Here is a 54956-nt window from a genome sequence, read left to right as displayed (position 1 = left end):
CGATGTCGACGCCGCGCTCGGCCATCGCGCGGATGAAGCCGTGCACGCGCATCGCGCTGACGGCCGTGTCGGTCGGCCCGGTGATGCAGCCGATCTTCGCGTGCCCGAGTTCGAGCAGGTGACGCGTCGCCAGGTACGCGCCGCGTTCGTGATCGATCTGCACGAGGTCGGCCGCGAGCCCCTCGATGTTGCGGTCGACGACGACGAGCGGCGCATGCGCGTCCGCGAGCGTCTGCGCGAGCACTGCGTCCTCGCCGGCCGACGCGACGATCAGCCCGTCGATGCGCTTTTCCTGCAGCACGCGCAGGTAGTTGCGCTGCTTGACGGGATCGTCGTCCGAATTGCAGAAGAACACGCAATAGCCGTTGGCCGCGCACTGGTCCTCGATACCGCGCGCAAGCTCCGCGAAGTACGGATTCGTGCTGTTCGGCACGACGAGGCCGATGGTCGCCGTCGAGCGCGCCTTCAGCGAGCGCGCCACCGCCGACGGCACGTAGTTCAGCTCGCGGATTGCGCCCTCGACCTTCGCACGCACATCCGCGGACACCGGCCGCGAATTGTTCACCACGTGCGAGACGGTCGTAAACGACACGCCCGCCATGGCCGCCACATCCTTGATCGTCGCCATTTCCCGTTTCTCTCTGGTCTGCTTTCTGTGTAGTTTTACCGGGCGCGCGCGCGCCGGCTGCGATACGTGTCGAGCACGACCGCCACCACGATCACCGCCCCGGTGATGATCCGCTTGGTCGGCTCGTTCGCGCCGATTTGCGCCAGCCCCGCGGCCAGCACGGAGATGATCAACACGCCGAAGAACGTGCTGATCACCGAGCCGCGCCCGCCCATCAGGCTCGTGCCGCCGATCACGACGGCTGCGATCACCTGCAGCTCGAGGCCCGCGCCCGCGTTCGGGTCGGCGGCCTCGAGCCGCGAAATCTGGAACAGCGACGCGAGCCCCGCGAGCGCGCCCATCAACGCGAATACGAGGATTTTATACGGCCGCGGGTTAACCCCGGCAAGCCGGACGGCCTCCTCGTTCGTGCCGATCCCGACGAGATAGCGCCCGAACACGGTACGCGTGAGCACGAACTGTGCCGCGATCATCACCGCGACCGCGATCAGGAACGCCGGCGAGATGCCGAGCGCGATCGGGTTCGACAGGAAATCGAATGCGTCGCCGATGTAGGCCGTGCGCGAATTCGTCAGCTGGTATGCGACGCCGCGCGCGGCCTCGAGCACGCCGAGCGACACGATGAACGACGGAATCCGCCAGCCGACCGTGATCGCGCCCGTCAGCGAGCCGGTCACGGTCGCGACCGCGATCCCGATCAGCGCGGCCGGCAGCGGCCCCCATTGCCATTTCAGCGCGGCCACGCTGACCATCGACGCAGCCAGCGCGAGCACCGAGCCGACCGACAGGTCGATGCCGGCGATGATCAGCACGAAGGTCATCCCGACCGACATCACGACGAGATCGGGGATCTGGTTCGCGATCGTACTGAACGTATCGTAGGTCAGGAAATGCGAACTCAGCACCGAAAACAACGCGATCATCGCGGCGAGCGCGCCGGCGAGCCCGAGATAGTTCGACAGGCCGAGCCGCGTGCCGGACAGCGTGCGCGCGCGGCGCCCCGTCACGTCCTGCTGCGCGCCTGCGTCGGTCGGGGATACGGGAGGCTGGGTCATTGCTGTCGTCCTGTCGTCGAAGTGCCGGAAGCCGCGCGCGGCGCGCTTTCCGCATCCGGATGCCGCGTGCCTTCCGGCAGCGCTTCGCGGCCGAAGCCGGCGAACGCCGCAGCCAGCAGCGCATCCTGGGTCCAGTTGCCGCGTTCGAACACGGCGGTCATGCGGCCGGCCGACATCACGCCGATCCGGTCGCAGATCAGCATCAGCTCGCGCAGGTCGCTCGAGACGACCACCAGCGCGCGGCCCTCGCGCGCGAGCGCGCCCATCAGCGTGTAGATCTCGAACTTGGCGCCGACGTCGATCCCGCGGGTCGGCTCGTCAAACAGCAGCACGTCCATGTCGCGCGCGAGCCAGCGGCCGATCACGACCTTCTGCTGGTTGCCGCCCGACAATTCGCCGACCGGCTGCGCGGCGCCGTGCGTGCGGATCCGCAACGCGTCGATCTGCTGCTCGGCGAGCGCCGTCTCGCGCGTCATGTCGACGATGCCGCCGCGCGCGAGCCGGTCGAGCTGGCCGAGCGACACGTTCGACGTGACCGACTGCGACAGCAGCAGACCTTCGCCCTTGCGGTCCTCGGTGATCAGCGCGATGCCGTGCTTGACAGCGTCGACCGGCGACCCGATACGCGCCGGCTTCAGCGGATCGCCGACCGCGATCATCCCGGCATCCGGCGTATCCGCGCCGTAGATCAGCCGCAGCAATTCGGTGCGCCCCGCGCCGATCAGCCCCGAGATGCCGAAGATTTCGCCCGAGCGCACTTCGAGCGACACGTCCTGCACGGCCGTGCCGCGCGTCATGCCCGACACGACGAGTCGCGGCGCGCCGATCCGGCGCGTGCCGAGATCGATGTGCTCGCCGAGCTCGCGGCCGACCATCAGCGTGACGAGCCCGTCGGACGTCGTCGCGGCCATGTCGCCGACGTGCACGAGCCGGCCGTCGCGCAGCACCGCGACGCGCTCGGCGACGCGCGCGAGCTCCTCGAGCCGGTGCGAAATGTAGACGATCGCCACGCCGCGCGCCTTCAGCCGGTCGATCTGCGCGAACAGCAGCTCGACCTCGCGTGCGGTCAGCATCGCGGTCGGCTCGTCGAGAATCAGCACGCGGCAGTCGCCGATCAGGTTGCGCGCGATCTCGACCATCTGCTGGTGGCCGATGCCGAGTGCGCCGACCGGCGTATCGGGGTCGACCGCGTCGAGCCCGACCTGCGCCATCGCCGCACGCGCGTCGTCACGCAGCCGCGCGCGGTCGATGATGCCGAAGCGTCGCGGCAGACGGTTCAGAAACAGGTTTTCGGCGACCGTCAGCGTCGGCAGCAGGTTCAGCTCCTGCATCACCATGCGCACGCCGAGCGCCTCGGCCTGCGTGCGGCTCGCCGGCGCATAGGCCTCGCCGCCGAGCTGCATCGTGCCGGTCGTCGGGTCGACGAGCCCACCGATGATTTTCGACAGCGTGCTCTTTCCTGCGCCGTTCTCGCCCGTCAGCGCGAGCGCTTCACCCGGCGCGAGCGTCAGCGTGACGTCGGCGAGCACGGGTTCGGCGTAGGTCTTGCCCACGCCGGAGACCGACAGCACGGGAACGGCTGAACGGGAGGGTTGGAAGGTCGGTTCCATCGCGATCCTGGTTGCGGCCGCGCGCACGCGGCGCGCGGGTATGACGCTCACAAGTGCATGCAGTGGCCGTGATCGCGCTCACTCCGTATAACGGCCGCCTGCCCGGATTCTTGAGGGCGGCGGCCGTGGCGGGGCGGCGTTACTTCGTCACGAGATCCACCGGCGTCTCGACCACGCCGGTCATGTCGGCCTGCTTGCGATGCTCGGCGATCGCCTTGAGCGCCGTGTCGATGCCGAACACGGCCTGCTTCGCCGCGTACTGGTCGGCGGTCGCGAGCACGCGGCCGTCCTTCAGCATCGGCTTGATCGCGTTGATGTTGTCGTAGCCGACCACGAACACCTTGCCCTGCTTGCCCGCCGCCCGCACGGCCGACACGGCGCCGATCGCCATGTTGTCGTTGCCGCACAGCAGCGCCCGCAGGTTCGGGTATTCGTTGAGCATCGCGGCCGCGACCGCATTGCCCTTGTCGATCTCCCATTCGCCCGACTGCACCGACACGACCTTCATCCCGCCCGCCTTCATCGCATCCTGGAAGCCGGCCGTGCGCTGCTGCGCGTTGGTCGTCGTCGACACGCCTTCGAGGATGCCGACCTGATCGCCCGCCTTCAGCCGCTTCGCGAGGTAGTCGCCGATCTTGCGCGCGCCCTTGCGGTTGTCCGGGCCGACGAACGGCACGTTCAGGTTCTTCGACTTCAGCACGTCCGGATCGAGCCGGTTGTCGATGTTCACGACGATGACGCCCGCGTCGACCGCCTTCTTCACGACCGGCACGAGCGCCTTCGAATCGGCCGGCGCGATCACGATCGCATCGACCTTCGATACGATCATCTGCTCGACGATGCGGATCTGGTTCGCGGTGTCGGTCTCGTCCTTGATGCCGTTCGTGATCAGGTCGAACTGGCCGGCGTTGTGCTTCTGGTATTCCTTCGCGCCGTTTTCCATCGTCAGGAAGAACTCGTTGGCGAGCGACTTCATCACGAGCGCGACCTTCGGCTTGGCCGTAGATTGCGCATGGACGGCCGGCGCGGCGGCGACCGCGACGGCGGCAAGCGCGGCGGTCAGGAAGCGACGGCGAAAGAGGACATTCATACACATCTCCTGGCGACTGGCCCGACGGGCCGGACTGTTGTTTTAATGTGAGCAAACGTTTGCGCCACACTACCCGGGCATTGGCCATCAATGCTGCTTGTCGGTACCACGGAATGGAAGCGAGGCAGACGGCCGACTGCCTGGCGCGTGCTGTCGTCGACGCGCCACCGCCGGCGGGACGCCGGCGGAGTGGAGGCTATGCTGTACCGTTTCGGTTCGACGCGCAACCCGTCTGATCAATATTTAAGGGTTTATTCGGAGCACACGGCCGCGCGTGCCGATTGCCGCGCGTTACACCGGGTTGCGCGGCGCCGCTTCGTCGCGATCGTCCGACGGCGGCTCGCCGAAGCGATTCGCGTGCGGCGTGCCGGCGATGAAGCCGTTCATCACGAACAGCACGATCGCACCGACGACCGGCACGACGATCAGCAGCATCCACCACCCCGATTTGTCGATGTCGTGCAGCCGCTTCACGCCGACCGCGATCGACGACCACACCGACACGACCGCAATCGCGAACAGCACGAGCATCACCAGCAGCGGCAGATCCTCGTGCGACGAGCCGCGCGACCCCGCATCGAAGATCGCGCTGAGCGCGCCGTAGGCCACCGCGTAGATCCACCACGGCAAACGTCCGATCCGGCCTTCGAAGGAAAAGAGAAACCATTTCAGGTTCATTGATCGCCTCTTGGTCATGCGTGACGCAGGATTCGCGGTGCGACGCAGCGCCGACGCGGTTCGCCGACCGGCGTTTCCGCGAATTAGATCATATCTTCATGAGAATGACCCGTTCGACATGGTCGCAACGAGGCATTCGGATCTGCCGTCTTGTTTTTCTGTTGATCGGCGAACACGCGGCGGCCGCCGCTGGCGGCCAACCGGACTGCCAGCGACGACTTCGATCGAAGGTTCGACGCGCCGGCACACCATGACGGCACGGAACCGGCGTCATGGCGGCCCCCATGCAACGCGTCCGGCGGGTGCTTGCCGCGCCCCCGGAACATCGCCCCGCCGTCAGACCGCTTCGCGCAGCAGCCCGGCGATTTCCGCTTCGTTCAGGTGCGGCGCGAACATCTCGATCAGCCGGTACGCATACGCGCGCAGGAACGCGCCCTTGCGCAACCCGACGCGCGTCGTGCTTGCCTCGAACAGGTGCTGCGTGTCGAGCGCGACGAGCCCGGTGTCGCGCTGCGGATCGAAGGCCATCGCCGCGACGACGCCGATCCCCATCCCGAGCTCGACGTAGGTCTTGATCACGTCCGCGTCGATCGCGGTCAGCACGACGTCGGGCACGGCGCCGGCTTGCGCGAACGCCTGGTCGATGTGCGAGCGGCCCGTGAAGTCCTGGTCGTACGTGATGATCGGGTACTCGGCGATTTCGTCGAGCGTCAGGTTCTCGCGACCGACGAGCGGATGCCCCTTCGGCACGACGACCGTGTGGTGCCACGAATAGCACGGGAACGTGACGATGTCCGGATAGCGATCGAGCGCCTCGGTCGAGATGCCGAGATCGGCTTCGCCGTTCAGGATCATCTGCGCGATCTGCTGCGGGCTGCCCTGGCGCAGCGCGAGATGCACTTTCGGGAACACGTCGGTGAACTGCCGGATCACCTTCGGCAGCGCGTAGCGCGCCTGCGTGTGCGTCGTCGCGACGACGAGGTGGCCGCTGTCCTGGTCCGCGAACTGGCGCGCGACGCGGCGCAGGTTTTCCGCGTCGAGCAGCATCCGCTCGATCAGCTGGTGCACGGCCTTGCCGGGCTCGGTGAGCCCCGTGAGCCGCTTGCCGCGCCGGATGAAGATGTCGACGCCCAGTTCATCCTCGAGATCCTTGATCTGCTTCGACACGCCCGACTGCGACGTGTACAGCACGTTCGCGACCTCCGTCAGGTTCATGTTCTGGCGCACGGCTTCGCGCACGAAACGCAATTGCTGAAAATTCATGGGTATGCCTCTTAGGCTGTCGTTGTTCGAATGTCGATTCGGAGCGGTAGCCGCCCTCTTCTCTTTATCGGGTTCGGGCGTCAGTGTGCGGGAAATACGCGGACCGCGCGCGGCACGGCCGTCGCGCCGTCGCCGACCTGCAGCGCGAGCGCACGCCACGCGTCGCGATCGAGTTCCGCTTCGAGCGCGCCGCCCGTGCGCGCCTCGAGCTCGACCCGCACCGAGCCGCCGAGCGGGATCACGCGGCGCACGTCGACCGCGATGCCGTCGCGATGCCCGTCGCCGGCCGGCCACAGCTGCAGGTCGTGCGGCCGCACGTACGCGTTCGCGGGGCCCGCGAAATCGGCGTCGACCGCGATCGGCGCCGCCGCGCCTTCCGCGACGAAGCCGCGTCCGGCGACCGTGCCCGGCAGCCGGTTCGCCGCGCCCAGGAACTCGTAGACGAACGCGCTTTCAGGATGATCGTAGACGTCCTGCGGGCTGCCGACCTGCTCCACGTGACCGCGGTTCAGCACGACGATGCGGTCGGCCACTTCCAGCGCTTCCTCCTGGTCGTGCGTGACGAAGATCGTCGAGATGTGCAGGTCGTCGTGCAGGCGCCGCAGCCAGCCGCGCAATTCCTTGCGCACCTTCGCGTCGAGCGCGCCGAACGGCTCGTCGAGCAGCAGCACCTTCGGCTCGACCGCGAGAGCACGGGCCAGCGCGATCCGCTGGCGCTGGCCGCCCGACAGCTCGGACGGATAGCGCTGCGCGAGCCAGTCGAGCTGCACCAGCTTCAGCAGTTCGTGCACCTTGTCGCGGATCACCGCTTCCGACGGCCGCTCGCGGCGCGGCTTCACGCGCAGCCCGAACGCGACGTTCTCGAATACGGTCATGTGGCGGAACAGCGCGTAATGCTGGAACACGAAGCCGACCTGGCGGTCGCGCGCGCCGACCGACGCGACGTCGAGCCCCTGCAGCACGACCTGGCCGGCGTCCGCGTGCTCGAGGCCCGCGATCACGCGCAACAGCGTGGTCTTGCCGCAGCCGGACGGCCCGAGCAGCGCGACGAGCTCGCCCGGCGGAAAGTCGAGCGACACGTTGTCGAGGGCGGTGAAATCGCCGAAGCGCTTGTGAAGGTGACGGACGGTGATACCCATTCTGATTGCCTCTTTACGAATTCGACGAATTGGCGGCGACGGGGCCGGCATGAGCGGGAACGTCATCGCGTGCGCCGGCCAGCTCGGCAGCAAGATGACGCTCGGCGAGCAGCTTCAGCGCGAGCGTGACGAGCGCGAGCAGCGCCAGCACCGACGCCACCGCGAACGCCGCCGCGAAGTTGTATTCGTTGTACAGGATCTCGACGTGCAGCGGCATCGTGTCGGTTACGCCGCGAATATGACCGGACACGACCGACACCGCGCCGAACTCGCCCATCGCGCGCGCGTTGCACAGGATCACGCCGTACAGCAGGCCCCACTTCACGTTCGGCAGCGTCACGCGCCGGAAGATCTGCCAGCCCGACGCGCCCAGCACGCGCGCGGCCTCTTCCTCGTCGGTGCCCTGCGCCTGCATCAGCGGGATCAGTTCGCGCGCGACGAACGGGAACGTGACGAAGATCGTCGCAAGCACGATGCCCGGCACCGCGAAGATGATCTGCACGTCGTGGTCCTGCAGCCACGGCCCGAGCCAGCCCTGCGCACCGAACAGCAGCACGTAGACGAGGCCCGAGATCACCGGCGACACGGAGAACGGCAGGTCGATCAGCGTGGTCAGCAACGCCTTGCCGCGGAATTCGAACTTCGCGATCGCCCACGATGCGCACACGCCGAACACGAGGTTCAGCGGCACCGCGATCACGGCGACGGTCAGCGTCAGCTTGATCGCCGACCATGCGTCGGGATCGGCGAGCGATTCGAGATAGAAGCCGACGCCCTTGCGCAGCGCCTCGAAGAACACCGCGGCGAGCGGCACGACGAGGAAGAATGCGAGGAACGCCAGCGCGACGCCGATCAGCAGCCAGCGCACGGCGCGCGGCTCGCTGACGGGGTCGAGCTGTTTCGCGGCGCGCACGTGCGCGGCGGACGGGTGGTTGAGCACGGCGCTGGACTCCTGGCTCATTGCTGGCCTCCTGCCGCGGTCGCGGCAACGGTGACGGTCGACGGCGCGGGGCCGCTCGCTCCCTTGCCGGACGAGCCACGGCTCGTCCGGCGCTGCAGATACCACTGCAGCGTGTTGATCAGCAGCAGCATCAGGAACGACACGACCAGCATCACGACCGCCAGCGCGGTCGCGCCCGCGTAGTCGTATTGCTCGAGCTTCGTGATGATCAGCAGCGACGTGATCTCGGATTTCATCGGCACGTTGCCGGCAATGAAAATCACCGACCCGTATTCGCCGAGCGCGCGCGCGAACGCGAGCGCGAACCCGGTGAGCAGCGCCGGCAGCACGGCCGGCAGCACGACGCGGCGGAACGTCAGCCAGCGCGATGCGCCGAGGCACGCGGCGGCCTCTTCCTGCTCGCGCTCGAAATCCTCGAGCACGGGCTGCACGGTGCGCACGACGAACGGCAGCCCGATGAAGGTCAGCGCCACCAGCACGCCCACCGGCGTGAACGCGATCTTGATGCCGAACGGCGCGAGATACTGGCCGACCCAGCCGTTGGTCGCATAGACGGCAGCGAGCGAGATGCCGGCGACCGACGTCGGCAGCGCGAACGGCAGGTCGACGATCGCATCGACGAGGCGCTTGAACGGGAACGTGTAGCGCACCAGCACCCACGCGACGAGAAAGCCGAACACGGCGTTGATCAATGCGCCGCCGAGCGCCGCGGAGAACGTCAGCCGGTACGACGCGAGTACGCGCGGCGACGCGACGGCGGTGACGAACTGGTCCCACGACAGCGTCGCGGTCTTCAGGAACGTGGCGGCGAGCGGGATCAGCACCACGAGGCTCAAATAGGCCACCGTGATGCCGAGCGTCACGCCGAAACCGGGCAGCGCGCTCGGCTTGCGAAAGGTGTACGTCGTCATCGGATGCTCTTGCTGGGTCGATGCTGCTCACGGGTCCGGCGCAAACGCCGGGGATGCGGCGCGCTGTCGTGGCGCGCCGCTGTCGTTATGGGTTGCTGGCTGGCGTTACTGCGGCTTGTAGATCGAGTCGAACACGCCGCCGTCCGCGAAATGCGTCTTCTGCGCATTCGTCCAGCCGCCGAAGGTGTCGTCGACCGTGTACAGCTTCAGCTTCGGAAACTGCTTCGTCAGCTCTGCCGGCACGTTCTTCGAACGCGGACGATAGTAGTTGCGCGCCGCGATTTCCTGGCCCTGCGGGCTGTACAGGAAATTCAGGTAGGCCTCGGCCAGCTTGCGCGTGCCCTTCTTGTCGACCACCTTGTCGACCACCGCGACGGGCGGCTCGGCCAGGATGCTCACCGACGGCACGACGATCTCGAACTTGTCGGTGCCGAATTCCTTGATCGACAGGAACGCCTCGTTCTCCCACGCGATCAGCACGTCGCCGATGCCGCGCTGCACGAAGCTCGTCGTAGCGCCTCGCGCGCCCGAATCGAGCACGCCTGCATTCTTGTAGAGCTTCGTCACGAATTCCTTCGCGCTTTGCTCGTTGCCGCCCGGCTTGTGCACGGCGTACGCCCATGCGGCCAGGTAGTTCCAGCGCGCGCCGCCCGACGTCTTCGGGTTCGGCGTGACGATCGAGATGCCCGGCTTGGTCAGGTCGTCCCAGTCCTTGATCCCTTTCGGGTTGCCCTTGCGCACCAGGAACACGATCGTCGACGTGTACGGCGATGCGTTGTCCGGCAGGCGCTTCTGCCAATCCTTGTTCACCAGACCCTTGTTGGCGAGCGCATCGATGTCGTAGGCGAGCGCCAGCGTGACGACGTCGGCCTGCAGGCCGTCGAGCACCGAGCGCGCCTGCGCGCCCGAGCCGCCATGCGACTGCTTGAAGTTGACCGTCTCGCCCGTTTTCGCCTTCCACTCCTTGCCGAACGCCTGGTTGAAGTCCTGATACAACTCGCGCGTCGGGTCGTACGATACGTTCAGGAACGTCGTATCGGCCTGGGCATGCGTCGCGACGCCCAGCGCCGCCGCCGCGCCCAGCGCGAGTGTTGCGATCAGGCGGCCCACTCCGCCCACCAGCCCCGTATTGCGCTTCGCCATCCTTGGTTCTCCAGTGTTGTCGGTATTGCGATGTCGGGCCAGTCTAGCGAACGGGTTACATGATTAAAAATAATCGTTCTTCATTTTTTAATACTCAAAAGTGCTAACGCAGACGGGACGGACGGTTGCGGCGGACGAACCGGCGTCCGGACGTCGCGACATCGCGCCGGAACCGGCGCGATCGCGTCGAACCTCAAGTAACACTTGAAATTCTCGAAGTACTGTATAAAAATACAGCTCACTGTCTATCCATACAGTTGAGCCATGACCAAACTCACCGCCCGTCAGCAGCAAGTGTTCGACTTGATCCGCCGCGCGATCGAGCGCTCCGGTTTCCCGCCCACGCGTGCCGAGATCGCGGCCGAGCTGGGTTTCAGCTCGCCGAATGCGGCCGAGGAACACCTGCGTGCGCTGGCGCGTAAAGGCGTGATCGAGCTGGCCGCCGGCGCGTCGCGCGGCATCCGCCTGCTTGGCATCGACGATGCGCCGCACCAGTTCACGCTGCCGCATGCCGGCCTGATGCAGCTGTCGCTGCCGCTCGTCGGCCGGGTGGCGGCCGGTAGCCCGATCCTCGCGCAGGAACACATCTCGCAGCATTACGTGTGCGATCCCGCACTGTTCACCAGCAAGCCCGACTACCTGCTGAAGGTGCGCGGCCTGTCGATGCGCGACGCCGGCATTCTCGACGGCGACCTCCTCGCCGTGCAGAAGCGCACCGAAGCGAAGGACGGCCAGATCATCGTCGCGCGTCTCGGCGACGACGTCACGGTCAAGCGCCTGATGCGCCGGCCCGGCGGCCTCGAGCTGATCGCGGAGAACCCGGATTACGAAAACATCTTCGTCAAGGCCGGCAGCGCGGAATTCGCGCTGGAAGGCATCGCCGTCGGGCTGATCCGCTCGGGCGAACTCTGACAATCGGTCTCGCTGAGGAGAACACCATGGAACGCCTTTCCCGTCTGCTGCCTTTCCGTCAATTCGGTCGCCTGCGTCACCTGCGCGGCCGCACGCCCTGCGCGCCGCTGTCCGCCACAGCGCCCGTGGTGAGCCAAGAAGTCGCAGTTGAACGGCAGGCGTCGCTGCTGCCGTCGGCGCTTCCCGCATTCGCGCGGGTGTCGCTGAACGCCGGCCTGAATCACGCGGAACCGGCGCGCCGTGCGCCCGTGCGCGTCTATCACGGTCGGTCGCGCCTGATCATGGTCGGGACGATCGATGCCGTGTGCCGGATGATCGATCGCTGCATTGCCGAGGAACGATCGGCCACGCACGGCGGTCTCTGATTGCGGAACCTGTCCGCACCGGAGGCATCGTGACTGGATCTTCGGGCCGCGCATGGCGGCTCAAGCCCCTGCTGATCGTCGCGCTGGTCGTCGCCGTCCTGATGGCGATCGGCTATGCGTACGCCTCGCCGTACGTCGCGCTCGGTCGCCTGAAATCGGCGATCGATGCGCGCGATGCGCAAGCGGTCAGCGGATATGTCGATTTTCCGTCGCTGCGCATCAGCCTGAAGCAGCAGGTCACGGAAGAGTTGATGCGCCGGATCGATGCGGTGAAAAAGGACAATCCGTTCGCGGTGATCGGCGCGCTGATCGGATCTGCACTGATCGGCCCGCTGGTCGATGCCTATGCGACACCGGAAGGTGTGGCCGCGCTGATGAGCGGCATCCCGCCGCGCGGCAATCCGGGCGAGCGGCCACCTGAATGGCCGGGCCCGCCGTCAGGCGGTGCGCCCGGCAACGCACCGGCCACGCCGCCGACCAATCCGGCGAGCGCACCCCTACCGGGCAGCAACGCCACCGCCTCGGCTGCGCCGGCACCCGCGCCAGCGAGCCCGAGCGATGCCGGTCATCCGCAGCAAACGCATGCCGGCTACCGGAATATCGATGAATTCGTCGTAACCTACCAGCGCAACGCCGACGGCACGCGCTATGCGGCGATCTTCCACCGCTTCGGCCTGTTCTCGTGGAAACTATCCGCGATTGACCTGCACGCCTGAGCAGTCGCGATCGCGGTCGATGCCGCTGATGCGACACAACGCGCGATCGGCCTGAATCGCGGCACAACCCGGCCGGCCACGCAATCGCAGCGTCACTTGCCGTTCGAGGTGGCCGCTTCGCGTTCGCGCGCGATCTCGGCCTTTTGCTCTTCCGCCGACGAACACGCGACCAGAATGCTGCAACTCACGCGATCAAGCAGTTGCGTGTTGCCCGACCCCATCCACCATCTCGACAACCCGCTGCGGCACCGATGGCCGACGACGACGAGGTCGGCCTTCAACTCCGTCGCGAGATTCGCGATTTCGTCGATCGGATAGCCGAACGCGAAATGGCCTTCCGCCTGAACGCCACGCTCGCGCAGCCAGTTCACGCCTTCCTGCAGGATCTCGCGCGCGGTTTCCTCGAAGCGGCCGCACGCGACGTCGGTCAGCAGCCCCGCGCTTTGCGCGATGCTCGAGCGCATGTCGACGACCGACAGCAAATGCGTTTCCGCCTTCAGGTCCAGCGCGAGATTGGCACCGCACCGCAATGCCTTGCGTCCTTCGAGTGTGCCGTCGTAGCACAGCAGAATCTTGTTGTAGCTAGCCATGAAACCTCCCTATCGCGACTACGTACCCTATGCACTCATCATGGTGCGCCGCAATTCCGGACGCAAGGGATGGAAAACGCTGATTCGCCACGCGGGGCGCGTCGGCGATGATGCAGTGCACGATCCGTGCGCGCATGCACCCGGCCGCGCGGGCATGCCCTGAAGAGACGCAGCCGATGCACTAGAATGGCCCGTTCGTGCCGTCGACGCGCATTCGCCCCGGTCATGCCCATGTGACACGCATTCGCCCGATCCGTTCGCCGGCCGGCATGCCCATCCGGCCCGCCGCGAAACGCGTCCGCGCCCGCTTACAACGACAACCTGCCCATGTCCGTTGCACCGATCGATTTCCGGAACGTCGAAAAACGCTATGGCGACAAGCTCGTCGTCAACGACCTGTCCTTCCACGTGCAGGCCGGCGAATGCTACGGCCTGCTCGGGCCGAACGGCGCCGGCAAGACCACGACGCTGAAGATGCTGCTCGGCCTCGCGTATCCCGATGCCGGGGCCATTTCACTGTGCGGCGAACCGGTTCCGTCGCGCGCGCGGCATGCGCGCCAGCGCGTCGGTGTCGTCCCGCAGTTCGACAACCTCGATCCCGACTTCACGGTCCGCGAAAACCTGCTCGTGTTCAGCCGCTATTTCGGGATATCGGCGCAGGCTTCACGCGCGCTCGTGCAGCCGCTGCTCGAATTCGCGAAGCTGGAAAACAAGGCCGATGCGAAGGTCGGCGAGCTGTCCGGCGGGATGAAACGGCGTCTGACGCTCGCCCGCGCGCTCGTCAACGATCCGGACGTCCTGGTGCTCGACGAGCCGACGACGGGCCTCGATCCGCAGGCGCGGCACCTGATGTGGGAGCGGTTGCGCTCGCTGCTCGCGCGCGGCAAGACGATCCTGATCACCACGCATTTCATGGAGGAGGCCGAGCGCCTGTGCGACCGGCTGTGCGTGATCGAGGAAGGCCGCAAGATCGCCGAAGGCGCGCCGCACGCGCTGATCGAATCGGAGATCGGCTGCGACGTGATCGAGATCTACGGGCCCGACCCGGTCGCGCTGCGCGACGAGCTGGCGCCGTTCGCGAAGCACACCGAGATCAGCGGCGAGACGCTGTTCTGCTACGTGACCGATCCAGAGCCGCTCAGTGCGCGACTCAAGGGTCGCACGGGATTGCGCTATCTGCATCGTCCGGCCAATCTGGAAGACGTGTTCCTGCGGCTCACGGGCCGCGAAATGCAGGACTGACCGATCATGGACGTACGCAACTATTCCGCCGCCGCGCCGTCCGCACCGCCACGCGAGTCCCGCTTCGCGATCGCGCTGCCCGCGAATGCGACCAACTGGATCGCCGTGTGGCGGCGCAACTATCTCGTGTGGCGCAAGCTCGCGCTCGCATCGCTGTTCGGCAATCTCGCCGATCCGATGATTTACCTGTTCGGCCTGGGGTTCGGGCTCGGCCTGATGCTCGGCCACGTCGACGGCGTGTCGTATATCGCGTTCCTCGCGGCCGGCACGGTCGGTTCGAGCGTGATGATGTCCGCGAGCTTCGAGTCGATGTATTCGGGCTTCTCGCGGATGCACGTGCAGCGCACCTGGGAGGCGATCATGCACACGCCGCTCGCGCTGGGCGACATCGTGCTCGGGGAGATTGTCTGGGGCGCAAGCAAGGCGCTGCTGTCGGGCGTCGCGATCATGCTCGTCGCGGGCCTGCTCGGCTATGCGCAGTTTCCGTCGATGCTCGCGGCGCTGCCCGTGGTCGCGCTCGCCGGCCTCGCGTTCGCGAGCACCGCGATGATCGTCACCGCACTCGCGCCGTCCTACGACTTCTTCATGTTTTATCAGACGCTCGTGCTGACGCCGATGCTGCTGCTGTCGGGCGTGTTCTTCCCGATCACGCAACTGCCGCCGATCGCGCAGCACGCGGCGCACGTGCTGCCGCTCGCGAACGCGGTCGAACTGATCCGGCCCGCGATGCTCGGCCGGCCGGCGACGGACGTCGGCCTGCATCTCGCGGTGCTCGCCGGCTATGCGGTCGGTGGATTCGTGGTCTCCGCGTGGCTGTTCCGGCGGCGGATGATGCGCTGACGGCCGGCGCGGACGGCGCCGGCTTGATACCACGAAATCGAGACGCCGTTACTCGTCGTCGTCGCTCCACGGAATCTCGACGTCGGTCAGGAACGCGACGGTCGCCAGCGGGCCGCCTTCCTGGCGGCCGAGCTTGCCGTCCGCGCGATGCCATTCGACGCGGAACTGCGTACCCGGATCGTCGGCGACCAGATAGACCGCGCGCAGTTCTTCCGTGTCGGCTTCGTCGACCGGGCCGTCGAACGACACCAGCATCTTCTGCGGCCACAGGCCGTTTACCGGATCGTAAATGCGGTCGCCCTGCGGAATCTCGATGCTGGCCTCGACGCCGATCGTGGCGGAGGCTTCGATGATCATCGTGCCGAGCGCGTTCAGCACGGCAGTCGCCCGCGCGGAATTGGCCTGGCGGATCGCGAGATCGCCGCGCGTCAGCGCCTTTTCGAGTCGAGGATGAATCTTCGGTTGGGTCATGCGTTTTCCTGTTTGCTTCTTGTAAAGGGCACCGCACGTGCGAAGCGGCGGTGCCGGATGAATACGACGATCGCGCGGCGGGATCGGTCTGCGCGCGGCGCGGCAGCCATCACGCGGGTTGCAGCTGCCAGGCATGTCGTGCCCCGCTGGCCGATCGGGCACGCGAGCCGGAGTCGTCCGGCTGTCGCGCCCGCTTGCCGTCCCGTCCGCGTGCCCGTCAGAACCCGAACGCGATCGCGAGCAGCCCGCTCACGATCCCGAACGCGACGACAAGGCCCGTGACGATCGCCAGCATGGTCGGCTTGAACGAACGCGCGAGCATCGCGAGCGACGGCACGCTGATCGGCGGCAGCGTCATCAGCAGCGCGGCGGCCGGGCCGACGCCCATGCCGAGCGACAGCATCGCCTGGATGATCGGCACTTCGCCGGCCGTCGGGATCACGAACAACGTGCCCGCGACCGCGAACGCGACGATCCAGCCGAGATGGTTGCCGATGTCCGGGCCGATGTGCGGGAACAGCCACGCACGCGCCGCGCCGAGCAGCAGCACGAGCACGATGTATTCGGGCACGAGCCGCACGGCCATGCGCGCGAGCAGCTTCATCCAGCGGATGAACGGATTGCCGGCCGCGGCCTGCTCGGCCACCAGCGCGGCGAGTTGCGCGTCGTCGATGCTGCGGTCCTCGGGGCGCGCGATGCGGTTCAGCAGATAGCCGACCCCGAACACCATCGCGATGCCGAGCACGAGCCGCAGCGCGCTCCAGTGCCAGCCGAGCACGAAGCCCATGAACACCAGCGCGGCCGGATTCAGCACCGTGTTGCCGAGCCAGAACGCGACCGCGCCGCCCGGCGACGCGTGCCGCGCGCGCAGGCCCGCGACGACCGGCGCCGCGCAGCACGTGCACATCATGCCGGGCAGCGACAGCAGGCCGCCTGCGGCGACACTGCCGAAGCCCGTGCGGCCGAGCACGCGTGCGACCCAGTGCGCGGGCAGCAGCGCCTGCACCGCCGAACCGAGCAGCAGGCCGAGCACCATCGCCTGCCAGATCGCCTTGCCGTACGCCCACGCGTAGTCGAGCGCCGCCTTCAGCGACGGCTCGGGCGCGCTCGCCGACGTCCCCATCAGGATCGACTGGCCGATCGAATGATGCTCGGCGGCGACGAACGCCTTGTTGTAGTACGGGAACCATTTCACGTAGAACAGTCCCGCGACCGCGATCAGCAGGAAGGTCATCCAGCCGAGCGCCGGACTGGGTTGGGTGCGTGTGGTCGTCATCGTGTGGTAGTCGGTTGGTTTTGGTCGGTGCCGGCTCCCGCTGCCTCGCCGGCGACGGGCGATGCCCGGAGCCCGGTCTGCGCGAGCGCGTCGAGCAGCGCGCGCGCCTGCTGGCGCACGTCGGCCGCATTCGGCTGGAACATCAACGTCAGCGCCCGGTTCGGCTTGTTGTACGTTGCGCGATAGGTACGCGCATAGGCGGGATCGTAATGCTTGTCGATCAGTTCGGTGAACAGGTCGGCCCGCGCGTTGGCATCGATCAGCGCATTCCAGTGCGCCACCTCGTCACGGCTGTGCAGGCCGATCAGCCGCTGGAGCTGCGCCTTGAACGCGGCCGGCTCGTCGAACAGGTGGGCATAGTCGTCGAGGAGAAACGCGATGCGCTCGTCGTGCGCCGCGTCGACCTGCACCCACGGCCCGGCGTGAAACGCGTCGATCAACGCGATCGGCAGGTGCACGAGCCCGATCCTGCGGCTTTCCGATTCGACGAACACCGGCCATTCGGGGTCGAAACGCCCGAGTGTCTCGACGAGCCCCGAATCGAACCCCTTCTGCGACGGTTGCGGTTTGCCCGGCAGCGCGCCGAGCAGCGAGCCGCGATGACACGCGAGCGCCTCGAGATCGAGCGCCTGCGCACCCACGTCGCGCAGCGCGTTCAGCAGCCGCGTCTTGCCGCAGCCCGTATGACCGACGAGCGCGATGTAGCGAAACCGCGTCGGCAGCGTGTCGAGCGTCGCGCACACCGAGCGGCGGTATGCCTTGTAGCCGCCGTCGAGCTGGCGCGCCTGCCAGCCGATCAGGTTGAACCAGGTCGTCATCGAGCCCGAGCGCTTGCCGCCGCGCCAGCAGTAGATCAGCGGCCGCCAGTTGCGCGGACGGTCGGCAAACGTGGTGTCGAGATGGCGCGCGATGTTGCGTGCGACCATCGCCGCGCCGACGCGCGTCGCTTCGTACGGCGACACCTGGCGGTACATCGTGCCGACGATGACGCGCTCCTCGTTGCTGAGCACGGGCGCGTTCAGCGCGCCGGGAATATGGTCCTCGGCGAACTCGAGCGGCGTACGCACGTCGATGATCTCGTCGAACTCGCCGGCGCGATCGAGGGTGACAATCAGGTTTTTCAATTTGGCGTCGAACAGGGGCGATGCGGCTCGGTGAGCCGCACGGACACGGAAGGCGGATTTGCGATTATCTCACGCCCGGGCGTCTCGGGCCGCGCGCGGCCACCGGCGGGGGCGACGCGGCGCTCATCGCGTCGATCAGATGGTCGCGGAACGCGCGTACCGACGCGGGCAGGTCGCGCCCCGCCATGGTCTGCACCTGGATGCTGCGCTCGCGCAGCTGCGGGTTCGTGACGGGCACGACGACGAAGCCGTCCGCGTCGAAGCGGTCGCGCACCGACAGCAGCCCCGTGAACATCACCGCACCGGTGCGCTGCGCGTAGCGGTACATCACCGCGGTGTTGTTGCTGGTCAGTTCCGGCTCGAGCATGATCCCGTCGAGCACGCACGCGATGTCGATCAGCTGGCGCACCGTCGTGCCGGCCTCGGGCAATACATGCGGATGCCGCGCGACATCGGCGAGCGACACCGCGTCACGCGCCGCGAGCGGATGGTCGCGCCGCACGAGCACGAAGACCGGCGCACGCTCCGTGTGTTCGACACGCACGCCCTGCTCCGGCGCCAGGCTGAACGTCAGCCCGATGTCGGCATCGCCGTCGCGCACACGCCGCGTCGCCTCCGCCGGCGACACGACCCACACCGAGAACTCGACGCCCGGGTGGCGCGCCTTGAAGCCCGCAAGCGCGCCCGGCAGGAAATCGATCGCGAACCCTTCCGAGCAGGCGATCTTCAGCAGGCTGCCGTGCAGCGCCTCCAGCCCGCCGATTTCCTTCATCACGTGCTCGGCCTCCAGCAGGCTGCGTTGCGCGAAGCCCAGCAGCCGTTCGCCGGCCTCGGACAGCGCCATCCCGCGCGGCCGGCGCTCGAACAGCGGCGCGCCGAGCTCGCTCTCGAGCTTCGCGATCTGCCGGCTGATCGCCGAGACGGCCACGTGCAGCCGCGCCGATGCGTCGCTGATCGACCCGGTGCGCGCCACTTCGACGAAGTACCGCAGTGCAAGACCATGCAGGAAAGCCGCCATCGTTCTGTCTCCGAGCCCGACGTCCGGGCCGCTATGCTTTGCCTTTTCGGCAACGAAATGTTCGAAATTCGATCATTGTGACAAAAAAAACGGCTTTCTAGAATCGATCGCACTCCCGGCTGCGCGCGCCGCGCCCGCCGGAAAACCGACGAAGGAGACAGTCTTGAGCCGTACCGCCGCCATCCAGCACGCGCTGAACCAGTTCGAATCGGGCGCGTTCTTCACGACCCTGAGCCGCCGCGTCGGCCTGCGCACCGAAAGCCAGGACAGCGGCGCGGGTGCCGCGCTGCGCGCCTACCTGACCGACGAGATCGCACCGGAGGCCGCGCGCCTCGGTTTCACGTCGCGGATCGTCGAGAACCCCGTCGACGGCGGCAGCCCGTTCCTGCTGGCGTCGCGCCACGAGGACGACGCGCTGCCGACCGTCCTGATCTACGGCCACGGCGACGTCGTGCGCGGCTACGACGCACAATGGCGCGCGCCGCTGTCGCCGTGGACGCTGACCGTCGACGGCGATCGCTGGTACGGGCGCGGCAGCGCCGACAACAAGGGCCAGCACACGATCAACCTGGCCGCGCTGGCGAGCGTGCTCGACGCGCGCGGCGGCCGGCTCGGCTTCAACGCGAAACTGCTGATCGAGATGGGCGAGGAAACGGGGTCGCCGGGCCTCGACGCGCTGTGCCGACAGGAGCGCGATGCACTCGCGGCCGACGTGCTGATCGCGTCCGACGGACCGCGCGTCACCGCAGAGCGCCCGACCGTGTTCCTCGGCTCGCGCGGCGCCGTCAACTTCAAGCTGAGCCTGCGCGCACGCGACGGCGGCCATCACTCCGGCAACTGGGGCGGGCTGCTGCGCAACCCGGCGACCGTGCTCGCGAACGCGCTCGCGAGCCTCGTCGACGCGCGCGGCGCGATCCGCGTCGCGGGGCTGCGCCCGCCGCCGATCCCGGCGGCCGTGCGCGCCGCACTCGCCGACCTGTCCGTCGGCGGCGGCCCCGGCGATCCGGCGCTCGACGCCGACTGGGGCGAGCCCGGCCTCTCCGCCGCCGAGCGCGTGTTCGGCTGGAACACGTTCGAGATCCTCGCGTTCAAGGCCGGCAATCCCGACCATCCGGTCAATGCGATTCCGCCCGTCGCGTATGCACACTGCCAGCTGCGTTTCGTGGTCGGCACCGACTGGGAAGCGCTGCACGCGCATCTGCGCGCGCATCTCGATGCGCACGGCTTCGCCGCCATCGAGATCGACGTCGAGCGCGGCGCACCAGCGACGCGCCTGCCGCCGGACGATCCGTGGGTCCGCTGGGCCGTCGCGTCGCTCGCGCGCACGACCGGCAAGAAGCCCGCGATCCTGCCGAACCTCGGCGGCACGCTGCCGAACGAAGTGTTCGCCGATACGCTGCGGCTGCCGACCCTGTGGGTGCCGCACTCGTATCCGGCGTGCTCGCAGCACGCGCCGGACGAGCACCTGCTCGCGAGTGTCGTGCGCGAGGGACTGCAGATGATGGCCGGCCTCTTCTGGGATCTCGGCGACGCCGCGCCGCCCGTTCGCCGCGCGGCACCCGCCGCGGCCGGCGCCGCCCTGTAACGCGCTTCGCTCCTTTCTCGGGACCTGCTCACACGATGAATACGACCACCCTGACCACGCAGGACGCCGCGCGCCCCAGCGCAGCAAAGATCCGGCGCATCATCTTCGCCGCGTCGATCGGCAATGCGCTCGAATGGTTCGACCTGATCGTCTACGGCTTTTTCGCGGTAACGATCGCCAAGCTGTTCTTCCCCGCGACCAGCGAGGCGACGTCGCTGCTGCTCACGCTCGGCACGTTCGGGCTGTCCTACCTGATCCGGCCGATCGGCGGCTTCGTGCTCGGCGCCTATGCCGACCGCGCGGGGCGCAAGGCATCGCTGCTGCTGTCGATCGGGATGATGATGGCCGGCACGCTCCTGATCGCGCTGATGCCGACCTATGCGTCGATCGGCATCCTCGCGCCGCTCGGAATCATGCTGTCGCGGCTGATGCAGGGCTTTTCCGCCGGCGGCGAATTCGCAAGCTCGACCGCGTTCCTGGTCGAACATGCGCCGCAGCGGCGCGGCTTCATGTCGAGCTGGCAGTTCGCGAGCCAGGGGCTCGCGACGCTGCTCGCATCGGGTTTCGGCGCGCTGCTGACCTCGACGCTGAGCGCCGCGCAACTCGAAAGCTGGGGCTGGCGCGTGCCGTTCCTGTTCGGCCTCGCGATCGGCCCGGTCGGGCTCTACATCCGCCGCTACGTCGACGAAGGGATCGAGTTCAAGACGCAGGCGCGCTCCGAAGCGCCCGTGCGCGAGCTGTTCGCGGACCAGAAGATGCGCGTGCTGCTGTCGATCGGCGTGCTCGTGATCTCGACCGCGATCAACTACATGGTGCTGTACATGCCGACCTATGCGATCAAGCAGCTCGGGCTGCCGGCATCGACGGGCTTCGCCGCGACGCTCGCGACCGGCTTCGTGCTGACGCTGGTCACGCCGCTCGTCGGCCACCTGTCCGATCGCACCGGGCGGATCCGCGTGATGGCAGCCGCCGCCGTGCTGATGCTCGCCACCGTCTGGCCGACGTTCGTGTGGCTCACGCATCACGCTTCGTTCGCGACGATGCTCGCCGCGCTGATCTGGATCGGTGTGCTGAAGGCGACGTACTGCGGCGCACTGCCGGCGCTGATGGCCGAGCTGTTCCCGGCGCAGACCCGCGCGACCGGTCTCGCGGTCAGCTACAACACGGGCGTCACGCTGTTCGGCGGCTTCGCGCCGTTCGTGATCACGTGGCTGATCAGCGCCACCGGCAACCGGCTGTCGCCGGCGCTGTACCTGATGGGCTGCGCGGTGTTGAGTCTCGCTGCGCTGTTGGTCGCGCGCACGCGGCTCGGGATGCGGTAACCGCGGTCACGCAGGAAACGACTGCGCCGCGATGCGCGTCGAGCGCGGCCCGTCGCGGCATGCCTGCCGCGCGGGCCGCTCGCAGTTTACGGCGCAGGGTTCGGCTGCAGTTCGTGCAGCGCGTCGATCTCGGCAAGGATCTCGTCGGACAGCTTCACGTCGATGCTGCCGATGTTCTCCTTCAGTTGCGCGAGCGACGTCGCGCCGACCAGGTTGCTGCGCACGAACGGCCGGCTGTTGACGAACGCGAGCGCAAGCTGCGCGGGCGACAGCCCGTGGCGCTTCGCGAGCGCGACATAGCGCGACGTCGCTTCGACGGCCTGAGGCTTGCTGTAGCGCTGGAAGCGCTCGAACAGCGTGATGCGCGCGCCGGCCGGACGCGCGCCGTTCTCGTACTTGCCGGACAGCCATCCGAAGGCGAGCGGCGAATATGCGAGCAGGCCGATGCCGTCGCGGTGCGTGAATTCGGACAGGCCGCTCTCGAACGTGCGGTTCAGCAGGCTGTACGGGTTCTGGATGCTCGCAATGCGCGGCAGCCCGAGCTTCTCGGCTGCGCGCAGGAACTGCGCGACGCCCCACGGCGTTTCGTTCGACACGCCGATCGCTCGGACCTTGCCGGCCTTCACGAATTCCGCGAGCACGCCCAGCGTTTCCTCGATCGGCACCGTATAAGCATCGTCGACCCACGGATACGCAGGGCGGCCGAACGTCGTCGTGCTGCGATCGGGCCAGTGCAGCTGGTACAGGTCGACATAGTCGGTCTGCAGGCGCTCGAGGCTGCCGTCGAGCGCCTCGGTCAGGTTCTTGCGGTCGAACTGGTTGCCTTCGCCGCGGATGTGGCGCGGATTGTGCGGCTGCCGCGCCGGGCCTGCGATCTTCGTCGCGAGCACGATCCGGTCGCGTTGCGCGCGATGCCGCGCGAGCCAGGTGCCGATGTACTGCTCCGTGCGGCCCTGGGTTTCGGGCTTCGGCGGCACCGGATACATCTCCGCGGCATCGATCAGCGTGACGCCCCGCCCGAGCGCGTAATCGATCTGCTCGTGGGCGTCGCGCTCCGAATTCTGCTCGCCCCACGTCATCGTGCCGAGGCCGACCAGGCTGACCTCAATGCCCGAATCGCCGAGTGTGCGGTATTCCATGCTGTTCCTGTCGCGTCAGTGGAAAGCAGGAACGCTATCACATTGAAGCGAATGCTTCAGATGGCCGATGCGCACGGCTTCGCGCAGCCCAAGGTGCGCGCCTCGCTCATGCAGGTTACCGCCGCTACGACCGCCTCGGCGTGCGCGCCGTTCGGATCACGTCGGACGGCCGGGCCGGCGCGCACGTCGCTCCCCGCTCCGTTACTGCGGCCGCTGAATGAAGCAGGTCGCCGATGCGTGCGCGACGATCTTGTCGTCCGGCGTCTTCAGCGTGCCTTCCGCGACGCCGAGCGTGCGCGACAGGTGAATCACGCGCCCTTCCGCGATCAGGTCGACGTCGCGCGGCACGGGGCGCAGCATCTTCACATGCAGGTCGACCGTGCCGTAGCCAACGCCCGCGTCGAGCATCGAATGCACCGCGCAGCCCGTGACGGAGTCGAGCACCGTCGCGGCGAACCCGCCGTGCACACCGCCGAGCGGATTCAGGTGGCGGCCGTCCGCACGCGCCGAAAACTTCACATAGCCGAGCTCGACGCCCAGCGGACGCATCGGGATCGTCTCGGAAATCGACGCGAGCGGCGCGTCGCCGGCCGCCGCGGCACGCAGCAGATCGAGACCGGACAGGGAAAGCGGATTCATCGGGTTGTCTCCGGGTTGAAGGCGCGTCGCCGCGCTATTAAGTTCTAAATTGGAACTCATTATCGGCAACGGTGCCGGCCATTGTCAACGCGGCCGCGCCTGTTGCAACCGAAGGCGGGTTCTATAATCGAACCCGCTATTTCGCTGAACCGACGCTAGAGACTCGACGATGAAATGGGATGACATCGGTACGCTGAACTGTTCGGTCGCGCGCACGCTCGCCGTGCTCGGCGATCGCTGGACCATGCTGATCATGCGCAACGCCTTTCTCGGCTGCCGCCGCTTCGATGCGTTCCAGGCGCAACTGGGCCTCACGCGCCATGTACTGTCCGAGCGGCTCGCGCGCCTGGTCGACGAAGGCGTGCTGGTCAAGCGCGCGTATCAGGAGCGGCCGCCGCGCTTCGAATACCGGTTGACGGAAAAAGGCCTCGACCTCTATCCGGCCCTGCTCGCGCTGATGACATGGGGCGACCGCTGGAAGGACGACGGCCAGGGGCCGCCGGTGCAATTGCGCCATCGCACCTGTGGTCAGCTGATGCACGCAGTTGCAGTGTGCTCGGCGTGCGGCGAGCCACTCGATGCGCACGACGTGCAGCCGGAACCCGGGCCCGGATGGCGCGCACGCGAGGCAACGGGACCGCTCGATGCCTGACCCTTGATGCAGCGCTGCAGCGCAGCCTGCCGCGCGCGCATCGCAGCGCGGCCATCATGCATCCGCGTGTTGCATGCGTTTGCACCTGCCGAGCATTCGTGTTGCCGCGCCCGGTCTGCTGTTTCAACCTCATCAATCGCACAGCGCATTGAATCTGCACGAGCGCGTGCGCGCATTTCGTCATGCGGGGCCGTGTCGTTCTACTTGCGCACGCGCCCGTTCATCATCGACATCCGCCAACCGGCGCGACCATCCGGCCGATGCAGATACCACGCGGCATGATGAGCTTCGCCACGTCGACCACTGCAGGCCACCATGTCATCGCTCCCGTTCGCATCCGAACGTGACCGCGCCGCCATGTCTGCGTTACACTCACGGCCCGCTGTCTCAAAATCATTCGCTGTCCACGATGTTGTCGCGCAAACGCCTCGCCACCGCCTGCCTCGCCGCTTCCCTGCTCGCCACACCCTTTGCCGCCTTCGGCAAGACGCACAACGAATCGCTGCTGCAGCAGGCGATCGACTTCATCGCGCAGTTGCTGCCCGCCCCGACCCATGAAGCACCCGCGACGCAAGCCGTCGAATCGGCATTTTCGCCCGATGGCGGTGCCGAGGCGCTCGTGCTGAAGGCGATCGGCGCCGCGCGCACCTCGATTCGCGTGGCCGCCTATTCGTTCACGTCGCCGCCCGTCACGCGCGCGCTGCTCGCCGCGAAGCGGCGCGGCGTGAATGTCGCGGTCGTCGTGGACGACAAGGGCAATCGCGCGAAGAGCAGCAAGCAGGCGCTGAACCTGCTCGTCAACGCCGGCATTCCGACGCGCACGATCGACGCCTACGCGATCCACCACGACAAGTACCTCGTGATCGATGCCGAACATGTCGAGACCGGCTCGTTCAACTACAGCGCATCGGCAGCCAGCCGCAACTCCGAAAACGTCGTCGTGGTCTGGAACAATCCGCAGCTCGCGTCGCGCTACCTCGCGCACTGGCAAAGCCGCTTCGACCAGGGCGCGCCGTACCGCTCGTCGTACTGACGCATCGCCAGCACGCGATCGCAATCGGCGTGCGGCGCGGCCGACGCGCGTCGTTGCATGCATTCGCTCCGTGATGTCGTCAATGATCGGTGTGCATGACGCGCCAATCAACCTGGCCGAATGGCCGGCACGCCAGGCGTGGCGGCACCGCGATCAGCGGCATCAATGCAATCGGTGATTGTCGGGCGCTCGCTCGGCGATCTGCGCGACGACACAACGGCCCGCCCGCGCATGCGCATCGCTTGCCGAAAGCTTCGGCAGATCGCGATTGCCGCCCGGCAGCGCGCCGAGTACGCAGTCCGTGCTGATGGCCAGCGTGTTCTGGACCATTGGATAGAGCAGGTACAGCGCAAACGCGAGGTACCCCACGTACAGAATTCGAACCATGGTGCGATAGATGAACGATTGATCTCACCCTGTTTACGGCGTCACGTCGGACAGCTTGAGGCACCGGACATCAAGTTGCGTGTCGTGCAGCTACGCATGACGTGTGAAGCACCTGCATCGCACCGACGGTCTGCCCCGCCCCATCGTGGCTGTGCAATGGAGAATGCGCGATGCTGTTCGACATGCAGTCGTGGAACGCGGCCGTATCGGGAACTCGCGCTGCTCGGCGATCTCGCGCACATGACTGAACGCGAAATCGCGGCGCTGCATCTCGCGACGACCGACGAGCTGACCCAACTGACGAACCGGCGCGGCTTCGAGATTCTCGCGCGTCACGTGCTGAGCCTGTGCGATCGCACGGGCCGGCACGCGGTATTGCTGTTCTTCGACCTGAACGGCTTCAAGGCGATCAACGATCGCTTCGGTCATGCCGAAGGCGACCGCGCGCTCAAGACTTTCGCGGACACGCTGACCGGTGCGCTGCGCGACAGCGACGTGATCGCCCGGCTCGGCGGCGACGAATTCGTCGTGCTGTCGAGCGCCGCCGATCCGGCCGACGTCGGCGAGCCGATCGAACGCGTCACGCGGGCACTCGCGCTGCGCAACGCGGCCGACGCACGCGGCTATGCGATCCGGTTCAGTGTCGGCCACGTCGCATACGATCCCGCGCGGCATCACACGGTGGCCGACCTGCTCGAATCGGCCGATCGCCGCATGTACGAGGACAAGCAACGCGGCAAGGCCGCCGGCGCCTGAGCGCGGACGAACCGCGCGCCGCGTCAGCCCGGTTCGCCCGGCGCGGTCAGCTTCCGCACGGCGGCGCGCTCGCCATCGCTTCCGCGATCTGCTCGGGCGTGAGATCGCGTTGATGGGTCGCGATCGACCAGCGATGGCCGAACGGATCCTCAACCTGCCCATAGCGATCGCCCCAGAACATGTCGGCGGCCGGCATCTTGACCGTTGCGCCGGCCGCGACGGCCTGCGCGATCGCCGCGTCGGTGTCCGTCACGAACAGGTGCAGGCAGACCGGCGAGCCTTTCAGCGCCTTCGGTCCGAGTGCGCCATGCTCCGGCATTTCATCCACGAGCATCAGCGTCGAATCGCCAATTGCGAGGCACGCGTGCGCAAGCCGGCCGTCCGGGGTCGGCAGGCGGAACCGTTCGGTCGCGTTGAACGCACGCTTGTAGAAATCGATGGCTGCGGCTGCGCCGGCGCAGATCAGATGCGGCGTCAGCGTGCGCATCCCTTCCGGGATCGGGTTGACGGACGTGGCCATGGGTGTCGCTCCTTCAGTCGGTTGTCGTGTCGGAAATCGGGACGGACGCACGATGCGCACGCCTCCAATGCCACGACGGACGGGCTCGACGGAAATCGACACGCGCGCGGAGATTTTTTTATTCGCTCGCGACAGGCCGGCCAGCACCGCGCTGATGATCGCCTTGCTTCTGAAACCGCGGCCGTCGACCCGCAGGGCCATCGGCAACGCGCCGGTCACCGTACCCGCAACCGGATCGACATGCCAGACGGAATCCTTGGTTGCGCTTGCCTGTTCGTTCATCGCGTCGGCCGCTCCCGTCAATTGCCTACCTTGACCGCGCCGTTGGACGTGCATTGACCGACCGCCCAGCGACTCTGCCCGCGAGGTGCGGTGCGAGACCGATTCCACGAATCGACGTCGCCGGCGACGATGCGGGAACCGCGGCCGATGCGGTCTCGGGAGAGGGCTGTACCGATTCAGTCTGACAGGCCGCGAGCATCAGGCAGAGTGCAGTGGCCAACGGGGTGACTGTGTATCCGGCCGTGGTTTCGCGCGCGGCAGCACGATTCGCTTTTGTGGACGGCTTGCGTGAACACGCGTCGAACGCCGCTCAGATCTGTGGAAGATCACGCAGCGTACGCGACTCGTTCGTGGCGTCGATGTCGAGTTCGATCCCTTCCGACGCGTCGCGATACAGCACGCGCTTCAGCCTCGGCCCCACCGCCGTTCCGTCCGCTTCGTCGAATACGGCGTGAACGTCGTTGCCCGCCGCAAGCGCGCGCGCCACTTCCGCCACCGACGCCTCGCTCGGCGTTGCCGCCCACGACCGGTCCGCCGGATTGACGGCTGCCCAGCGCACATGCGTCACGCGCGCACTGAGCACATCGATTCGGACACCATTCACCGCGAACATCGACATCGAAATCTCCTTCGAAACGGTTGCTGCCGAGCGAACGCCTGACGCTGGAAGCCGGCGATCGGGCGATATCACGCGAATTCGACCGCCACCGCGGCCGGCGGGATGCGGGATCGTCCGCGCGGCGTCGGCCAGCGCGATTTTCGATGATACATTGGGACGCTTTGCAACCGTCAACAGACAATCGTGCACGGGAGAAACACATGACCGACGCCTGGGGAACCTTCCCTGCCAGAATGGGCGACCATCAGGCCTTCATCAGCTTCAATCACGGCTTTGCGGAAATCGCCGAAAGCGACCCGCGCACGTCGCTGCTCAGCGTGCGCGTCACGCTTGCGCATCCGACGCCCGATGGCCTGCCGAGCCGTGCCGAGTTCGCCGATCTCACGAAGATCGAGGATCTGCTGGACGCCGCCGTGACCGCGAAAAACGGCGTACAGGTCGGCCGCGTCACGGTCGACGGCAACCAGGATTTCCTGTTCTACGTGCCGTTCGACGAGGAAGCCGCGGCCGAGATCATCGACTCGCTGGCCGAACAGACGACCTACGCACTTCAGTATGCATACCAGGACGATCCGGACAAGGAAACGTACTGGCGCACGCTCTACCCGACCGACGACGACTGGCAGCTGATGCGCGACATGCGCGTGCTCGAAGCACTGCGGCAGAAAGGCGACGTGAGCGATATCCGCCGGCGCGTGATGCACTGGGCCTACTTCCCGGAGCCGAGCGACGCGCACCAGTTCGCCGACTGGGCCGAGTCGAAAGGCTACCTGGTCGAATCGGTCGCACCGACCGAGGATGGCAAATCGGCCGTGCGGTTTGCGCACGAAGGCACGATGGCGCTGGCCGACATCACGCACCATACGCTCGAGATCAATCGCGAGATCCGCTCGCTCGGCGGAGAATACGACAGCTGGGAAACCAGCGTCGAGCAGGCAGGCTGATCCGGCTGACACACGCGTTGCGCGCGACCGGGCCTTGACGGGCCCGGGTCAAAAAGCATCCCGGCAGCGCGATCGCGCGCCGCCGGGACCCAGGCATCGCCGGCCGTAACCGGCGATGGGCCCAAGCGATTGCTCAGGCACGAGGAAAGCGATTCATGCGGATCAGGCGAACGGATGCCGGGACGCGAAGCGCCGCCTGCCGAACGCCTGTCCGGTTCCGCCGACGCGGCCTGCATGCGTCGGGCGGGCAAAAAGCCCCCGCTCCTGCGCGAGCGAGCGGGGAAACGGTTGACCGGGCCGGGGTAGAACGGTCAACCGGCCAGAGTGTGATCGTGGCCCGTGCAACCGTCTGTGCGGCAACTCACTCTTTCAACCGGAACGCTCCCGTCATGTCGCGATAATCTCGCAAACTGTCGACATCGACTGAAAATGTCTGGCCGCATCCGTTCCGTGTCCGATTCCGCGCCGCGTTCTTTCGCGCGTGATTTCACTCCTGCTGTTCCGGACATCTGCGTGCTCCGCCGCCGCACTGCTAGACTCGGGCCACAAAGATCACATGCCCCACCCAAGGAAACCATGACACTCGCTCGGGCACAACATGACGGCGTCGATGTCTGGATCATCCAGCTTCCCGGACATGCCGCCTATGCCTATACGCATCTCAAGCGGGTATTCGCATCCGACGACTCGCGGCATCGCGTCGTGACGGTCGACCTGACGAAACTGCTCGCTTGCGCCGACCGCGACACGACCGACTACGTGCTGCCGTCGGTTCAGTACTGGGCGCCCGGCAAGGCCGCCGGCATCCGCGATTTCCTCGACCCGGCCAAGGCCCGGATTCCCGACATGCCGTTCATCACGTTTCGCGAAACAAGAACGCGGACGCTGCTCGGCATTCCGGGCCTGTCGAAAGTCGGCGTCGCGTCGTTCCGGAACGGCCAGCATCGCGCGCGCTATCTGGCGTATGCAGGGGCGACGAGCCTGCCCGTCGAGGTGCATGAAACGGAGGCCGATCTGCTCGTGCGGTATTGCGGCGAGTGACGGACGCGACGCTTCGTCGTTTGCGGAATGGGTCGTGCAGTGGGCAGCCGTTCGATTCGACGCCGACAGGCCGCCAGGCCTCGATCACGTAAATCCGGTCGGTGACCGACGTCCGGTCGATGAAGCTGGTTTCGACGCCCGTCAATCGCCAGCCGTTGTGCTCGTAGAAGCCGATTGTTTCGACTGCGGGCCGAATCGCAAATCGCAAATCGCGAATCGCATGAGATGCCGCACGACGGCGCCGCCGCCAAAAAAATGCCCCGACGCCTTCCAGGTCGTCGGGACCGAACGGCCCTGCAAAGCTGAGGGCACGAGGAACCGATACATTACACGAATGCAAGCATGTCAAGCATTGGCGGTTTGCGCCAAGTCACTGGCTTATTCCGCCAATGTGCGGGGCAATGGGCGTGCCGCGACGACCGCTTGCTTTGCGGGTCCGCGAAGGACGCAGAGGTGACCGGGCGACAACGCTCGAATGGCGTGACGGCACCGAGTTGCGGCATCGGGAAGTCGAATGGGCCTCACCCTCGCAGCGCTCCTCGCGAGATCGCTCTTCGCCGAGCCCCGTAACGGAAAAGCGGCTGCGAGGCGGCTTGAGATAGTGTTGACGTTATACTTTCGACCGGCTTCAACGGCAATCCACAAACTTCTTTCTTTCGAGAGATACCTATGGAACGCAGTGTTGGCATTGGCGGAAGACGATGGCTCATCCAGGGCAACGACAGCGACAGCTATATAGCAAAGCTGACTGACCCATTCGAACCGCAACTTGTATCGATGCTTGCGGTATTGTGCGACAGCGGTGCGCAAGTACTCGATATAGGCGCCAATATCGGCTGCACCGCGCTCGCGCTTTCGCAGATTGTCAGTGACGGCAAAGTGGTCGCGTTTGAGCCGGTGCCGCGGACATTCGCGAATCTGTCCAAGAACGTTGGCATGATTTCCAACGTAGCGATACATAATTTCGCCCTCGGAAAACAGACCGGAACGCTGCCTATGCAAGGCTCCGAAGGCGATTCAGCTGGCGCATTCGTCGCCAACCAATTTCATATCGCCAATACGGGGTATTTCCAAGTTGATGTTCCGGTGCGCACGCTCGACGAGGCATTCCCTTCGCTCGGACTTGACCGCATCGATTTCATAAAGATCGATGTTGAAGGGTTTGAACTCGATGTATTCGAAGGCGGTCGCGAGACGCTACAGCGCTTCAAGCCTCGTGTTGTGCTGGAAATGAACCATTTCTGCCTCAATATGTTCCGGCGCATCACCTATCCGGAATTTCGTGAGCGGCTTTTGAGCATCTTCCCGTACGTATATGCCGTCGACGGTACTCGTTATCTAGATCTGACCGCAGAAGACGATGCATACGTAGTCGGCTACGAGCATACCCTGCAATTCCGATTTCCGAATCTCGTCGCGGGGTTCGACCGGACCGACCTCATCGCACGGCTTTCAACTCTCGATCGGGCCTCATACGTGCTTGCCGAAGCGCATCGCGTCGCAGCCGATTTCGATGCATATCGCGCGGCAGCCGAAGCGGAATCGAATCAGCTTCGATCGCAACTCGCGTCACATGATGCAGAGCGGGATAGCCTCGAAATTCAAGTTGCCTCCGGTGCAAAGCGCATTGACGAACTTGAGCGCGAGAAGCATGCACTCCTTGCCTCATCAAGTTGGCGCGTCACCGCGCCGCTCAGATGGCTGAAGTTGAAGGCAATGGGCCAGTGATCACGCTAGCTGCGATAACTTGATCTGGACATGCGATTGCGCCTGGATCAATTGACTGTCCCGTCAGCGCGACGATGCCGAGTTTCACGAACTGCACCGTCACGGCATCCGCCGGGAAGATGTCGAGGTACCAATCGGGAAGCGGAAGGCAGGCGAACAACAGCGCGTGAAACTCGCGCAGTTGTTCGCGCGAGCTGAAAACCGTGATAGACGATGCACTCGCGCTACAGCGGACCACAAGCGTCCATCTCTTCGGCAACACAAGCCGAAGCGAACAGCCGGAGCGGTCGAATACGAACCGGTCGTGACTGATGCGCTACTACGAAAGGAAGCGCACGTCGTGGATGCTCGGGCTGGTCAAATGAGCGCATGATGCGGGAAACCCACGATCGCCGCCGTCAAATACGCGCGATGCGTAGAACCCAAAAACAAAAAACCCGCTCGATGGCGGGTTTCTCTTGGCAGATGAGCTTCCGTTTTTCCGAAAGCCCATCTTCCAAAACTTGCTGCGGGATCGGCTAATCGCGCTGCAAGTCATTGAATTTGTTGGGGTGGCTGATGGGACTCGAACCCACGACGACAGGAATCACAATCCTGGACTCTACCAACTGAGCTACAGCCACCACTGATACTACTTTGTTTCTTCGCTGTTTCGTTTCGTGTTCAGCAGCGAAGAACAAGATTATACGAAGACTTTTCCGTCTTGCAAAGCATTTTTTTCAAAATTTTCGAGAGCGTCGTTCAGATGCGCGCGCGCCTCGTCGAACACGGCCAGATCGGCGCGCGCGAGCTTCTTGTTGTCCGACAGCACGCGACGCCAGCCGCGCGCACCCGCGACACCGCGATACAGCCCGAGTGCGTGCCGGACGATCGCGCCGAGATACGTGCCGCGCTTCAGTTCCGCCGCGCAGTATTCGATCAGTTTCGCCTCGGCCTCTTCGCGCGTCGGCACCGCAGCGGTCGAACCATAGAAGCGCCCATCGACGCCCGCGAGCACATACGGGTTGTGATAAGCCTCGCGGCCGAGCATCACGCCGTCGACATGCTCGAGATGCTGCGCGACTTCGTCGAGCGTCTTGATCCCGCCGTTGATCACGATCTCCAGCGACGGGAAATCGCGCTTCAGCTGATACGCATAGTCGTACTTGAGCGGCGGGATCTCGCGGTTCTCCTTCGGCGACAGCCCCTTCAGGATCGCATTGCGTGCGTGCACGACGAACGTCTCGCAGCCCGCTTCCGCCACCTTGCCGACGAAGTCCCGTACGAATGCATAATCCTCGACAGCGTCGACACCGATCCGGTGCTTGACCGTGACCGGCACCGACACCGCATCGCACATCGCCTTCACGCAGTCGGCGACGAGTTGCGGCTCGTTCATCAGGCACGCGCCGAACGCACCGCGCTGCACACGCTCGGACGGACAGCCGCAATTCAGGTTGATCTCGTCATAGCCCCACTGCTCGCCGAGCTTCGCGGCGCGCGCGAGATCGTCCGGTTCGCTGCCGCCCAACTGCAGCGCGACCGGCGACTCGTTCGGCGCGAACGCGAGATGCCGCTGCGCGTCGCCGAACAGCAGCGCGCCCGTCGTGATCATTTCCGTATACAGCCACGTGTCGCGCGTCAGCGTGCGATGGAACGACCGGCAATGACGGTCGGTCCAGTCGAGCATGGGCGCCACGGAAACGCGGCGGGGAGGAAGCGAGGACGGTGCGGACATGGAATTCGGGGCAGCAAGCGGCGCGGGAAACAACCCGAGATTTTACCGCAACGCGACCCGACCGGCCCGGCAGCCTGACTAGACCGGCCCGCCCTCGCCCAGTTCGGCGTCGATGGCCCGCCGCGCCTCGTCGAGTACGCGCTCGATCACGCGCCGCTCGGTGAGCAGCATCCCGTCGACCTTCACGAGCCGCCAGTCGATCCGCACGGCCGCGCCTTCCAGCACGCGGTAGTGCGCATGCTCGCCGTCCCACACCTGCTCGGTCTTCACCTCGATCTCGTAGCCGCGGTACGGCTCGCTGAAATCGCCGAGATCACTGCCTCTCGGTTCCATCGCACGCTCCGTGGCGACGCAGCGCCAGGCCGCCTCGGCGGCCGGCGCCGTGCGCTCAATCGTATTCGTTAGACAAAATGGATTTGCCGTCGGCGGTCAGGTCGACGCGGTCGGCCGCCGCCTGGTAGATCAGCCCTTCGTTCAGCAACGCATAGACGACATCGTCGAACGCGGCCGGAACCGGCCGGCTGTCGCCGAACTGGTCGATCCACTTCAGCGCCTCGATGGCTTCGGGAGAAAGGATGGGGGTCATGCGTTGGCCTCCGGCGTCGGTGTCGTTCCATCCTAGCACTTCATCCGGACGCCGAATACCGAGGCAAACGCGCGACGCGAAAGCCGGTGCGTCGCGGACGGACAGACCGCCCGCGCCACCCCGGCACGGAAGACCCGCGCTCAGAGACGCGCGATCGACACTTCGGTGGACTTCACGAGCGCGACGACTTCCGCGCCGACCTTCAGCTCGAGTTCGTCGACCGAACGCGTCGTGATCACCGACGTGACGATGCCGAACGGCGTCTCGACGTCGACCTCGGACACCACCGGCCCGCGAATGATCTCCTTCACCTTGCCTTTGAACTGGTTACGCACGTTGATTGCAGTGATGCTCATCGGGTTGATCGCTCCGAAGAAAAAAGTCTGAGAACAGGCGGCCGGTGCCGCCCGGAATTAAACGGCCCAGCGAATCTGCCCGACCGGTCGTACGTGATCGACTTCAAGCGCCGTGCGCTGATCAGCCCCGCCGGCGCCACCGGCGAGCACGCGTTGCAGCACACGGTCTTCCAGCGCGGCGAACGCGGCCGATGCGCGCGCACGCGGCCGGTCGAGCGGCACCGGCTGATCAAGGGCGACCCGCCCCTGCTCGATCAGCAGGATGCGGTCGCCGAGCGCGACGGCTTCCTGCACGTCGTGCGTGACGAGCAACGCGGTGAACCGATGCTCGCGCCACAACCGCTCGATCAGCGCATGCATCTCGATCCGGGTCAGCGCGTCGAGCGCGCCGAGCGGCTCGTCGAGCAGCAGCAGTTGCGGCCGGTGCACGAGCGCCCGCGCGAGCGCGACGCGCTGCCGCTGGCCGCCCGACAACTGCGCGGGCCAGTCGTTCGCCCGCTCGAGCAGCCCGACTTCGTCGAGCACCGCGCGCGCCTGATCGCGCGCGCCGCGACCAAGGCCCAGCATCACGTTCTGCAGCACGGTCTTCCACGGCAGCAACCGTGCGTCCTGGTACATGATCCGCGTGTCGAGCGTGCCGCCGCCCTCGCCGCGCGTCACGAGCGCACCGCTGCTCGGCGCCTCGAGCCCTGCGACGAGGCGCAGCAGCGTGGATTTCCCGCAGCCGCTGCGGCCGACGATCGCGACGAAGCTGCCGCGCGCGATGCCGAGTTCGACGTTGTCGAGCACGGTCCGTGTGCCGAAACGCTTGCTGACACCCGACAGCGTCACCGCGTCGTCCTGTGCCGGGCTGCCGGTGCGCCGCCGTGCAAGCGGAACGACGGATGCGCCGCCGTCCCGATCGACGATCGCCGCATCCCGTGCGTCGTCGTCGGTCACGCGCGCCTGCGCCAGTTCGGCCTCGAGGTCTGCGCCGGCGAGCGGGCCGTAGGCGGCCGCCGAAGTGGTCGCATTCATGCCTTTGCTCCTGATTGATAAGCGGGGTGCCAGCGCAGCGTCACGCGCTCGATCCATTTCGCCAGCACGTCGGCCAGCTTGCCGAGCACCGCATACAGCAGGATGCCGACCACCACCACATCGGTTTGCAGGAATTCGCGCGCGTTCATCGTCATGTAGCCGATGCCCGACTGCGCGGAAATCGTTTCCGCGACGATCAGCATCACCCACATCAGCCCGAGCGCGAAGCGCACGCCGACGAGAATCGACGGCAATGCGCCGGGCAGGATCACGTCGCGATACAGCGCGAAGCCGCGCACGCCGTAGCTCTTCGCCATCTCGATCAGGTTCGCGTCGACCGAGCGGATCCCGTGATACGTGTTGATGTAGACCGGAAAGAACACGCCGAGCGCGACGAGGAACAGCTTCGCCTTCTCGTCGATGCCGAACCACAGGATCACGAGCGGAATCATCGCGAGCGCGGGGATGTTGCGGATCATCTGGATCGTCGAATCGAGCGCGACCTCTGCCGCTTTCGACAGGCCGGTCGCGAGCCCGAGCGCCAGGCCGACGCCGCCGCCGATCGCGAAACCGAACAGCGCGCGCCAGGTACTCACCTTCACGTTCGCCCACATCTCGCCCGAGGTCACGAGCGACCACGCGGCGCGCACGACCGCCACCGGTTCGGGCAGCACGCGGGTCGACAGCCAGCCGACGCGCGCGCCGATCTCCCATGCGGCCAGCAGCGCGAGCGGCACGAGCCACGGCGCGATACCGCGCCACGTGCGAGCGGCCACGGCGGCAGCGGCCGTCGACGTTTTCGTTGTCATCGCAGGCCTCCTTCGCTCAGCTCTGGCTTGCCTTAGGCAGGTAGTTGTTGCCGACGATCTCGCCGAACGGACCCGACAGCGGGCCGGACGGCCGCTTTGCACCCTCGCCCTTGATCAGCGGGAACACGAGCTCGGCAAAACGGTAAGACTCCTCGAGGTGCGGATAGCCGGACAGGATGAACGTCTCGATGCCGAGGTCCGCGTATTCGCGCATGCGCTCCGCGACCTGCTCGGGATTGCCGACGAGCGCGGTACCGGCGCCCCCACGTACGAGCCCGACACCGGCCCACAGGTTCGGATACACCTCGAGCGCCTCGCGGCCGCCGCGCTTGCCGCCGTGCAACGCGGCCATCCGGCGCTGGCCTTCCGAATCCATGTTCGAGAATGCCTTCTGCGCACGGGCGATCGTCTCGTCGTCGAGACGGCTGATGAGGCGCTCGGCATCGCGCCATGCTTCGTCCTCGGTCTCGCGCACGATCACGTGCATGCGGATGCCGAACCGGATCTTGCGGCCGCGCGATTCGGCGCGCGCACGGATGTCGGCGATCTTCTTCGCGACGGCCTCGGGCGGCTCTCCCCAGGTCAGATAGGTGTCGATGTGATCCGCGGCGATTGCGTGCGCGGCCGGCGACGACCCGCCGAACCACAACGGCGGATGCGGACGCTGCACGGGCGGGTAAAGCGCCTTGCCGCCCTTCGACTGAAGGTGCTTGCCGATGTAGTCGAAGCCGCCGTTGTCGTGCGATGCGGCAAGCAGCCCGCGCCAGATGTGCAGGAAATCGTCGGTGATCTCGTAGCGCGTGTCGTGATCGGCGAACAGTCCATCGCCTTCGAGCTCGGCGGCATCGCCCCCCGTCACGACGTTGATCAGCAGGCGGCCGCCCGACAGGCGGTCGAAGGTCGCGGCCATCCGCGCGGCCAGCCCCGGCGATGCAATACCCGGACGCACCGCGACCAGGAACTTCAGGCGCTGCGTCGCCGGAATCAGGCTCGACGCGACGACCCACGCATCCTCGCAGGAACGGCCGGTCGGCAGCAGCACGCCTTCATAGCCGAGCGTGTCGGCCGCGACGGCGATCTGCTTGAAATAATCGTAGTCCGCGGCGCGCGCGCCTTCGGCGGTGCCGAGATAACGGCTGTCGCCGTGCGTGGGGATAAACCAGAAAACATTCATCTGCTGCTCCTGCTTGACTGTTCTTGCCGGAATCTGGATAAAACGAGGCCTGCTCGCGTCGCGGACGAGCGACGCATGCATGGTGTGCGTTCGAATCGGGATGGCTCGCCGGTCGGGCCGTGCAGCGGGCGAGTACGCGATTGCACGGCTGTTTCTGGGAAATCAGTCTATGGATCGGTGCAGGGCTTTGGAACGATTTTTTTGAGCTTAGGTTTTCCGCTTTCGTGATTAGCACGACGCTCCAGCGAATATCGCGTCGGCCGGGCCCTAGCCGGGCCCTATAATGACGCACCTGTCCGAATAACTTCGCGCGGACGGCCCCGGTCGTACGCGCCTGCAATGCACTCATCGATGCAGAAAGTCATCCTGCCGTTCCTGTCCGGCTTCCTGGCCGCCCTCTTCTTTCGCGAAGCGACGCTCGCGCTCCTGCACACGGCCGACCTGATCGCCGCAGCCGGCTTCTCCACGCAACCGTTCGCGCCGCTCGGCATTCCTGAATTTGTCGCGAACGCGCTGATCAGCGCGTGCTGCGCGATCCCGATGGCGTGGCTGCTGCGCGTGTCGCCGGAGCGCGAGGCGCCGTGGATCGGCGCGCTGGTGTTCGGCGGCATCGTGCTGACGGCCGCCCGCGTGTTCGCGATCGATCCGCTGCGCGGGATCTGGCCATCGGGCAACATGATGCCGGTGCTCACAGCCGGTTTCGCGGCGAACGCGCTCTGGGGTTTCGGCGCGCTCGTGTTCATGCGTGCGTTCATGTCGGACGACGCCGGCGCCGATTGACGCACGTCTTGCGGCGAGGCGCGGCCCGCCGCCGCCGAGCTCGATCGGCATCCGCCAGTGAAAAGGCCGCCTGCATGTGCAGGCGGCCTTTTTTGCTTTTCACGTCGATACCGCGGCGCGTCAGTCCTTGAGGTTGCGCAGCGGGTGCGTGTCGGGCGTCCACGGGCTGTCGAACATCGCGAGCACGTCGGCCCGGTCGATATCGGCGGTCGACTTGAAGCGCCAGACCGGCTGGTGGTCCTTGTCGACGATCAGCGCGCGCACGCCTTCGATCACGTCGCCGTGCGCAAACGTCGAACGCGTGAGGTCGAGATCGCGCCGCAGGCAATCGGCCATCGTCGCGCCACGGGCCCGTTCGACGACTTCGAGCGATACGGCCATCGACAGCGGCGACAGCTGGCTGCGCATCGCGTGGGTCGCCTTCTCGACCCATCCGTCGACGGCCGCGCAATCCTGCTCGGCGTCGAGCGACGCGAGGATCGCACCGATGTCGGCTTGCGCGAAATGCCGATCGATCCCGGCACGCGCGTCGGCCAGCGCCGACGTGTCGGGCGTCGGCACGACCCTGTGCGCGGCAGCCGCGTCGGCCACGCACGCGACGGCCTGCGCCCCGCTGTCGATGCGCGCGCTACGCAGCGTATCGAGCAGCGCCGGCAGCGCGGCATCGGGCAGGTAGACGTCGGCGAGCTGCGCATACAGTGCGCCGGCCGCGTCGAGCGTCGCGCCGGTCACCGCGAGATAGCGGCCGATCGCGCCCGGCGTGCGCGCGAGAAACCAGCTCATCCCGACGTCCGGGAACAGGCCGATGCGCGTTTCGGGCATCGCCACCTTCGTCGAATCGGTGACGACACGCAAGCCGCCCGTATGCCGCGCCGCCTGCGAAATACCCATGCCGCCGCCCATCACAACGCCGTGCATCAGCGCGATGTACGGTTTCGGATAGGCGAAGATCGTGTGATTGAGCGTGTATTCCTCGATGAAGAACATGTCCACCGCATCGCGGTCGCCGCGCTGCCACGCGTCGTGAAAGAAGCGCACGTCGCCGCCCGCGCAGAACGCCCGCGGATGCGGGCTGTGCACGACGACGGCGACCACGTCGGCGTCGTCACGCCACGCGTCGAGCGCCTGCTGCATCAGGCGGATCATCCCGACCGACAGCGCGTTCAGCGCCTTCGGCCGGTTCAGTTCGAGATAGCCGATGCGGTTCGAGACATACGCGCGCACGTCGGGCTGGGCGGCGTCGGCGGAAGCGGAAGTGGAATCGGTCATGTGAGCCATCCGGCGTATCGCGGGCGCACGCTCAGTGCGCCTGCATCTTCGAGAACAGGTTCAGCACCACGACGCCCGAGACGATCAGCCCGAGGCCGATCACCGCCGGCAGGTCCGGCACCTGACGATAGAGCAGCATCGCGACGAGCGTGATCAGCACGATGCCGGCGCCCGACCACACCGCATAGATGATGCCGACGGGCATCGTGCGCAGCGTGAGCGACAGACAGTAGAACGCGATGCCGTAACCGGCCACGACGAGCGCCGACGGCCAGAAGCGCGTGAAGCCGTCCGCCGCGCGCAGCGCGGACGTGCCGATCACTTCCGCGACGATCGCGATCGCGAGCCATGCGTAACCCGGAAGCTGCATCGCTCAGCTCCTCGCAAGCGCCAGCACGGCATAGTCCTGCCCGAGTTCGGCGCACAGCGCTTCGACGACGAACTCGTGATCCGCGCGCTGCGGCAGCCCCGATGCCGTGATCGAGCCGATCACGCCGGCCCCCGCGACGGTCAGCGGAAACGCGCCGCCGTGCGGCGAATACTCGGAGACCGGCAGCCCGTGCTTGTCCGCGAGCGTGGCGCCGGCCTGCTGCATGCGCAAGCCGATCGCATACGAGCTGCGGCGGAAATGCGCGACGACGTTGCGCTTGCGGCGCACCCAGTCGGCGTTGTCGGGCGTCGCGCCGGCGAGCGCCGCGTAGAACAGCGGCTGGCCGAACGTGACGATGTCGATCGCGATCGCGTGACCGCGCGAGGTCGCGAGCGCATGCATCCGGTTGCCGAGCGCCCAGGCACGAGCCGGGTCGAAATGGGGAAACACGAGCGCCTGTTCCTGAGCGCCGATCGATTGCAGATCGTGAGCGATGTCCATGAATCCGTCGATGCAGTAGTGAGTGGTGCAACGGCACCGACGCAATTCGCGCACGACTCCGCTGCAGGAATGAACCGCACATGCAAACCGCTCGATTCTAGCGCACGCGCCTGCCGTACCGGCCCTACAAGGGCCCCGCCCGTGATTGCATCGCGATTGTGAGAAAGTGCTTGCAAGCATTCGGGTTAGTCCATATAATTCATTTCTTCGACGGACGCGGGGTGGAGCAGTCTGGCAGCTCGTCGGGCTCATAACCCGAAGGTCGTAGGTTCAAATCCTACCCCCGCAACCAACGTCCCGATTCATGCAAAAAGCCCGGCCCTGCGCCGGGCTTTTTGTTTTTTCGCGCCCGATCCCGCGCACCGCACGTTGCGCTGCGCGCGGCACGCCGCACACACGCGGTCGCGTTCGAGAATGCCTCGCCCCGGTGATACACTCGCATCACCTCGTCCCTTCCACTCGTCATGAAATTCTGCTCCGTCTGCGGTCACGAAGTCATCGCGCGCATTCCTCCGGGCGACAACCGCGAGCGCTTCATCTGCGATCACTGCGGCACGATCCATTACCAGAATCCGCGCAACGTGGTGGGCACGGTACCGGTCTGGGGCGATCAGGTCCTGCTGTGCCGCCGCGCGATCGAACCGCGCTACGGATTCTGGACGCTGCCGGCGGGCTTCATGGAAATGGGCGAGACGACGGCCGAAGCCGCCGCGCGCGAAACGCTCGAGGAAGCCGGCGCGCGCGTCGAGGTGCAGAATCTGTTCACGCTGCTCAACGTGCCGCACGTGCATCAGGTCCATCTGTTCTATCTGGCGCGGCTCACCGATCCGGCTTACGAGGCCGGCGAGGAAAGCCTCGAAGTCAAGCTGTTCGACGAAGCCGACATTCCGTGGGACGAGATCGCGTTCCCGACCGTCAGCCAGACCCTGCGCTTCTTCTTCGCCGATCGCGCCGCCGGCGACTACGGCGTGCATACCGGCGATATCTTCCGCTCGCTGCGCACCGGCTGAGCCCGCGCCCCATGGTCCCCTGGCTCGGCCCGGACGATCCGTTTCCGCCCATTGAACGCGCGCTCGGTCCTGCAACCGGCGCGCCGGGGCTGCTCGCCGCGAGTGCCGACCTGCTGCCGTCGCGCCTGATCGACGCCTACCTGCGCGGCATCTTCCCGTGGTATTCGGATGGCCAGCCCGTGCTGTGGTGGAGCCCCGACCCGCGGATGATCCTCGCACCGGCCGAATTCAAGGTATCCCCATCGCTGCGCAAGACGCTCAGGCGCGTGCTGCGCGACCCGACGTGGGAAGTGCGCGTCGATCATGACTTTCCGGGCGTGATGCGCGCGTGCGCGCAGGCGCCGCGCCGCGGGCAGCGCGGCACCTGGATCACGGCCGAGATCATCGACGCGTATACATCGCTCTACCGGTCCGGCAACGCGCACAGCATCGAGACGTGGCACGACGGGCGCCGCGTCGGCGGCCTCTACGGCGTCGTGTTCGGGCGGATGTTCTTCGGCGAGTCGATGTACGCCGACGCCACCGATGCGTCGAAGATCGCGCTGGCGACGCTCGTCGCCCACCTTCGCGAGCAGGGGCTGGAGATGATAGACTGCCAGCAGAATACGTCGCATCTAGCGTCGCTCGGCGGCCGCGAGATCGCACGCAAGGCCTTTGTCGCTCACGTGCGCCGCGCAGTGGCCGAACCGCCGATTCCGTGGCAGTTCGACAAGCGCGTGCTCGCCGCGCTGACGGGCCCCGCCGAAACGGCGGCGCCCTCCGGGACCGAGCGCTAGCGCGGCACTCCCTCCCTGCATCGAGAGCTGCCCATGACTCACCCGACTGAGCTGCCGCTTTCACCGCTTTCGGCGCTGCAATTCTATGCAACGGCGCCCTATCCGTGCAGCTATCTGGACGGCCGCATCGCGCGCTCGCAAGTCGCGACGCCGAGCCACCTGATCAACTCCGACATCTATACCGAGCTCGTCAAGGCAGGCTTCCGGCGCTCGGGCGTGTTCACCTACCGCCCGTACTGCGACGGCTGCCGTGCCTGCGTACCGGTGCGGGTGCCGGTCTGCGCGTTCACGCCGTCGCGCACGCAGCGCCGGATGTGGAAGCGGCACCGCGCGCTCGTCGCGACGGTCTCGCCGCTGCACTACGACGAGGAGCACTACGCGCTCTACATGCGCTACCAGTCCGCGCGCCACGCGGGCGGCGGCATGGACCGCGACAGCCGTGACCAGTACGAGCAGTTCCTGCTGCAGAGCCGGATCAATTCGCGCCTCGTCGAATTCCGCGACGTCGACGCGCCGGGCGGCGAACCCGGCAAGCTGCGCATGGTCAGCATGATCGACATCCTCGGCGACGGACTGTCGTCGGTCTACACGTTCTTCGAGCCCGACGACCAGCACACGAGCTACGGCACCTACAACATCCTGTGGCAGATCGAGCAGGCGAAGAGCCTCGGCCTGCCGTACGTATATCTCGGCTACTGGATCCGCGAGAGCCCGAAGATGGCCTACAAGGCGAACTTCCATCCGCTCGAAGGATTGCTCGACGGCCGCTGGAAAATCCTCGATCCCGATCGGGTCGACCTGCCGCCGGTCGACGCGGCACTGGCCCGCGCGCCGCTGCCGGGCGGACATTCCGGGTCGGGTTGACGGGCCGCCCCGCGGCGCGGCTTCGCGCCTGCAACGGGCACCGTTTCCGCCCGTGCACGCGGCGCCGCACCGCACGAGAAGCGCCGCCGGCGCGTGCGAGGCGAAGCCCGCCCTTGCCGCGCAACTCCCGGTAAAATAGCGGGTTGTCATTCATTCCGGCCGTCCGCCCAATTCCCGTGTTCAGTTCCCTCTATCCGCTGGCCCGCGCATCCCTGTTCAAGATGGATGCGGAAGACGCTCACCACCTCACGCTGCGCGCGCTCGGCGCGGCCGGCCGCACGGGCCTCGCCTGCGCGCTGTCGGCTCGCGTGCCCGATGCGCCGCGCACCGTGATGGGGCTCACGTTCCGCAACCCCGTCGGTCTCGCCGCCGGCCTCGACAAGGACGGCGCCGCCATCGACGGCCTCGCCTCGCTCGGCTTCGGCTTCATCGAGGTCGGCACGGTCACGCCGCGCCCGCAGCCGGGCAATCCGCGCCCGCGGATGTTCCGCCTGCCGCAGGCCGAAGCGCTGATCAACCGGATGGGCTTCAACAACCACGGCGTCGACCAGTTCGTGAAGAACGTCCAGGCGGCCCGTTATCGCGGCATCCTCGGCCTGAACATCGGCAAGAATGCCGACACGCCGATCGAGCGCGCCGCGGAAGACTATCTCTACTGCCTCGAGCGCGTGTACCCGTTCGCGAGCTACGTGACGATCAACATTTCGTCGCCGAACACGAAGAACCTGCGCCAGTTGCAGGGCGCGGGCGAACTCGACGCGCTGCTCGCCGCGCTGAAGGACAAGCAGCAGCGTCTCGCCGATCTCCACGGCAAGCTCGTGCCGCTCGCGCTGAAGATCGCCCCCGATCTCGACGACGAACAGGTGAAGGAAATCGCCGACACGCTGCTGCGCCACAAGATCGAGGCGGTCATCGCCACCAACACGACGCTGTCGCGCGCGGCCGTGCAGGGCCTGCCGCACGCGGACGAAGCCGGCGGCCTGTCGGGCCGTCCGGTGTTCGACGCATCGAACGAAGTGATCCGCAAGCTGCATGCCGAAGTCGGCAGCGCGGTGCCGATCATCGGCGTGGGCGGCATTTTCTCGGGCGAGGACGCACGCGTGAAGCTCGCGGCCGGCGCATCGCTCGTCCAGCTTTACACGGGCTTCATCTATCGCGGCCCCGCGCTCGTGGCCGAATGCGTGAAGGCCATCGCGCGCGAACGCACCGCGTAATATAGCCATAAACAAACGATATTTCGTGGTCGATTGTATTTTTGCTATGATCGATCCCACTGTCAGAATCAAGCGCCCCACTGGGGCAAGGAAGCTCACACGATGAAAATTTCGCTGCTGAAGAAGCTGCTGGTCGCCGGCCTGATCGGCACGTCGTTCGCCGCCGCCACCGCACATGCGGCCGACCTCCTCGACCAGGTGAAGCAACGCGGCACGCTGCGCGTCGGCCTCGAAGGCACGTTCCCGCCGTTCAACTCGAAGAACCCGCAAGGCGAACTCGTCGGCTTCGACGTCGACATCGCGAAGGCCGTCGCCGCGAAGCTCGGCGTGAAGGCCGAATTCGTCACGACCGAATGGAGCGGCATCATCGCGGGCCTGCAGGCCGGCAAGTTCGACGTGATCTCCAACCAGGTCGGCATCACCGACAAGCGCAAGGAAACGCTCGACTTCTCGCCCGCGTACACGTACTCGTCCGCGCAGCTGATCCAGCGCAAGGACGACACGCGCCAGTTCAAGTCGCTCGAAGACCTGAAGGGCAAGAAGCTCGGCGTCGCGCTCGGTACGAACTACATGGACATGGCGAAGTCGGTTCCCGGCATCGACGTGAAGACGTACCCGGGCGCGCCCGAGTACCTGCGCGACCTCGCGGCCGGCCGCCTCGATGCGGCACTGAACGACCGCCTGATGCTCGCGTACCTGACGAAGAACTCGCAACTGCCGCTGCGCCCGGGCGCGAACGTCGGCTCGGCGAATCCGTCGGGCATCCCGTTCAAGAAGGGCAATCCGAAGTTCCAGAAGGCAATCGACGACGCGATGGCGCAGCTCGAAGCCGACGGCACGTTCACGAAGATCTCGGACAAGTGGTTCGGCATCGACGTGACGAAGCCGATCAAGTAAGCACGCCTCTGTTTCCCGCCTGACGGCGGGCCGGAAAGGGCGGCATCCGAAACGATGCCGCCCTTTGTTTTACCGGTCCGGTTTATGATTGCGCTTTCGCGCACGCATCCGATTCGTATTCCATGTCGACAACGTCCCTGCTCGTCCAATCGCTGCCGGTGCTCGCCCAAGGTGCCGTACTGACCGTCAAGTTCGCCGTGCTGTCGATGGTGTTCGGCCTGTTCGGCGCCGTCGTGCTCGCGATGATGGGCATCCGGCAAAGCGAACCGCTCGAAGGCTTCGAACGCATCTGGGTCAACGCGCTCGCGTGGCTCGCGCGCACATACGTGAGCCTGATGCGCGGCACGCCGCTGCTCGTGCAGATCTTCGTGATCTATTACGGGCTGCCGAGCCTCGGCATCTCGCTCGATCCGACGCCGGCCGGCGTCATCGCGCTATCCGCGAACGTCGCCGCTTACATGTCCGAAAGCATGCGCGGCGCGATCAACGGGATCGCGCGCGGCCAATGGCTGGCCGCATACAGCCTCGGGCTGTCGTGGGGCCAGACGCTGCGCTTCGTGATCGGCCCTCAGGCGCTGCGCATCGCCGTGCCGAGCCTGTCGAACAGCCTGATCAGCCTGATCAAGGACACGTCGCTCGTATCCGTGATCACCGTGACCGAGCTGCTGCGCAGCGCGCAGGAAGTGATCGCGGCGACCTACCAGCCGTTGCCGCTGTACCTCGCCGCCGCCGCGGTCTACTGGGTGCTGTGCCAGATCCTCGAATGGGTCCAGCGCTGGTACGAACAGCGCCTGTCGCTGCCCGCGCGGCACTGAGCACGTTGCCTCTCTCGCCGGGCCGCGGATGCGCGCCCGGCCCCTTCCTTCCTGCCTACTCGCCCGGATAGCGCACGCCGAGCGCCGCGCGTGCCGCATCGGTCATCGCGATCATCTGTCGTGAATGGTCGTGCGTCATGATCGGGCTCTCGAGCTCGCCCGCGCGCAGCAGATCGCAGAAATGCGCGGTCTCGTAGTTCAGGCCGCCGCCGTCGACCGGCGCATCGAGCTCGACGGTACGCCCGTCGGCATAGCGAATCGTCGCCCGCGCAGGGTTCCACCACTTCTCGTGAATCGTCACGTGCCCGCCCGCCGCCGCGAGCAGCGCGTCGCCGCGCCCCATCACGTCGAGCCCGCAAAAGAGCTGCGCGATGCCGCCGTTCGCGTGGCGGCTGTTCAGGCTCGCGAATACGTCGACGCCCGTCGCGCCGACGCGCCCGAGCGTCTGCACGTCGCGTGCGGCACCGAGCCAGTCGACCGCGAGAAACGCTTCGTAGATCCCGATGTCGAGCAGCGCGCCGCCGGCACGGTCGAGACGATAGACCGAATGATCGCCAGGCACCGACGACGACGCGCAGCCCGCGCGCACGAGCCGGATCTCGCCGATCGGGTCGTCATGCAGGTGCGCACGCAACTGACGGTACAACGGAAAGAACGGCGGCTTCATCGCTTCCATGAAGAGCCGTCCGGCAGCGCGCGCCGCATCCAGCACCGCGTCGAGTTGCGCCGCGTTCAGCGTCGCCGGCTTTTCGCACAGCACGGCCTTGCCGGCGCCGAGCGCCGCCTGCGCGTAGTACGCGTGACTGTCGTGGAGGGTCGCGATGTAGATCGCGTCGATGTCGCTCGCGAGAAGTGCATCGAGGCTGGCGGCAGGCGTGCCGCCGCAGCCTTCGCAGAAGGCGGTTGCCGCGTCGGCGCGGCGTGCCCACACGCCGGCGAGCACGGCACCGGGCACGCGGGCGAGGCTTTGCGCGAAACGGCGTGCAATGCTGCCAGCGCCGATGATGCCGAAGCGCACCGGGCGGTTGTCGAGGTCGTTCATCCGGATCTTCCGTGTCGGTCGTATGACGGTGGCCGGCACGCTGCCGGCCGGCCGTCATGATAAACGGCTCGCCGGCTCGCGGATAAGCGACGCGTGCGAATTCAGGCGCGTACGGGCACGTCGACGGAGAAATCGCGCGAAATCTCGTCGGCGCTGAAATCGATCAGGGCGAGCGACGCCGCTTCGGCTTCGCGCGGATCGCGACGTTCGATCGCATCGACGACGCGCGCATGCGCCTTGACCGCGATATCGTGCGCACCATCCTTCTGCACGACGCGCGGATTCACGAGCCGCACCGCACCGCGCACGATCGCCGCCATCTGCTGGAAGAACTGGTTGCCGCTCGCCTGGACGATCCGCGTGTGCAGCAGTTCGTCCGCCGTGTCGTAGCCGGGGTCGCCCGGTTGCAACACCTTGAACGCGTCAAACGCCTCGCGGATGCCCGCAATGTCGACGGCCGTCGCACGGACCGCCGCCTGCGCGGTCGCGCGCGGTTCGATCAGCATCCGGAATTCGATGACGTCGCGCATGAACTGCGGATCCGGCTTCGCGCGAAACCGCCAGCTCACCACGTCCTCATCGATCATGCGCCAGTCGCGCATCGGTCGAACGCGCGTGCCGACTTTCGGACGCACGTCGAGCATGTCGCGCGCAAGCAACATCGATAATGCTTCGCGCATCACCGTACGGCTCACATCGAACTCTTTCGATAGCACGTCCTGCGGCGGCAGAATGCCGCCATACTTGTCTTCGACGATACCTTCGACAAGCCCATCCATCACTTTGGCGACCAGTGACCGGTCTTTGCCCTGCTCCATGACACCTCCCCGTGCGTCGATTTGCGAACACCTGCTCCGCAGTTCCGCCGGCCCTGGTTACGACTGTTCTTATGATCTATAAGTTGATGAGTTCGAGGATATTTCGCTATCTGGTAAACACCTGACAGGGTTATCCCTCTTTTTGACGGGGTGATTTATAAGGCTTCAAAAAAAGCCCGGAAAGCGCTCTGCGCTTGCCGGGCCGCGATTTTTGCCAAATTTAAACATGCAATCCATTACGGCATCCTGACGCCATTACGGACTGCTTCTCATTCAGTTGTGATTAACCGGGATAAACGATCGTTTCAACGCCGTTTGCCGTGCCGAGCAGGCACAGATTCGCGCCGCGCTCGGCGAACAGGCCGACCGTCACGACGCCCGGCCATGCGTTGACCTGCGCTTCGAAACCGCGCGGATCGGCGATCTGCAGCCCCTTCACGTCGATGATCTCGTTGCCGTTGTCGGTGATGTACGGTGCGCCGTCCTGCGTCACGCGCAGCACCGGCACGCCGCCGAGCGCGGTCACGCGCCGGCCGATCGCCGTGCGCGCCATCGGCACGACCTCGATCGGCAGCGGGAAGGCGCCGAGCACCGGCACGCGCTTGCTGCCGTCCGCGATGCAGACGAAGGTATCGGCCACCGATGCGACGATCTTCTCGCGCGTCAGCGCGCCTCCGCCGCCCTTGATCATTGCGCCGCTTGCGTCGATCTCGTCGGCACCGTCGACGTACACCTGCAGCGATTCGACCTCGTTCAGGTCGAACACCTTGATGCCATGCGATTTCAGGCGGTCGGTCGTCGCGATCGAGCTCGATACGGCGCCGCGGTAGCGCGATTTGACGGCCGCGAGCGCGTCGATGAAGCAGTTGGCGGTCGAGCCGGTGCCGACGCCGATCACGGCGCCTTCCGGCACGTTCTGGATCACATAATCGGCGGCCGCCTGGCCGACCAGGCGTTTGAGTTCGTCTTGAGTCATGGGGTGGGAATACAGCGGGATTGCGGAAAACCGCCAGTTTACCGGACTCGGAAGACGGCCCGGGCTTTTTCCGCGAGGGTGTGGGCGCCGGGCACGCCGACGGTCAAGGCGCCCCGGTGTCGGACGCGTGGCCGACTGCCGGCGTGGCGGGGAAATACTTGTCGAGCAGTGCCTGCGCGATCGCGTCGGTCGCGGCATCCGGATTGCCCGCATAGTCGGACGGACGGAAGTGCATCTGGAACGCGGCGAATACGCGTCGCGTGCGTACGTCGAGCACGCCGTCGGTCGGCACGTCGTAGCCGTAGCGCGCGAGCTTCAGCTGCAATTCGCGCACGTCGACGAGCGCGTGCGGATCGCGACTGCCGAGCCGCGCGGCCACCGTCGCCTCGTCCGGCCATGCGCCGACGCCGGCTTGCGCGAGCGCATGCCACGGAAACAGCGGCCCTGGATCGATCTTGCGTTGCGGCGCGATATCGCTATGTCCGACCACACGCGTCGGCGGAATCCCGAAGCGCTCGACAATATCCTTCGACAGCACAATCAGCGCATCGACCTGGTCGGGCGGATACGGCTGCCAGGTACGGTTTTGCGGATCGAGCGGGCCGCGGTTCACGTTTTCGATGCCGATCGACGCCGCATTGAGCTCGGTCGTGCCCTGCCATTCGCTGATGCCCGCATGCCATGCGCGCTTCGATTCCGGAACGAGCTGGTAGACGACCGGCATCCCGTGTTCGATGGGCGGTTGCGACGGCACGACGTAGTGCGCGCTGACGGAATCGCCCGTCAGCGTGCGCAGCGATTTCGCTTCGTCGCTTTCGGTGTAATGCATCACGAGAAAGCGGATCCGCGAATCGGCGCCGCGCGCGTGCAGGCTCGTGTCGGCGTAGTAGGTGCCGCGCTCGAGCAGCGACGGCGACGTACAGGCAGCCAGCAGGCCAAGGACGGCGCACGATGCGCCGAGGCGAAACATAGTCATGGTTCGCGAGTTCCGGGAGCCGCGTGCCGCGCGCAATCACGGCTCGCGTCGTTCGGGTCGTAGCGGCCCGCGCATCGCGCGAGACCGCGTGGGTCAGCCCCGTATGTCAGCCCCGTAGTCAGCCCTTCACGCGCCGCTGCCGCACCGCTTCGTACAGGCACACGCCGCTCGCGACCGACACGTTCAGGCTTTCCACGCTGCCGGCCATCGGAATGCTCATCACTTCGTCGCAGGTGTCGCGCGTGAGCCGGCGCATGCCTTCGCCTTCCGCGCCCATCACGATGGCGACGGGGCCGTCGAGCTTCGTGTCGTACAGCGTCGCCGACGCTTCGTCCGAGGTGCCGATGACCCATACACCCGCATCCTTCAGCTCGCGCAGCGCGCGGGCGAGGTTCGTGACCGTGATGTACGGCACCGTGTCGGCCGCGCCGCTCGCGACCTTCGCCGCGGTCGCATTCAGGCCGACCGCGCGGTCACGCGGCGCAATCACCGCATGCGCACCGGCCGAATCCGCGACACGCAAGCATGCACCGAGGTTGTGCGGATCGGTGACGCCATCGAGCACCAGCAGCAGCGCCGGCCCCTGGATGCCGTCGAGCAGCTCGGACAGGTTCTGCGCGAGCGGGATGTCCTCGACGCGCGCGACGACGCCCTGGTGGCGCTCGGTATGCGCGAGGCCCCACAGGCGCGTTTCGTCGGCCGCGATCAGCCGCACGCCCGCTTCCTTCGCGGCGTGCAGGAAGTCCTGCATGCGGCGGTCGCGGCGCGTCTGGTCGTACAGCACCTCCGCAACCGTCGATGCATCGTGCCGCAAACGTGCGGTCACCGCATGAAAACCGTAAAGAACCTTCAGACGTGACATGACTGGAACAACCTTCGATCAAACGTGCGGCCGCGCAATGCGCGCGGCCGCGATCCATGGAAAAGGAAAGCGCCGCGTTGCCGGCCGGTGACCGGTAGAACGCGGCGTCTCTCGATGCTGCAAGGGCGGCGCTGGCGCCGTCCCGAACGATCAATACTTCTTGCGGGCGTGTGCCTTCTTCGCGGCCGTCTTCACCGCAGTACCGCCCTTCTTCTTCGCCGCACGCGCGGCGCGCGCTTCCTTCACCGCGGCGGTCGGCGCGCTGGCCGCCTTCTTGCGATGCGGCGCGGCCTCCTCCACCAGCGGCAACGAACGCACGCGCGGGCCGCCGCGATCGTTACCGTTACCGGCGGCAGCCGGCGCCGGTGCGGGACGCGGCGCCTTCACCGGCGTGTCGCGCACGAGGCGGAAGTCGATCTTGCGCGCGTCGAGATCGACGCGGCTCACCTGCACGCGCACGCGATCCGACAGGCGATAGCGGATACCGGTGCGCTCGCCGCGCAGTTCGTTCTTGATCTCGTCGTACTGGAAGTAGTCCGAGCCGAGTTCCGTGACGTGCACGAGCCCTTCGATGAACAGCGTATCGAGCTGCACGAAGATGCCGAACGACGTGACGCCGTTCACCATCCCGCCGTACTCCTCGCCGAGCTTGTCGCGCATGAAGTAGCACTTGAGCCAGGCCTCGACGTCGCGCGACGCTTCGTCGGCACGCCGCTCGTTCGCCGAGCAGTGCAGGCCGAGCTCTTCCCAGATCGCCGTGTTCGAGCGCGAACGGCCGCGCGCTTCGTCGTCGGCTTGCTGCATCGCGCGGGCGCGCGGCGACAGCGCGGTGTTCAGCTCGAAACCGTCCGGCGCCTTCGGCACGTACTTCTTGCCGGACAGGATCGCGTAGATCGCGCGGTGCGTGAGCAGGTCGGGATAGCGGCGGATCGGGCTCGTGAAGTGCGCGTACGCCTCATACGCGAGACCGAAGTGACCGATGTTGTCCGGGCTGTAGACGGCCTGCTGCATCGAGCGCAACAGCATCGGCTGCAGCATCTGCGCGTCGGGCCGGTCGCGGATCTGCGCCATCAGCGCCGCATAGTCGCTCGCATGCGGCTTGTCGCCGCCGCCGAGCGTCAGGCCCATGCCGCGCAGGAACGCACGCAGGTTCTCGAGCTTCTCCGGAGTCGGGCCCGCGTGCACGCGGTACAGGCCCGGGTGCTTGTTGCGCTTCAGGAAGTCGGCCGCGCAGACGTTCGCGGCCAGCATGCATTCCTCGATCAGCTTGTGCGCATCGTTGCGCTGACGCGGCACGATCTGTTCGATCTTGCCCTGCGAGTTGCAGACGATGTACGTCTCGGTCGTGTCGAAATCGATCGCGCCGCGCTTCTGACGTGCGGCGAACAGCGACTTGTAGACGCCGTACAGGTCCTGCAGGTGCGGCAGCAGGTCCGCGCGGCGCGCGGCCTCCGGCCCCTTCGTGTTCGACAGCACGGCCGCGACTTCGGTGTACGTCAGGCGCGCGGCCGAATGGATCACGGCCGGATAGAACTGGTACGCCTTGATCTCGCCGCGCGCGGTAATCACCATGTCGCACGCGAGCACGCAGCGGTCGACCTGCGGATTCAGCGAGCACAGCCCGTTCGACAGCTTCTCCGGCAGCATCGGGATCACGCGGCGCGGGAAATAGACCGACGTGCTGCGTTCCAGCGCGTCGGTATCGAGGCCGTTGCCCGGCTGCACGTAGTGCGACACGTCGGCGATCGCGACGATCAGGCGGAAGCCGTCGCCGCGACCGACCTTGGTCGGCTCGCAGTAGACGGCATCGTCGAAGTCGCGGGCGTCCTCGCCGTCGATCGTCACGAGCGGCACGTCGCGCAAATCGACGCGGAAGCGCAGATCGCCCGGCCGCACCTTGTCCGGCAGCGCGGCGGCTTCGTCGAGCGCCGGCTGGCTGAATTCGTGCGGCACGCCGTACTTGCGCACGGCGATCTCGATTTCCATGCCCGGATCGTCGATGTCGCCGAGCACTTCGACGACCCGGCCGAGCGGTTGCGAATGGCGGCTCGGGAAGTCGGTCAGTTCGACGACCACGACCTGCCCGACCTTCGCCTTCTTCACGTTCTGCGTGATCAGGATGTCGTGGCCGATGCGCTTGTCTTCGGGCGCGACGATCAGCGCGCCGTTCTCGTTGAGCAGGCGGCCGATCACGCGCTTGTTCGCGCGCTCGGTGACCTCGACGACATGGCCTTCCGGCCGGCCGCGGCGATCGTAGCCGACGATCCGCGCGAGCACGCGGTCGTTGTGCATCACCTTCTGCATTTCGCCGTTCGGCAAGAACAGGTCGTCCTGGCCGTCGTCGCGGATCACGAACCCGTAGCCGTCGCGATGCCCCTGCACGCGACCGGCTACGAAGTTCGACGGATGAGTGAGCTGGTAATGGCCGCGCTTGTCGAGGCGGATCTGGCCGTCGCGTTCCATCGCGGCGACACGGCGGAAGAACCCCTCGCGCTCCTGGCGCTTGATCGACAGCGCTTCGGCGATGTCGTTGGCGGCCAGCGGCGCGTCGCTCGTACGCAGCACGCCGAGAATCTCTTCACGGCTCGGAATGGGGTACGGATATTTGCTCAAGGGTTTGTCGATGATTGTTCTCGTTGCGTTGACTGATGGTGCACGGCATCAACATAGAAGTGTCCGTCAGACAGTTCTATAGTGACGGCGGCGGACCATTCTATCACCCGCCTGTGTTGCCAAATGACGCGAATGCCGCGTGCAGGCGCCACAGCGGCCGGTTTGCGGCGCATCGCAAAAAAGTGTTGACACGGATAATTGGGGCGCTATAATTTCGCTTCTTTGCAGCAAGCAGCTACTGCAAAACGTGCCCAGGTGGCGGAATTGGTAGACGCACTAGGTTCAGGTCCTAGCGGTGGCAACATCGTGGAGGTTCGAGTCCTCTCCTGGGCACCATCCGTTTTTGAAAAGGTCGGCTTTTAGCCGGCCTTTTTTCATTTCCGGCGGCACATTGCGCGCACTGGCCGCGCCATATGCCCGTCACTCCGATCGATAGCAGAATTAATCGGTTATCGATTGCCCTCCCCGTTGGTACGTTAGCCGCCTTGTTATCGACGAATCCAACGAGGAGTTCGCCCCATGACGCCAATGAAGCGCCGCGCGTTCACGCGCGCGATACTGGCCGCCGGCCTGAGCGCCGCCGGCATCCGGACGCATGCCGAGAGCACGCCATCCGCGTTGCGCATCGGATACCAGAAATCGTCGACGCTCATTACGCTGCTCAAGACGCGCGGCACGCTGGAACAGTCGCTCGCGCCGCTCGGCCTGCGCGTGTCGTGGCATGAGTTCGCGAGCGGCTTGCCGCTGACCGAAGCACTCAATGTCGGCGCCGTCGATTTCAGCGCCGACGTGGCCGACACGGTTCCCGTCTTCGCACAGGCCGCGCATGCGCGCTTCGTGTACGTCGCGCAGGAAGCACCGTCACCGAAAGCGCAGGCCATTATCGTCAAGCGCGACAGCGCGCTGCGCACGCTCGCCGATCTCAGGGCCAAGCGCATCGCCGTCACGAAGGCTGCCGGCAGCCACTACCTGCTGCTTGCCGCACTCGCACGCGCAAAGCTCGCCCCCGCCGACGCGGCAATCCACTACCTGACGCCGGCAGACGGCCGCGCGGCGTTCGAGCGCGGCAGCGTCGATGCGTGGATCACGTGGGATCCGTATGTCGCATCCGTCGACTCGAACCCCGACGTGCGGATTCTGGCCGACGGCAACGGGCTTGCTTCGTACCAGCGCTATTACCTCGCATCGAGCAGCTTTGCTGCCACGCGTCCGGACGTCATCCAGATCGTGTTCGACCGGCTCTCGCAGGCCGGCACGTGGCTGCGCGAACATCAGCAGGAGGCCGCCAATACCCTTGCGCCGATCTGGGGACTCGACGCGAAGACGATCGAGCGCGCGAACGCGCGCCGCAGCTATCTCGTACGCGCCGTGGTCACGCAGAACCTCGGCGAGCAACAGAAGATCGCCGATACGTTTCTCGCAGCCGGTCTGCTGCCCGCCCGCGTCGACACGAGCGAAGCGCTGCACTGGAATTTCGCGGCAAAGCGCGCGGATCCGATCGGCGTCTGATGCCCCGAACACGCAACGCGCGATATTTTTATCGCCACCGATCAAATTGTGTTGACAGTCTCTTCAGACACGCTATAATTTCACTTCTTTGCAGCAAGCAGCTACTGCAAAACGTGCCCAGGTGGCGGAATTGGTAGACGCACTAGGTTCAGGTCCTAGCGGTGGCAACATCGTGGAGGTTCGAGTCCTCTCCTGGGCACCATCTGTTTTTGAAAAGGCCGGCTTTTAGCCGGCCTTTTTTCATTTCCGTGACCCGTCCTGAAATAGGTTGACACTTTTTCGACGAATCGAAGAGGTGCCAAGTGGAGCAAGGGATCAAGCGGACG

At 66.4% G+C, this 54956-nt stretch carries 57 protein-coding genes, 4 tRNA genes and 2 pseudogenes (1 of these 63 running past the window's edge); 25 read left to right on the top strand and 38 right to left on the bottom strand.

Going from position 1 to position 54956, the window contains the following annotated elements:
• The 10 genes from DIE21_RS09870 to DIE21_RS09825 all read right to left on the bottom strand — a co-directional run.
• Nucleotides 1–628, bottom strand: the 5' portion of a protein-coding gene (locus tag DIE21_RS09870; protein ID WP_124497523.1) for a LacI family DNA-binding transcriptional regulator. 404 nt of this gene lie to the left of the window's left edge; only the first 628 of its 1032 coding nucleotides appear in the window; its start codon is at nt 626–628; its stop codon lies off the left edge, out of view.
• Between the two features lie 35 nt (nt 629–663).
• Nucleotides 664–1683 (bottom strand): ABC transporter permease, encoded by a 1020-nt coding sequence (locus tag DIE21_RS09865; protein WP_124497522.1) that lies wholly within the window; start codon nt 1681–1683, stop codon nt 664–666.
• Nucleotides 1680–3293 carry a sugar ABC transporter ATP-binding protein gene (locus DIE21_RS09860; protein ID WP_124497521.1) on the bottom strand — a complete coding sequence of 538 codons (1614 nt, stop codon included), beginning with the start codon at nt 3291–3293 and terminating at the stop codon, nt 1680–1682. Before DIE21_RS09860 ends, DIE21_RS09865 begins: the two co-directional genes overlap by 4 nt.
• Nucleotides 3294–3432: 139 nt before the next feature.
• Nucleotides 3433–4383, bottom strand: a complete 951-nt coding sequence (locus DIE21_RS09855; protein ID WP_124497520.1) for a sugar ABC transporter substrate-binding protein — start codon at nt 4381–4383, stop codon at nt 3433–3435.
• A 291-nt stretch (nt 4384–4674) separates the two neighbouring features.
• Nucleotides 4675–5061, bottom strand: coding sequence for a DUF805 domain-containing protein (locus tag DIE21_RS09850; RefSeq protein WP_185640563.1), 387 nt, complete (start codon nt 5059–5061; stop codon nt 4675–4677).
• Nucleotides 5062–5397: 336 nt separating this feature from the next.
• Nucleotides 5398–6324 (bottom strand): CysB family HTH-type transcriptional regulator, encoded by a 927-nt coding sequence (locus DIE21_RS09845; protein WP_059606665.1) that lies wholly within the window; start codon nt 6322–6324, stop codon nt 5398–5400.
• 80 nt (nt 6325–6404) lie between these two features.
• Nucleotides 6405–7463, bottom strand: a complete 1059-nt coding sequence (locus DIE21_RS09840; protein ID WP_124497518.1) for a sulfate/molybdate ABC transporter ATP-binding protein — start codon at nt 7461–7463, stop codon at nt 6405–6407.
• Between the two features lie 13 nt (nt 7464–7476).
• Nucleotides 7477–8424: a sulfate ABC transporter permease subunit CysW gene (cysW, locus tag DIE21_RS09835; RefSeq protein WP_124497517.1), complete on the bottom strand. Its 948-nt coding sequence runs from the start codon at nt 8422–8424 to the stop codon at nt 7477–7479.
• Entirely contained in the window at nt 8421–9335 is a 915-nt protein-coding gene (gene cysT / locus DIE21_RS09830) for a sulfate ABC transporter permease subunit CysT (protein WP_124497516.1), read from the bottom strand. The genes cysW and cysT overlap by 4 nt, the downstream gene beginning before the upstream one ends.
• Nucleotides 9336–9440: 105 nt before the next feature.
• Nucleotides 9441–10478 carry a sulfate ABC transporter substrate-binding protein gene (locus tag DIE21_RS09825; protein WP_124497515.1) on the bottom strand — a complete coding sequence of 346 codons (1038 nt, stop codon included), beginning with the start codon at nt 10476–10478 and terminating at the stop codon, nt 9441–9443.
• 264 nt (nt 10479–10742) lie between these two features.
• On the opposite strand from DIE21_RS09825, the gene lexA reads away from it, so the two are divergent.
• From lexA to DIE21_RS09810, 3 genes are read left to right on the top strand one after another with little or no spacing between them, the layout of a single operon-like run.
• Nucleotides 10743–11390 (top strand): transcriptional repressor LexA, encoded by a 648-nt coding sequence (gene lexA / locus DIE21_RS09820; RefSeq protein WP_124497514.1) that lies wholly within the window; start codon nt 10743–10745, stop codon nt 11388–11390.
• Nucleotides 11391–11416: 26 nt separating this feature from the next.
• Nucleotides 11417–11755 carry a hypothetical protein gene (locus tag DIE21_RS09815; RefSeq protein WP_124497513.1) on the top strand — a complete coding sequence of 113 codons (339 nt, stop codon included), beginning with the start codon at nt 11417–11419 and terminating at the stop codon, nt 11753–11755.
• Nucleotides 11756–11784: 29 nt separating this feature from the next.
• A complete protein-coding gene (locus DIE21_RS09810; RefSeq protein WP_124497512.1) occupies nt 11785–12471 on the top strand; it encodes a DUF2939 domain-containing protein in 687 nt (228 codons plus the stop codon).
• 92 nt (nt 12472–12563) lie between these two features.
• Here the strand turns inward: DIE21_RS09810 and DIE21_RS09805 are convergent, their stop codons facing one another.
• Nucleotides 12564–13061 (bottom strand): universal stress protein, encoded by a 498-nt coding sequence (locus DIE21_RS09805; protein WP_124497511.1) that lies wholly within the window; start codon nt 13059–13061, stop codon nt 12564–12566.
• On the opposite strand from DIE21_RS09805, the gene DIE21_RS37150 reads away from it, so the two are divergent.
• The 3 genes from DIE21_RS37150 (at nt 13060) to DIE21_RS09795 (ending at nt 15143) form a co-directional block, all read left to right on the top strand.
• Nucleotides 13060–13224 (top strand): hypothetical protein, encoded by a 165-nt coding sequence (locus DIE21_RS37150; protein ID WP_185642751.1) that lies wholly within the window; start codon nt 13060–13062, stop codon nt 13222–13224. The genes DIE21_RS09805 and DIE21_RS37150 overlap by 2 nt on opposite strands.
• 164 nt (nt 13225–13388) lie before the next feature.
• The gene (gene nodI, locus DIE21_RS09800) at nt 13389–14303 is read left to right on the top strand and encodes a nodulation factor ABC transporter ATP-binding protein NodI (protein WP_124497510.1); all 915 of its coding nucleotides are present in this window, start codon (nt 13389–13391) and stop codon (nt 14301–14303) included.
• 6 nt (nt 14304–14309) lie between these two features.
• A complete protein-coding gene (locus DIE21_RS09795; protein ID WP_124497509.1) occupies nt 14310–15143 on the top strand; it encodes an ABC transporter permease in 834 nt (277 codons plus the stop codon).
• A 48-nt stretch (nt 15144–15191) separates the two neighbouring features.
• Here the strand turns inward: DIE21_RS09795 and DIE21_RS09790 are convergent, their stop codons facing one another.
• The 4 genes from DIE21_RS09790 to DIE21_RS09775 form a co-directional block, all read right to left on the bottom strand.
• On the bottom strand, nt 15192–15614 hold the full coding sequence (locus tag DIE21_RS09790; protein ID WP_185640564.1) for a hypothetical protein: 423 nt from the start codon (nt 15612–15614) through the stop codon (nt 15192–15194).
• Nucleotides 15615–15831: 217 nt separating this feature from the next.
• Nucleotides 15832–16890: a permease gene (locus DIE21_RS09785; RefSeq protein ID WP_124497508.1), complete on the bottom strand. Its 1059-nt coding sequence runs from the start codon at nt 16888–16890 to the stop codon at nt 15832–15834.
• Nucleotides 16887–18014: a tRNA 2-selenouridine(34) synthase MnmH gene (mnmH, locus tag DIE21_RS09780; protein ID WP_124497507.1), complete on the bottom strand. Its 1128-nt coding sequence runs from the start codon at nt 18012–18014 to the stop codon at nt 16887–16889. Before mnmH ends, DIE21_RS09785 begins: the two co-directional genes overlap by 4 nt.
• Before the next feature lie 64 nt (nt 18015–18078).
• A complete protein-coding gene (locus DIE21_RS09775) occupies nt 18079–19032 on the bottom strand; it encodes a LysR family transcriptional regulator (RefSeq protein WP_124497506.1) in 954 nt (317 codons plus the stop codon).
• Nucleotides 19033–19195: 163 nt separating this feature from the next.
• Between DIE21_RS09775 and DIE21_RS09770 the strand changes: the two genes are divergently transcribed.
• Nucleotides 19196–20617: a M20 family metallopeptidase gene (locus tag DIE21_RS09770; RefSeq protein ID WP_124497505.1), complete on the top strand. Its 1422-nt coding sequence runs from the start codon at nt 19196–19198 to the stop codon at nt 20615–20617.
• 35 nt (nt 20618–20652) lie between these two features.
• Nucleotides 20653–21939, top strand: coding sequence for an MFS transporter (locus DIE21_RS09765; protein WP_124497504.1), 1287 nt, complete (start codon nt 20653–20655; stop codon nt 21937–21939).
• Between the two features lie 86 nt (nt 21940–22025).
• Here DIE21_RS09765 and DIE21_RS09760 read toward each other — a convergent pair whose 3' ends face one another.
• Both DIE21_RS09760 and DIE21_RS09755 read right to left on the bottom strand, forming a co-directional pair.
• Nucleotides 22026–23078, bottom strand: a complete 1053-nt coding sequence (locus DIE21_RS09760) for an NADP(H)-dependent aldo-keto reductase (protein WP_124497503.1) — start codon at nt 23076–23078, stop codon at nt 22026–22028.
• 201 nt (nt 23079–23279) lie between these two features.
• The gene (locus DIE21_RS09755; RefSeq protein WP_124497502.1) at nt 23280–23717 is read right to left on the bottom strand and encodes a PaaI family thioesterase; all 438 of its coding nucleotides are present in this window, start codon (nt 23715–23717) and stop codon (nt 23280–23282) included.
• Nucleotides 23718–23886: 169 nt separating this feature from the next.
• Here DIE21_RS09755 and DIE21_RS09750 point away from each other — a divergent pair, with 169 nt between their 5' ends.
• Together DIE21_RS09750 and DIE21_RS09745 are read left to right on the top strand one after the other, a co-directional pair.
• A complete protein-coding gene (locus tag DIE21_RS09750; protein ID WP_124497501.1) occupies nt 23887–24369 on the top strand; it encodes a helix-turn-helix domain-containing protein in 483 nt (160 codons plus the stop codon).
• 409 nt (nt 24370–24778) lie between these two features.
• On the top strand, nt 24779–25402 hold the full coding sequence (locus tag DIE21_RS09745; protein WP_409364625.1) for a phospholipase D family protein: 624 nt from the start codon (nt 24779–24781) through the stop codon (nt 25400–25402).
• Between the two features lie 162 nt (nt 25403–25564).
• Here the strand turns inward: DIE21_RS09745 and DIE21_RS09740 are convergent, their stop codons facing one another.
• Nucleotides 25565–25789: a hypothetical protein gene (locus DIE21_RS09740; protein WP_124497499.1), complete on the bottom strand. Its 225-nt coding sequence runs from the start codon at nt 25787–25789 to the stop codon at nt 25565–25567.
• 183 nt (nt 25790–25972) lie between these two features.
• On the opposite strand from DIE21_RS09740, the pseudogene DIE21_RS09735 reads away from it, so the two are divergent.
• Nucleotides 25973–26545: pseudogene (locus DIE21_RS09735) on the top strand (GGDEF domain-containing protein); the annotation flags it as partial.
• 46 nt (nt 26546–26591) lie between these two features.
• On the opposite strand, the gene DIE21_RS09730 reads toward DIE21_RS09735, so the two are convergent.
• The 3 genes and pseudogenes from DIE21_RS09730 to DIE21_RS09720 all read right to left on the bottom strand — a co-directional run bounded on the left by DIE21_RS09730 (nt 26592) and on the right by DIE21_RS09720 (nt 27966).
• Nucleotides 26592–27065 carry a VOC family protein gene (locus DIE21_RS09730; protein ID WP_124497498.1) on the bottom strand — a complete coding sequence of 158 codons (474 nt, stop codon included), beginning with the start codon at nt 27063–27065 and terminating at the stop codon, nt 26592–26594.
• Nucleotides 27066–27364: 299 nt separating this feature from the next.
• Nucleotides 27365–27546 (bottom strand): annotated as a pseudogene (locus DIE21_RS38140) (hypothetical protein).
• A 111-nt stretch (nt 27547–27657) separates the two neighbouring features.
• Entirely contained in the window at nt 27658–27966 is a 309-nt protein-coding gene (locus tag DIE21_RS09720) for a phosphatidylserine/phosphatidylglycerophosphate/cardiolipin synthase (protein ID WP_124497619.1), read from the bottom strand.
• 200 nt (nt 27967–28166) lie between these two features.
• Between DIE21_RS09720 and DIE21_RS09715 the strand changes: the two genes are divergently transcribed.
• From DIE21_RS09715 to DIE21_RS09700, 3 genes are all read left to right on the top strand, one after another.
• A complete protein-coding gene (locus DIE21_RS09715) occupies nt 28167–28910 on the top strand; it encodes a DUF695 domain-containing protein (protein WP_124497497.1) in 744 nt (247 codons plus the stop codon).
• Between the two features lie 576 nt (nt 28911–29486).
• Nucleotides 29487–29951, top strand: a complete 465-nt coding sequence (locus tag DIE21_RS09710) for a plasmid fertility inhibition factor family protein (protein ID WP_124497618.1) — start codon at nt 29487–29489, stop codon at nt 29949–29951.
• A gap of 669 nt (nt 29952–30620) precedes the next feature.
• A complete protein-coding gene (locus DIE21_RS09700; RefSeq protein ID WP_124497496.1) occupies nt 30621–31679 on the top strand; it encodes an FkbM family methyltransferase in 1059 nt (352 codons plus the stop codon).
• A gap of 547 nt (nt 31680–32226) precedes the next feature.
• Here DIE21_RS09700 and DIE21_RS09695 read toward each other — a convergent pair.
• The 8 genes from DIE21_RS09695 to ssuD form a co-directional block, all read right to left on the bottom strand.
• A tRNA-His gene (locus DIE21_RS09695) sits at nt 32227–32302 on the bottom strand.
• Nucleotides 32303–32361: 59 nt separating this feature from the next.
• Nucleotides 32362–33348 (bottom strand): tRNA dihydrouridine(20/20a) synthase DusA, encoded by a 987-nt coding sequence (gene dusA, locus DIE21_RS09690; protein ID WP_260426623.1) that lies wholly within the window; start codon nt 33346–33348, stop codon nt 32362–32364.
• A gap of 126 nt (nt 33349–33474) precedes the next feature.
• The gene (locus DIE21_RS09685) at nt 33475–33729 is read right to left on the bottom strand and encodes a hypothetical protein (protein WP_124497494.1); all 255 of its coding nucleotides are present in this window, start codon (nt 33727–33729) and stop codon (nt 33475–33477) included.
• Nucleotides 33730–33784: 55 nt separating this feature from the next.
• Nucleotides 33785–33982: a hypothetical protein gene (locus DIE21_RS09680; protein WP_014897153.1), complete on the bottom strand. Its 198-nt coding sequence runs from the start codon at nt 33980–33982 to the stop codon at nt 33785–33787.
• 140 nt (nt 33983–34122) lie between these two features.
• Nucleotides 34123–34338 carry a molybdopterin-binding protein gene (locus DIE21_RS09675; protein ID WP_006400187.1) on the bottom strand — a complete coding sequence of 72 codons (216 nt, stop codon included), beginning with the start codon at nt 34336–34338 and terminating at the stop codon, nt 34123–34125.
• 57 nt (nt 34339–34395) lie between these two features.
• Nucleotides 34396–35355, bottom strand: a complete 960-nt coding sequence (locus DIE21_RS09670; protein WP_124497493.1) for an ATP-binding cassette domain-containing protein — start codon at nt 35353–35355, stop codon at nt 34396–34398.
• Nucleotides 35352–36164, bottom strand: a complete 813-nt coding sequence (ssuC, locus tag DIE21_RS09665) for an aliphatic sulfonate ABC transporter permease SsuC (RefSeq protein ID WP_124497492.1) — start codon at nt 36162–36164, stop codon at nt 35352–35354. Before ssuC ends, DIE21_RS09670 begins: the two co-directional genes overlap by 4 nt.
• Nucleotides 36165–36180: 16 nt before the next feature.
• Nucleotides 36181–37338: an FMNH2-dependent alkanesulfonate monooxygenase gene (gene ssuD / locus DIE21_RS09660; protein ID WP_124497491.1), complete on the bottom strand. Its 1158-nt coding sequence runs from the start codon at nt 37336–37338 to the stop codon at nt 36181–36183.
• A 351-nt stretch (nt 37339–37689) separates the two neighbouring features.
• Here ssuD and DIE21_RS09655 point away from each other — a divergent pair, with 351 nt between their 5' ends.
• Nucleotides 37690–38118 (top strand): hypothetical protein, encoded by a 429-nt coding sequence (locus tag DIE21_RS09655; protein ID WP_124497490.1) that lies wholly within the window; start codon nt 37690–37692, stop codon nt 38116–38118.
• Between the two features lie 120 nt (nt 38119–38238).
• Here DIE21_RS09655 and DIE21_RS09650 read toward each other — a convergent pair whose 3' ends face one another.
• From DIE21_RS09650 to DIE21_RS09640, 3 genes are read right to left on the bottom strand one after another with little or no spacing between them, the layout of a single operon-like run.
• The gene (locus DIE21_RS09650; protein WP_124497489.1) at nt 38239–39387 is read right to left on the bottom strand and encodes an enoyl-CoA hydratase/isomerase family protein; all 1149 of its coding nucleotides are present in this window, start codon (nt 39385–39387) and stop codon (nt 38239–38241) included.
• A gap of 31 nt (nt 39388–39418) precedes the next feature.
• Complete coding sequence (locus DIE21_RS09645; protein WP_124497488.1) at nt 39419–39757, bottom strand: multidrug efflux SMR transporter; 339 nt, start codon at nt 39755–39757, stop codon at nt 39419–39421.
• A 3-nt stretch (nt 39758–39760) separates the two neighbouring features.
• Nucleotides 39761–40258 (bottom strand): heme-degrading domain-containing protein, encoded by a 498-nt coding sequence (locus tag DIE21_RS09640; protein WP_124497487.1) that lies wholly within the window; start codon nt 40256–40258, stop codon nt 39761–39763.
• Between the two features lie 215 nt (nt 40259–40473).
• On the opposite strand from DIE21_RS09640, the gene DIE21_RS09635 reads away from it, so the two are divergent.
• The 7 genes from DIE21_RS09635 (at nt 40474) to DIE21_RS09605 (ending at nt 45834) form a co-directional block, all read left to right on the top strand.
• Nucleotides 40474–40550: transfer RNA gene (locus tag DIE21_RS09635), tRNA-Met, on the top strand.
• A gap of 172 nt (nt 40551–40722) precedes the next feature.
• Nucleotides 40723–41268, top strand: coding sequence for an NUDIX hydrolase (locus DIE21_RS09630; protein ID WP_124497486.1), 546 nt, complete (start codon nt 40723–40725; stop codon nt 41266–41268).
• Nucleotides 41269–41279: 11 nt separating this feature from the next.
• Nucleotides 41280–42044 (top strand): leucyl/phenylalanyl-tRNA--protein transferase, encoded by a 765-nt coding sequence (gene aat / locus DIE21_RS09625; protein WP_124497485.1) that lies wholly within the window; start codon nt 41280–41282, stop codon nt 42042–42044.
• Between the two features lie 33 nt (nt 42045–42077).
• Nucleotides 42078–42908 (top strand): arginyltransferase, encoded by an 831-nt coding sequence (locus DIE21_RS09620; RefSeq protein WP_124497484.1) that lies wholly within the window; start codon nt 42078–42080, stop codon nt 42906–42908.
• Nucleotides 42909–43084: 176 nt separating this feature from the next.
• A complete protein-coding gene (locus DIE21_RS09615; protein WP_124497483.1) occupies nt 43085–44122 on the top strand; it encodes a quinone-dependent dihydroorotate dehydrogenase in 1038 nt (345 codons plus the stop codon).
• Nucleotides 44123–44224: 102 nt separating this feature from the next.
• Nucleotides 44225–45019 carry a cystine ABC transporter substrate-binding protein gene (locus DIE21_RS09610; RefSeq protein ID WP_124497482.1) on the top strand — a complete coding sequence of 265 codons (795 nt, stop codon included), beginning with the start codon at nt 44225–44227 and terminating at the stop codon, nt 45017–45019.
• A gap of 122 nt (nt 45020–45141) precedes the next feature.
• Complete coding sequence (locus tag DIE21_RS09605; RefSeq protein WP_124497481.1) at nt 45142–45834, top strand: amino acid ABC transporter permease; 693 nt, start codon at nt 45142–45144, stop codon at nt 45832–45834.
• Nucleotides 45835–45889: 55 nt separating this feature from the next.
• Here the strand turns inward: DIE21_RS09605 and DIE21_RS09600 are convergent, their stop codons facing one another.
• The 6 genes from DIE21_RS09600 to rnr form a co-directional block, all read right to left on the bottom strand.
• Nucleotides 45890–46876: a Gfo/Idh/MocA family protein gene (locus DIE21_RS09600; protein WP_124497480.1), complete on the bottom strand. Its 987-nt coding sequence runs from the start codon at nt 46874–46876 to the stop codon at nt 45890–45892.
• A 101-nt stretch (nt 46877–46977) separates the two neighbouring features.
• Entirely contained in the window at nt 46978–47694 is a 717-nt protein-coding gene (locus DIE21_RS09595; RefSeq protein ID WP_124497479.1) for a FadR/GntR family transcriptional regulator, read from the bottom strand.
• Between the two features lie 283 nt (nt 47695–47977).
• Nucleotides 47978–48670 carry a ribose-5-phosphate isomerase RpiA gene (gene rpiA / locus DIE21_RS09590; protein WP_124497478.1) on the bottom strand — a complete coding sequence of 231 codons (693 nt, stop codon included), beginning with the start codon at nt 48668–48670 and terminating at the stop codon, nt 47978–47980.
• A 103-nt stretch (nt 48671–48773) separates the two neighbouring features.
• Nucleotides 48774–49646 (bottom strand): N-acetylmuramoyl-L-alanine amidase, encoded by an 873-nt coding sequence (locus DIE21_RS09585; RefSeq protein WP_124497477.1) that lies wholly within the window; start codon nt 49644–49646, stop codon nt 48774–48776.
• A 118-nt stretch (nt 49647–49764) separates the two neighbouring features.
• Nucleotides 49765–50508, bottom strand: a complete 744-nt coding sequence (gene rlmB, locus DIE21_RS09580; RefSeq protein WP_124497476.1) for a 23S rRNA (guanosine(2251)-2'-O)-methyltransferase RlmB — start codon at nt 50506–50508, stop codon at nt 49765–49767.
• Between the two features lie 150 nt (nt 50509–50658).
• Complete coding sequence (gene rnr / locus DIE21_RS09575) at nt 50659–53121, bottom strand: ribonuclease R (protein ID WP_124497475.1); 2463 nt, start codon at nt 53119–53121, stop codon at nt 50659–50661.
• Between the two features lie 249 nt (nt 53122–53370).
• Between rnr and DIE21_RS09570 the strand changes: the two genes are divergently transcribed.
• The 3 genes from DIE21_RS09570 to DIE21_RS09560 all read left to right on the top strand — a co-directional run bounded on the left by DIE21_RS09570 (nt 53371) and on the right by DIE21_RS09560 (nt 54832).
• A tRNA-Leu gene (locus DIE21_RS09570) sits at nt 53371–53457 on the top strand.
• A 183-nt stretch (nt 53458–53640) separates the two neighbouring features.
• A complete protein-coding gene (locus DIE21_RS09565) occupies nt 53641–54630 on the top strand; it encodes an aliphatic sulfonate ABC transporter substrate-binding protein (RefSeq protein WP_124497474.1) in 990 nt (329 codons plus the stop codon).
• Nucleotides 54631–54745: 115 nt separating this feature from the next.
• Nucleotides 54746–54832 (top strand) — tRNA-Leu (locus DIE21_RS09560).
• Nucleotides 54833–54956 lie beyond the last annotated feature (124 nt).

Origin of the sequence: Burkholderia sp. Bp9140, assembly GCF_003853425.1 — a bacterium.
Taxonomy (GTDB): Bacteria; Pseudomonadota; Gammaproteobacteria; order Burkholderiales; family Burkholderiaceae; genus Burkholderia.
Note: the sequence above shows the minus strand (reverse complement) of the source record. Positions and strands in the feature narration are given on the sequence as shown.

What these genes read in the sequence shown, in the direction of transcription:
- DIE21_RS09865 (WP_124497522.1), bottom strand. Translation starts at nt 1,683, where the DNA reads ATGACCCAGCCTCCCGTATCCCCGACCGACGCAGGCGCGCAGCAGGAC.
- DIE21_RS09860 (WP_124497521.1), bottom strand. Translation starts at nt 3,293, where the DNA reads ATGGAACCGACCTTCCAACCCTCCCGTTCAGCCGTTCCCGTGCTGTCG.
- DIE21_RS09855 (WP_124497520.1), bottom strand. Translation starts at nt 4,383, where the DNA reads ATGAATGTCCTCTTTCGCCGTCGCTTCCTGACCGCCGCGCTTGCCGCC.
- DIE21_RS09850 (WP_185640563.1), bottom strand. Translation starts at nt 5,061, where the DNA reads ATGAACCTGAAATGGTTTCTCTTTTCCTTCGAAGGCCGGATCGGACGT.
- DIE21_RS09845 (WP_059606665.1), bottom strand. Translation starts at nt 6,324, where the DNA reads ATGAATTTTCAGCAATTGCGTTTCGTGCGCGAAGCCGTGCGCCAGAAC.
- DIE21_RS09840 (WP_124497518.1), bottom strand. Translation starts at nt 7,463, where the DNA reads ATGGGTATCACCGTCCGTCACCTTCACAAGCGCTTCGGCGATTTCACC.
- cysW (WP_124497517.1), bottom strand. Translation starts at nt 8,424, where the DNA reads ATGAGCCAGGAGTCCAGCGCCGTGCTCAACCACCCGTCCGCCGCGCAC.
- cysT (WP_124497516.1), bottom strand. Translation starts at nt 9,335, where the DNA reads ATGACGACGTACACCTTTCGCAAGCCGAGCGCGCTGCCCGGTTTCGGC.
- DIE21_RS09825 (WP_124497515.1), bottom strand. Translation starts at nt 10,478, where the DNA reads ATGGCGAAGCGCAATACGGGGCTGGTGGGCGGAGTGGGCCGCCTGATC.
- lexA (WP_124497514.1), top strand. Translation starts at nt 10,743, where the DNA reads ATGACCAAACTCACCGCCCGTCAGCAGCAAGTGTTCGACTTGATCCGC.
- DIE21_RS09815 (WP_124497513.1), top strand. Translation starts at nt 11,417, where the DNA reads ATGGAACGCCTTTCCCGTCTGCTGCCTTTCCGTCAATTCGGTCGCCTG.
- DIE21_RS37150 (WP_185642751.1), top strand. Translation starts at nt 13,060, where the DNA reads ATGAAACCTCCCTATCGCGACTACGTACCCTATGCACTCATCATGGTG.
- DIE21_RS09805 (WP_124497511.1), bottom strand. Translation starts at nt 13,061, where the DNA reads ATGGCTAGCTACAACAAGATTCTGCTGTGCTACGACGGCACACTCGAA.
- nodI (WP_124497510.1), top strand. Translation starts at nt 13,389, where the DNA reads ATGTCCGTTGCACCGATCGATTTCCGGAACGTCGAAAAACGCTATGGC.
- DIE21_RS09795 (WP_124497509.1), top strand. Translation starts at nt 14,310, where the DNA reads ATGGACGTACGCAACTATTCCGCCGCCGCGCCGTCCGCACCGCCACGC.
- DIE21_RS09790 (WP_185640564.1), bottom strand. Translation starts at nt 15,614, where the DNA reads ATGACCCAACCGAAGATTCATCCTCGACTCGAAAAGGCGCTGACGCGC.
- DIE21_RS09785 (WP_124497508.1), bottom strand. Translation starts at nt 16,890, where the DNA reads ATGACGACCACACGCACCCAACCCAGTCCGGCGCTCGGCTGGATGACC.
- DIE21_RS09775 (WP_124497506.1), bottom strand. Translation starts at nt 19,032, where the DNA reads ATGGCGGCTTTCCTGCATGGTCTTGCACTGCGGTACTTCGTCGAAGTG.
- DIE21_RS09765 (WP_124497504.1), top strand. Translation starts at nt 20,653, where the DNA reads ATGAATACGACCACCCTGACCACGCAGGACGCCGCGCGCCCCAGCGCA.
- DIE21_RS09760 (WP_124497503.1), bottom strand. Translation starts at nt 23,078, where the DNA reads ATGGAATACCGCACACTCGGCGATTCGGGCATTGAGGTCAGCCTGGTC.
- DIE21_RS09755 (WP_124497502.1), bottom strand. Translation starts at nt 23,717, where the DNA reads ATGAATCCGCTTTCCCTGTCCGGTCTCGATCTGCTGCGTGCCGCGGCG.
- DIE21_RS09750 (WP_124497501.1), top strand. Translation starts at nt 23,887, where the DNA reads ATGAAATGGGATGACATCGGTACGCTGAACTGTTCGGTCGCGCGCACG.
- DIE21_RS09745 (WP_409364625.1), top strand. Translation starts at nt 24,779, where the DNA reads ATGTTGTCGCGCAAACGCCTCGCCACCGCCTGCCTCGCCGCTTCCCTG.
- DIE21_RS09740 (WP_124497499.1), bottom strand. Translation starts at nt 25,789, where the DNA reads ATGGTTCGAATTCTGTACGTGGGGTACCTCGCGTTTGCGCTGTACCTG.
- DIE21_RS09730 (WP_124497498.1), bottom strand. Translation starts at nt 27,065, where the DNA reads ATGGCCACGTCCGTCAACCCGATCCCGGAAGGGATGCGCACGCTGACG.
- DIE21_RS09720 (WP_124497619.1), bottom strand. Translation starts at nt 27,966, where the DNA reads ATGTCGATGTTCGCGGTGAATGGTGTCCGAATCGATGTGCTCAGTGCG.
- DIE21_RS09715 (WP_124497497.1), top strand. Translation starts at nt 28,167, where the DNA reads ATGACCGACGCCTGGGGAACCTTCCCTGCCAGAATGGGCGACCATCAG.
- DIE21_RS09710 (WP_124497618.1), top strand. Translation starts at nt 29,487, where the DNA reads ATGACACTCGCTCGGGCACAACATGACGGCGTCGATGTCTGGATCATC.
- DIE21_RS09700 (WP_124497496.1), top strand. Translation starts at nt 30,621, where the DNA reads ATGGAACGCAGTGTTGGCATTGGCGGAAGACGATGGCTCATCCAGGGC.
- dusA (WP_260426623.1), bottom strand. Translation starts at nt 33,348, where the DNA reads ATGCTCGACTGGACCGACCGTCATTGCCGGTCGTTCCATCGCACGCTG.
- DIE21_RS09685 (WP_124497494.1), bottom strand. Translation starts at nt 33,729, where the DNA reads ATGGAACCGAGAGGCAGTGATCTCGGCGATTTCAGCGAGCCGTACCGC.
- DIE21_RS09680 (WP_014897153.1), bottom strand. Translation starts at nt 33,982, where the DNA reads ATGACCCCCATCCTTTCTCCCGAAGCCATCGAGGCGCTGAAGTGGATC.
- DIE21_RS09675 (WP_006400187.1), bottom strand. Translation starts at nt 34,338, where the DNA reads ATGAGCATCACTGCAATCAACGTGCGTAACCAGTTCAAAGGCAAGGTG.
- DIE21_RS09670 (WP_124497493.1), bottom strand. Translation starts at nt 35,355, where the DNA reads ATGAATGCGACCACTTCGGCGGCCGCCTACGGCCCGCTCGCCGGCGCA.
- ssuC (WP_124497492.1), bottom strand. Translation starts at nt 36,164, where the DNA reads ATGACAACGAAAACGTCGACGGCCGCTGCCGCCGTGGCCGCTCGCACG.
- ssuD (WP_124497491.1), bottom strand. Translation starts at nt 37,338, where the DNA reads ATGAATGTTTTCTGGTTTATCCCCACGCACGGCGACAGCCGTTATCTC.
- DIE21_RS09655 (WP_124497490.1), top strand. Translation starts at nt 37,690, where the DNA reads ATGCAGAAAGTCATCCTGCCGTTCCTGTCCGGCTTCCTGGCCGCCCTC.
- DIE21_RS09650 (WP_124497489.1), bottom strand. Translation starts at nt 39,387, where the DNA reads ATGACCGATTCCACTTCCGCTTCCGCCGACGCCGCCCAGCCCGACGTG.
- DIE21_RS09645 (WP_124497488.1), bottom strand. Translation starts at nt 39,757, where the DNA reads ATGCAGCTTCCGGGTTACGCATGGCTCGCGATCGCGATCGTCGCGGAA.
- DIE21_RS09640 (WP_124497487.1), bottom strand. Translation starts at nt 40,258, where the DNA reads ATGGACATCGCTCACGATCTGCAATCGATCGGCGCTCAGGAACAGGCG.
- DIE21_RS09630 (WP_124497486.1), top strand. Translation starts at nt 40,723, where the DNA reads ATGAAATTCTGCTCCGTCTGCGGTCACGAAGTCATCGCGCGCATTCCT.
- aat (WP_124497485.1), top strand. Translation starts at nt 41,280, where the DNA reads ATGGTCCCCTGGCTCGGCCCGGACGATCCGTTTCCGCCCATTGAACGC.
- DIE21_RS09620 (WP_124497484.1), top strand. Translation starts at nt 42,078, where the DNA reads ATGACTCACCCGACTGAGCTGCCGCTTTCACCGCTTTCGGCGCTGCAA.
- DIE21_RS09610 (WP_124497482.1), top strand. Translation starts at nt 44,225, where the DNA reads ATGAAAATTTCGCTGCTGAAGAAGCTGCTGGTCGCCGGCCTGATCGGC.
- DIE21_RS09605 (WP_124497481.1), top strand. Translation starts at nt 45,142, where the DNA reads ATGTCGACAACGTCCCTGCTCGTCCAATCGCTGCCGGTGCTCGCCCAA.
- DIE21_RS09600 (WP_124497480.1), bottom strand. Translation starts at nt 46,876, where the DNA reads ATGAACGACCTCGACAACCGCCCGGTGCGCTTCGGCATCATCGGCGCT.
- DIE21_RS09595 (WP_124497479.1), bottom strand. Translation starts at nt 47,694, where the DNA reads ATGGAGCAGGGCAAAGACCGGTCACTGGTCGCCAAAGTGATGGATGGG.
- rpiA (WP_124497478.1), bottom strand. Translation starts at nt 48,670, where the DNA reads ATGACTCAAGACGAACTCAAACGCCTGGTCGGCCAGGCGGCCGCCGAT.
- DIE21_RS09585 (WP_124497477.1), bottom strand. Translation starts at nt 49,646, where the DNA reads ATGACTATGTTTCGCCTCGGCGCATCGTGCGCCGTCCTTGGCCTGCTG.
- rlmB (WP_124497476.1), bottom strand. Translation starts at nt 50,508, where the DNA reads ATGTCACGTCTGAAGGTTCTTTACGGTTTTCATGCGGTGACCGCACGT.
- DIE21_RS09565 (WP_124497474.1), top strand. Translation starts at nt 53,641, where the DNA reads ATGACGCCAATGAAGCGCCGCGCGTTCACGCGCGCGATACTGGCCGCC.